This window comes from Salegentibacter sp. 24 (assembly GCF_004362395.1).
Classification (GTDB): domain Bacteria; phylum Bacteroidota; class Bacteroidia; order Flavobacteriales; family Flavobacteriaceae; genus Salegentibacter.
In genome coordinates this window covers 115,344-173,014 of the sequence record NZ_SNWE01000004.1, presented here as the reverse complement: position 1 = coordinate 173,014, position 57,671 = coordinate 115,344, and the positions used below count along the sequence as shown (strand labels likewise).

Genomic DNA, 57,671 nt, shown 5'->3' with positions numbered 1-57,671 from the left:
CTTTCTGCTGAATATAAACTTGCGCAAGTTTATCTTCAAATTTACGCCAAAACAGCATATCCTCGTACCACTTTAAATACGTGGCTTTTGTTACTTTCTTCATTTAACTTATTAATTTTAGGCCAGACAGATAGCATTTGCCGGACGGATAACAAAAATACTATTTTCAATAAGAATGGAAAACAGTTTTTAAGCAAAAAATAACGAAAACTTTATAAGACGGAATTATCAAAAATTAAAGGTAGCAAATCTTTTATAGAATTCGCCTTCATAACCTGGCCCCGCTCCCCCATAAAATATACAGCAATTTCAGCACCCTGTTTCACCTCGTATTCTACTAAGGCTTGCCTGCAGGCACCACAAGGAGGCACCGGAGCTTCCACTTTATGCCGCATAGATTTGGCAGAAATGGCAATATTCTGAATGATCGCTTCTGGAAAACTCGCCCCGGCATAATAAATCGCGGTACGCTCCGCGCATAAACCTGAAGGGTAAGAAGCGTTTTCCTGATTACTGCCGCAAATAATTTCATTATTATTTAATGCCATGGCAGCTCCGACTTTAAATTGAGAGTAAGGCGCATAGGCTTTATCACGAGCCACAATTGCTTTTTTCATCAAATGTTGGATAGCCTGCGGCAATTCTTCCAGAGAATCATAAACCTCAAAACTGGTGGTAACTTCAAATGGTTTCATAGTTTTTTTATTGGAAGGGAAAGATAACAGAAACCTTTCAGGGAGTAAATATTAAATTAAACACTTCTTTAGGGAATGTAATTTAATAAACAGGATATTGATCACCAAAATTAAAGGTTAAACCAAAACGAAGTGTTCCTTCTAAAGGACTCGGAACTGGTGAGGTCGAAAATAAATACGAAATATCTATATTCACCTGTTCATATTTAAAGCCCGCTCCAAAAGAAGCAAATCTCCTGGATCCCTTTGTTAGACTTTCACTAAAATAACCGGCGCGAAATGCAAAGGCATTGCGATACATATATTCAGCACCTAGGGCCCAGGTCACCTCTCGAAGTTCCTCCCCAAAACCACCCGGTGCATCACTCCAGGAAGTAAATATTCCTTCTATTGCTCCAATATCATTATACTGAGCTTCATCTTCAGCGTCAATTTCACCATCATTGTTAAAATCCTTTGGAGTAGGAACTAAAAGTTTATTGAATTCAAGATAGGCTCCTAAACGGTTTTCTATATCAAATATAAAATCAAAACCGGTTCCTATTTTAAAATTAGTCGGGATGAAATTTTCCTGGCCTGCATCTTCGTATTTCATCTTAGGACCGATATTGGCAATATTGGCCCCAGCTTTCCAGACCCCATCAAAACCAGAAAAAACCATTTGATCACTTTGATAATAAGCCGCTACATCGACTCCAAAACTATTTGCCGCTCCCAGGTCTTGGTCATCCTGCAAACCAAGATCTGAATGCAAATATCGACCGGCTACAGCCATAGAGAGGTTTTCACTCAGACGTAAAGAATAAGAAAGATCAAAAGTAAGCTCATTAGGATTCACCACTAAAGGTGCCTGTTCTATAGTAGAACGTCTTTCTATACTTCCCAGGCTAAAATAGCGCAAGCTCGAAGCAAAAGCACTTCTATCACTAATTCTCTGGTAGTAACTAATGTTACCAAGAAAAATATCACTTACAATATTACTTAAATATGGAGTATAGGAAACCCCTACCCCATGTTCACTGGGAGCAAAGGCATATTTAGCAGGATTCCATTGCTGAGAAAATACATCAGCAGACGTGGCCACCCCCTGATCACCCATTCCAGCGCCCCTTGCATCGGCAGCTACAAGCAAAAAAGGGACTGCAGTAGTGATTACCCTATCCCTTTCATCCTGGGCATTCATTTCAAACTGAGAGCCTAAAATCAACCCGAGCAATAAATATGTAATTTTTTTCATCATATTAATTAATGATTAACAAATATATACTAATAATCTTGTTAAGAAAAGACCTTCAGTTTAAAATAATTTGAGAGGGTTTGCGTTTAGTAATCTTCTAAACACAAGTATTAAAATTCAGGGCTGATTTATACTAACTATAAAATGGCTCAAATATTGTATGAATTTGATTTTGCTACTTTTTTAAGCACAGTAAGCTCTAATTAAATAAAAATCATTTAATTTTGCTGCTTCCCTGCTCAAAATAGATAGTGACAAGACGTTAAGCAGGAGGTTTCAAGAAACTTTACACTTTCTAAAACCTAAGAAATAAGGGTTTTAAAGAAAAAACCAGCCATTGAGACAACATAAAATAAACTTGTACTTTTAGCGTTAATTACTATATTGCAGAGCCTAATATTTCTACCAAAAGAGATGATGAATATGAGAATCAATATTGCTTTTAGAGCCTTTTTAACCCTCGTTTTTAGCGTTGGTTTAATAAGCTGTAATAATTCCCGCGACTATGAAGATACTTCTAGAGCTACAGGATGGGACATTAATTCAGAGGAAGGCGGATTTCAGTATAACACAGATTATGAAGAACAGGAGGCCGGGCCGGGCCTTGTTTTTATAGAAGGAGGAACTTTTACTATGGGACAGGTCCAGGACGATGTTATGCACGACTGGAACAACTCGCCAACACAGCAGCATGTACAGTCCTTTTATATGGATGAAACTGAAGTTACCAATATGATGTATATGGAATACCTGGATTGGTTAAAAAAGGTATTTCCGCCTACTCAGGAGAACTTCCGCAATATTTACTATGGTGCACTTCCAGATACCCTTGTATGGAGAAATCGCCTTGGGTATAATGAAACCATGGTTAACAACTATTTACGTCATCCTGCATATGCTAATTATCCGGTTGTTGGAGTTAGCTGGGTACAGGCCGTAGAATTCAGTAAGTGGAGAACAGACAGGGTAAACGAACTTTTATTAGAGGAAGGTGGTTATATCAAAGAAGGAGCCCGCTTAACCGACGTGGATGCAGGAACCACCTTTGATACCGAAACTTACCTGAATGCCCCAAGCCAGGTTTATGGCGGAAATACCGAAATAAGCCAGGGTGGAGATGAATCTCAAGAAATGATTGAAAATCAAAACACAGATGCAGAAGGAAATGCGCTAGGTGGACAGACCTATGTTCAAAGAAAAGATGGGGTTCTGTTACCAGAATACAGGTTGCCTACCGAGGTAGAATGGGAGTATGCAGCCCTTGCCTTAGTAGGAATCAGGGATTATAACTTATACCGAGGAAGAAAAAAATACCCCTGGGATGGTCAGTACACCCGCTCAGGTGATGTAAAAGAACAGGGGGATCAATTAGCCAATTTCAAACAGGGCGATGGAGATTACGGCGGGATAGCTGGTTGGAGTGATGATGGTGCCGATATAACCGCAGAGGTGAAATCTTATGCTCCGAATGATTTTGGCCTCTATGATATGGCAGGAAATGTTGCAGAATGGGTTGCTGATGTCTACCGACCCATTGTTGATGATGAATTTAACGATTTCAATTACTACAGAGGTAATATTTATACCAAACATGCAATTAACGAAGATGGAACCATAAAGATAGTTGGCATAGAGGATATTGAATTTGATACCCTGGCAACCGGAAAACTAGTCGCAAGATCCTTCCCCGGAGATATTGCACAGGTCGCAGTGACTGAAGAAGATACTTATATGCGCACTAACTATACCGATAGTGACCAGCGTAATTTTAGAGATGGGGATAAGCGCTCCTCCCGATATTACCAGTCATTTCAGGAAATTGAAGATGATTCCCAACGTATGTATAACTCACCAACTTATAATGTGGATGCAGCAGATACAACCGGGGTGGCAACCCGTGGATATGATACCCAGGACAGGACTACCCTTATTAGCGATGAAGTTAGAGTTTACAAAGGAGGTTCCTGGAGAGATCGCGCCTATTGGTTAGACCCCGCCCAAAGAAGATACTGGCCACAAGGCATGGCTACTGACTATATTGGATTCAGAAATGCGATGTCCAGAGTTGGTTCAAAATCCTTAGATACCAATAAAGAAGCGAGAAACTAAAAAATCTTACCTCCTTAAAAATATGATAAAAGCCCTATTCGTTTAGGGCTTTTTTTATAGCTTTATTTTAATGCAAGTGAATGATTTTAATGAGGCTTAAAAAACACACTATATGAAAACAGCAATAATTCATGAAAGATTTCTGGTAAGTACAGGAATCTCTACCGATACCAGAAACATTAAACCAGGAAGCATTTTCTTCGCTTTAAAAGGAACAAGTTTCAATGGTAATGAATTCGCCACCGAGGCCATAGCAAAGGGAGCAATTTGCGCTGTTGTAGATCACAAAGAAGCTGCATTAAATAATAAAGAATACATCCTTGTAAAAAATACACTTGAGGCACTACAAAGCCTGGCAAAATTCCATAGAAAATTCCTGGGAATTCCCATAATTGGAATCACAGGTAGTAATGGAAAAACAACCACCAAAGAGCTAATTCACCGCGTCCTTTCCAGGAAATATACGGTTACAGCGACTCTAGGCAATCTTAACAACCATATCGGGGTCCCACTTAGTATTTTAGCTATGGACGGGGAAACTGAAATAGGTTTAATTGAGATGGGCGCGAACCATCCCGGCGAGATAGAGTTCCTGGCTAATATAGCATTGCCTGATTATGGTTTCATCACTAATTTCGGAAAGGCACATTTAGAAGGCTTTGGTAGTCTGGACGGAGTTATCCAGGCAAAAACCGAATTATACCGGCATTTAAAGGAAAACAAGAAATTAATATTCCTAAATCTTGATGATGACGTCCAAAGATTGGAAATGAATTATAAACACAACTTTAGCTTCGGAAGTAATAGAAAGGCACAGGTCAAAATAGATTATCCTGATACTACAGATTCCGCCGAATTGATCTTTAATGAAACTAATTTTAAAAGTCAGTTGAGTGGCAGTTACAATGCCAAAAATATGGCGGCCGCATTATGTATTGGTTTGTATTTTAAGGTCCCATTTAACGAGATTAAGGAAGCAATAGAAACCTATAAACCTTCTAATAATCGGTCACAGGTTATAGAACGGAACTCAAACAAAATTTATCTTGATGCCTATAACGCCAATCCAACAAGTATGATGGCGGCCTTACAGCATTTTCAAAATTTAAAAACCGATAACGACAAAATTGTAATTTTAGGAGATATGGGAGAACTTGGTCCTTCCTCAGAAACAGAACATCAGGTCATCGTAAACTTCCTGGAAAATGCTGATATTTCAGAAGTTTATCTGGTAGGCAAACAATTTGGAAAAACTACAACCAACAAACCAAATATCATAAAATTTGATAATACCGAAACCATCAAAAATCATATTTATTTAGCGGAACTAAAAAATTGCAGTATTCTTATTAAAGGCTCAAGAGCAATGGCTTTAGAAAAAATCATGGAGGTGTTTGAACCTACAACTTAATTTCTTTTACATCAATAAATCCGTAAGCGCTTATTTCAAGTAAAATCAATATTAAAGAATCGCCCGGTATGATTTCGGTCACTTTTAATGTATTTACGTTCCCGGAGAGAAAGACTCCCGGCGCGGTCTCCATTTCGTTTTCAAGCTTTTGATTGGCTTTGCTTAAGTGTTCATTTATATGAGGCTTAAGATCTAACTTCATCTTATTTTTAACCTTATTGTAAATCAGGGTATTGGCGAGGGTCTCCAGGGAATTATCAACAAGCCAGTTTTTACTCTGGCCTTCCAGCTCAAATTCTTTTATATCTATCACTTGTTCTACCTCATTGAACCCCAAGGAAAAATGAATCAACAAACTAACTTCCTTATTCTTAAAAAGCGAAGTAAGTGTCTTTAGTTTTAAGTTAAGGGTGATATCAAAATTAGCTTCCTGGCTTTTCCCAAGATCTGCGCCAAGTACTTCAGCATAGTTTTTAACCATACCCTTGGAATCTTCCATTCCTATTTGTTCTCCAACTAATTTTTCCCGAAGCACATTTTCTAAAACCCGGTAACTTAGTTTTACCGGTAAATTGAGTTTTATATTGTCCTGATCTAATAGTTTATTCATAAGTAAGTTTTCAGTAGTTAGCATATACAACTTAAGTTATTTAAGCTTAAATAATCCGAAAACGCAGTTAAATAAATTTAAATTCCAGAAAGATCAATTATGTATAAAAATGTAATAATAAAAACAAGCGCCTTAAAAACATTAGTTTCAGACGCTTCCATTTTTCATAGCAATTGATTTTACTCTAATTCAGAAGCTATTTTGAAATTAAAATTACCATCCCTTACCATTTTAATCGAATTATCGATAGTATTATGGGCCTCGAATTCAAAATTACCATTAATATAATTTCCATTATCCTTAAGAATTTCTATATAAGGTAAAATAGTCTGAACCTGCTTATTTTCCACCATCGCATACCAGTCTCCCGGAGAATTCAGTACTCCGTACCTAATCCAGCTTTTATTAAATACATTATTTCCAAAAATATAATTTTTTGGACCCGTATAATCGCTGATATGAAAGGACATAATTTCTCCTTCCATAGTCTCCACATTCACTACAAGGTCTATTCCCCCATAGTCATTCAAATGTTTTTGGCAGGAAATTATTCCCCTGGCACGATCTACCAAAAAGGCTTCCCCGTTAATCTGAGCCTTTATAAACTCTTCTTCTTGGCCCTGATCTACCGCATCCTCATTACATCCTACTAAAAGGCAAAATATCATTACATAGGGGGCTAAGTGGAGTTTAAAAAAACTTTTCATCACACGAACATTTAATGGTTAAAAAATTATCAGGTAAAATTATAAAACCATTACTCATTTCAAAAGGGTATTTTCACCCTAATTTACTGAAATACAAAACTTTAACTTTTGTAAAAATATTCGTTGCACCCTTGCAGTACACCCTGCTAATCTTCTATGACTAGAGATCTATTTCCTTATCCTGGAAAAGCAAGAGAATTGTGATAATTACATAATTTTTTTCAAAAAATTAAAGTTTTAATGCCCTGCAAACCAAAGAAATGTATTAGCCCTTACGGAAACCCGTAAAATAGAAAGTAACAAAAGGCCTAATTTCGGTACACATAAGAAGAAATAGGTCTGTATTTGCTCTTATTACCGATGGTATTATAATAATGCCGGTTGCAGAAAACTAGATTGAGTAGGGTCTGTTTGGTTTTTGCGTAGCCGGCATTTTTTATTTGAGTCCTCTATGACCTTTTATTAAAGGAGAATTTTTAAATATCCGCCGCCTAAAAGTTACAAGAAGGGAAAATTGCTACAAGGCCTAGGAACCACTTATCACTTCCTAATTATAGCAATACCCTCTATGATAAATTTCCCTCTAAATATTTTTGTTGTTCCTATTTTAATTAGGGCTTGGGAAACATAAATTTTTCGATTGTAGTTATAGGTATTTCAGGATTCGCACCTTCTTCCCCTGCTACGAGTGCTCCAACTGCACAGGCAAAATCTAATGTATTTTGCAGCTCTTCTCCTTTTAATAATCCTGCGATTAGACTGGCTAAAAATGAATCTCCCGCGCCTACTGTATCTTTTACCTGAACCTTAAAACCACTGTTGTAATAACGCTTATTATCTTTTAGCAATACCGCGCCATGTCGACCTTTAGTGACACAAATGCTTCTTGTATTGGTCTTTTCAGAAAGGTATTGAAGGTTTTGTTCAAGTGAATTATAAGGTGAACCGAGCATTTGAGCGATTTCAAATAATTCGTCATCATTGAATTTTATAAAATCTGCCTGATCCATGAGGTTCACTAAAACTTCTTTGTTATAATATGGGGGACGTAAATTAATATCGAAAATCTTATATTTTGCCTTTGGTAAAAGTTCGAAAAGGGCTTTTCGACTGATTTCGTCGCGACAGACCAAACTTCCGAAGATAAAAGCATCCGCTTTGTGTACCGAATTCTTCATCGCCTCTGAAACTTGAATTTTATCCCAGGCTACGGGGTGTTTTATCTCGTAAGTAGCCGAGCCGCTCGCAGATAAAGTTACATTTACCACTCCCGTAGGGTACTGAGGATCCCTGGTTATATTTTCTGTCTTGATATTTTTTGATTTCAGGTAAGAAATCAGTTTCTCGCCTTTTTCATCATCTCCTACTTTGCTAAGCAATTCTGTAGACATTCTTAATTCGGATAATCTGGAGGCTACATTAAGCGGTGCGCCTCCAATTCTTTCCATATCAGGAAAAATATCATATAATATTTCGCCGAAGCATACGGCAGTTGGTTGTATGTTTAGCATTTATATTCTTTAGGTGAATTTATTTTCTCTTCCTATAGATAATTCTTCTCCGAGCTGCTCGAGGGTTTTTCCTTTGGTCTCTGGCATCATAAAAATGACAAAGATCAGTTGTAGTATCATCATAAAGGCGAAAAAGCCAAATACATACCCAGGACCAATGCTGGTGAAAAGTACCGGAACTAAAGAAGGTACAATCGCAGCCAGCACCCAGTGCGTAGACGAACCAAAGGCCTGCCCGGAGGCTCTGAGGTGGTTCGGGAATATTTCAGAAATAAACACCCAAATTACCGCTCCCTGTCCTATGGCGTGCGCCGCGATAAACAGGAACAGGAAAATAGGTACCCAGAGTCCGCCCCAATCCAGAAAGAATGCAGCAGCTACCAGGGAAAGAGAAATGATATATCCTATAGATCCCACAAACATTAATTTTTTCCTACCTACCCGGTCAATTAGAAAAACCCCAAGTATGGTGAAAAGTAAATTGACCACCCCGATACCTATACTACTTAGTAAGGCCGTATTGGCCTCTAAGCCGGCCGATTCAAAAATCCTGGGAGCGTAATAGAGAAAGGCGTTTATTCCGGATAACTGGTTGAAAAATGCGACCAAAAACGCCAGAATTAAAGGAAAACGATACTTCCTTATAAAAATATTCTCCCCGGTGATCTGGCGCTCTGATTGTTTTTTAATTTCTACCATCCGTTTTTCAAGGTCCCCTTCCGGGTTGATACTTTGAAGTATCCGGGCCGCTTCCTCATTTCTGGATTTAGAAATAAGCCAACGCGGACTCCTGGGGATGAACACCACAAAAACGATATAGATAAAAGCCGGAATTGCTTCTACACCTAACATCCAGCGCCAGGGTTGGGTGCCGGTATCACGCAGCAGGTAATTCGACAAATAAGCGATGAGGATACCAAGAACAATATTAAACTGATAAAGGGATACTAACCTACCCCTGTCTTTTGGGGGTGCAATTTCTGATACATAGGTAGGAGCTGCAATAGTAGAGGCACCAACACCCAAGCCCCCTATGAATCGAAAAACGGCAAAGGTGACAGGATCATTGGCAAAGGCTGAACCCAGGGCTGAGATAAGATAAAGCACCCCTATTATGATAAGGGTATTTTTTCTTCCGAATTTATTGGTTGGAATCCCTCCAAAAATAGCACCCACTACAGTTCCCCAAAGGGCCATTGCCATCACAACGGACCCGTGAAAAGCAGCAGAGGTTCCCCATAATTCCTGAAGCTGTTTATCGGCCCCAGAAATAACCACGGTGTCAAATCCGAAAAGAAAACCTGCTAAAGCAGCACTGATTGACCAGGCAAAAATTTTACTCATAATAAAGTAAATGAATATCTAAGCTAAGAATAAATTTCAACTCTTCAATCCTCAAATGTGATTTCTCAAGAATAAAGCTGAAATCAAAAGATTTCTGATAAATCAATGAACGTAGTTTTTACATTTATTATATTTGAAGATCTATTTAAAAAAAAACGTTTGAGACCTGCTGAAAATTATAACAACATTCTTGAAGATTTTTACAATTTTAAGGCTGAAGTTAAGGTTGCTTCCCCCGGAAGAATTAATCTCATTGGCGAACATACCGATTACAACCATGGTTTTGTAATGCCCTCGGCTATTGACAAGAAAATTCACTTTAAATTTAGGAAAAACGCACATGATAATTTGTGCCGAATCTATAGTGAAACCTTTGAAACCTATGCGGAATTCAACCTGAACCAAATTTCTAAAAGTAAAAATTCCTGGGAAAATTATTTATTAGGCGTCCTTGATGAAATTCAAAAATGCGAAAAAAAATTAAGTGGTTTTGACTGTATTATAAACAGTGAATTACCTATTGGGGCAGGGATTAGTTCTTCAGCAGCGCTGGAATGTGGATTTGCAAGTGGTTTAAATTCATTATTCAATTTAAATCTCTCGCAAATGGAAATCGTAAAGCTGAGTCAAAAGGCAGAAAATAATTTCGTGGGGAATAACTGTGGGATTATGGATCAGTTTGCATCGGTGATGAGTAAAAGGAACCATTTTATAAAATTGGATTGTAACTCTTTGGAAGCCGAATTTATTCCGGCTGAAATTCAAAATTGTAAATTACTCCTCTTAAACACTAATGTTTCGCATAACCTTGCCGAAAGTGAATATAATACCCGTAGACAGGAATGCGAAAATGCTGTGGCAATAATTCAGCAAAAATATTCTGCAGTAAGTTCACTTAGACAGGTAACTTTTGAAATGTTAGAGGAATTTAAAGAAGAAATTGGCCCTAAAAGTTTAAAACGTTGCCATTACGTCTTAGATGAAAATGAACGCGTGTTAAAAACTGAAAAAGCTTTACAAGAAGGGAATCTGAAAGCACTTGGGGAATTAATGTATGCCTCACATAGAGGTTTACAGTATCAGTACGAAGTAAGTTGTCCAGAACTGGATTTTCTAGTAGATTTTGCTGAAGATAAAGATTTTATTTATGGCTCCCGGATGATGGGTGGCGGCTTTGGTGGTTGTACTATTAATTTAATTGAATCAGATAAAATTGAAAATTATTTTGAAGAAGTGAAAAAGGCTTATCAGGAGAAATTCAATATTACCCTTACACCGATAACTGTAGTCCCCGACGAAGGAACCCGAATTACAAAATTTTAAAGCGAAAAAGATGAATACGGAATTGAACAAACATCCCCATAGAAGATATAATATTTTAACCGGAGAATGGATTTTAGTTTCTCCCCACCGAACCAAAAGGCCATGGCAGGGAAAAACTGAAAAAAATAACCAGGAAAAACGTAAATCTCACGACCCTAACTGCTATCTATGCCCCGGAAATTCCAGGGCTGGTGGAGAAACAAATCCTAATTATAAAGGGGTTCATTCTTTTGAAAATGACTTTCCTTCTCTTCTTCCCGATGGCCCTACTAAGGATTTTGAAAATGGCCTTTTGAAGGCCGAAAGTGAAACAGGAATATGTAAAGTCGTTTGTTTCTCACCAGATCATTCCCTTACCTTACCTCTTATGGCTGTGGAAGATATAACCAAAGTGGTAGGTCTTTGGAAAAAGGAATATGTGGAGTTAGGTAGTAAGGAACATATAAATTACGTTCAAATCTTTGAAAATAAAGGCGCAATGATGGGTTGCAGTAACCCGCATCCTCATGGGCAAATATGGTCGCAAAAATCAATTCCTACTGAAATTCTAAAAAAATCGAAACATTTTAAAGAATACTGGAAAAAAAACAATAGCAGTTTATTAATCGATTACTTAAAACAGGAACTGGAGTTGGACGAGCGAATTTTAGCTCAAAACGAACATTTTGTTGCCTTAATTCCATATTGGGCAGTTTGGCCCTATGAGGCAATGATAGTCCCTAAAAATCATTACCAGCATATAGGGCAGTTAAATAGCGAAGAGGAAAAGGCTTTTGCTGATATTATAAAAAGACTGACCATAAAATATGACAATCTCTTTGAAACATCATTCCCATATTCCTCTGGCATTCATCAAATGCCTACCAATGGTAAAGATTACCCGGAGTGGCATTTTCATATGAGTTTTTATCCACCGCTATTAAGATCAGCCACGGTAAAGAAATTTATGGTAGGTTATGAAATGTTTGCCGGTCCACAACGCGATATTACTGCAGAACAAGCAGCTAATAACTTAAAGGAATTATCTGATGTTCACTATTTAAAATCTTGAACCTGCTTTTGATTGCGCACCCTTTAATTCCCTATTCCACCCCATATTCAATAAAAGAAAATCGAAGCCTTATTTAAACTTGCTCATTCTATGATATTAATGTGCGTGTGAGGCCTGGCTCTTTTGCATCTCTGATATTAAGTAATATGCATTGTTGTATACAATCAAAGTACCCTTTGGCAAGCGGTCCAGGAGGTTAATTTCTACCCATCCATCTTCGGTAATTCCCGTTCGTATTTCAACGGGATCCAGCTTCCACTCCACGGTATCATTTGTATGGCTTTTCTGTGCCGTAAAAATGTATGATTTCCCATCCTCCTCTATCACCGCTTCTTCCGGTAAGGCCGTAACGGTCTCCCTATTGGTCCTTATTTTACCCTGAATGTACATGCCGGGAATGAGATAGTTTTTTTTATTTTGGATCTCTGCGTGAACGTGAACTGCTTTTGGCGATTTTTCAAATTGTTTTCCAACCGAATAGATTTCTCCTGTTAAATTACTACCCGGAACTGACTCTAAGGTAAATGAGATTTTTTGCCCTTCTTTTACTTTATGAATGTCTTTTTCAAATACCATCAAATCCGCGTGCACATGTTCATTATCAACTACCATAAACATACTCGTTTGTGGCTCTACATACTGCCCTATCTGTACCATCACCTTTTCGATGTATCCTTCTATAGGGCTGACCACAGGAATATACTCGTAAAGCTCTCCATTGATAACCCGTGACGGATTAAGATTTAACTGGCGTAATTGGGACTCATAGGCTCGGACTTCTCCTTGAACAGATTGATAATCTGATTGCGTTTGTTGAAAGCTCTTTCCAGAGGCGACCTGGGCTTCATACAGGCGTTTCTGTCTTTCAAATTCTTTTTCTAGAAATTGCATTTTGCTGAAAGCACTAATATAATCGGACTGGATGGCCGTTAAAGTAGGATGGGAGAGATAAGCCAGCACCTGATTTTTTTTCACTTTATCTCCCTCAATAACTTTAATGGAAGTCACATTCCCGCCTAAAATAGCAGTAACAGTAGCTTCGTATTGCGGTGGTACTTCCAATTCACCATTGGCTTCTACGATCCCTGTAAGTGCTTTTTTAGTTAAGGTATCCGTCTTAATACCTAAACTATTAAATTTCAACTCCGAAAGATATACCGGAGGCATTTCAGAATGCTCTCCTTCTTCTGTTTTTTCGGGATTGATTTTCGCAGTATTCTCGCTTTCTACCCCTGAATTTTCTCTGCATCCAGCTACCAGGATAATGAGGAAGGTAAATAACAGTATATTTAATATTCTTGATTTCATATCGTTTAATATCTTATTTTTTTAATTTGAATTGCGCAGGTAATATTCAAGTTGGTATCGGCTTTTGAGGTACTCATTGTAAGCCTCCCATGCCTGTACTTCAACACGAATAGCATTCCTTATCGTTTGAAGAAAAGTCACATAATCTATTGCCCCTTCCTTAAAAGCAAGTATAGCTCCTGCTTGTTGTTCTTTGGCCAGGGGAAGTGCCTCATTATTATAATAATCCCAGGAATTTTTCCATTTAATGTATTCTTCCCGCGTCATTTTATATGCGGTTTCTAATTCCAGTTTATCCTGGTGGAAATTCTGCTCCACAATTTTTCGGTTTATTTTTGCTTCCTGGGCACGACCTAATTCCGGTCCGAAAAATAGTGGAATTTGAATCCCTGCCTGGTATTGATAAAAACCAGCTTGCCCATTGATTTCTTGTCTTGCAAATTGGCCCTGAAATTTTGGAAGGAATTCAGATTTTTTCTCTCTAGTAATTGCCTTAGCCACTTCTACCCTTTGCTGAGAGACCTGAAGCTTGGGATGATCCTCCAGGGAATCCATCAATAAGTTGAAAGGCTTTTGCAAGGTTTCTACAGGCATATCGGCAACATCGTAAAGTGTATCGCTTACAAACCAAAGGTTTAATTGCTGTAGAGCTTTTTGGTAATTTCGATAAGATTGCTCCAGTTGAATTTTTACTTCATTCCCCTGGTTCGCTGTGGCAAGGTATTCCAACTTGGAAGTGGCTTCCGTTTCATACCTAATTCTTGCAGCCCTCTCAATATCTTCGAAAACAGAGTCCATTTTCTTATAAACCTCATAGATCTTTTTCCTGGTATAAACAGTGGTCCAGGCCTTGCTCACTTCAAGTTTAATCCCAATGGTGGTTAGATCCAAAACATTTTCTGCAAGCCTCATTCTTTCTTTTTGCAGTTTTAAGCGGGGAACAATTCCAAAGATATCTATCCCTTGTTGTTGGATACCAATTGGGGTGTATACCCCTTGCATACCATCTCCAACTTCTTCCTCTCCCGTGAAAATTTGCGTCCTGCCAAAATCGTATGCGGTTTTACTCAATACCTTCTCTTTTTCCACTGCCAGCCGGGCGGCCTTTAACTGTGGAAAGTTTTGTATCGCCATCTCCCGGGCTTTTTCCAGGCTTAGCCTTTGTAAACTATCCCCTGAAACCTCCGGATATATTTTAGGATCAATTTGTGCCATTGTCGTGAAAGTTCCTCCCAGGATAGCTCCTACAACCAAAATTGAATTTAAGGATCTAGAGCCGGAAGCATGAAGCTTATTTTGTGCTTTATTTTCCCTTTTTCGTTCTACTAAAGTATACAATGCAGGAAGCACAAGTAATGTAAGTAAGGTGGCCGTAAGCATCCCTCCAATGACTACTGTAGCCAAGGGTTGTTGTACTTCGGCACCAGCTGAGCTGGAAAAGGCCATTGGTAAAAACCCGAAAATATCTGTTGTTGCTGTTAACATAATAGGTCGTATGCGTTCCTTTGTTCCTGTAAAAATTCTGTCTTTTATGCTCGTTACGCCTTCCTCTTTTAAGGAGTTAAACCTGTTTACCAGTACCAGTCCATTTAAAACAGCCACTCCAAAGAGGACAATGAACCCAACACCGGCTGAAATACTGAAAGGCATACCTCGTATCCAAAGTGCAAAAACACCTCCAATGGCAGCCAGTGGAATGGCCATATAAATCATTATCGACTGGGAAAAAGACTTCAATGCAAAATAGAGTAAAACGAAAATGAGGAATAATGCAATTGGTACAACGATGAATAACCTATCTTTTGCACTTTGGAGATTTTCAAATTCTCCCCCATAAGAAATATAATAACCTGGTGGAAGCTTTAGCTGAGCATCCAGCTTTTGTTGAATATCCTTAACAACAGATTCCACATCCCTTCCACGGGCATTTACACCTACATAAGTTCTTCTGTAGGTGTTGTCCCTTGAAATTTGCATAGGTCCAGGCATATATTCAATCTTTGCCACTTCTTTTATTGGAACCTGGGTCCCATTAGGAAGATCAATATACATTCCACGCAAATCATCTATATTCCTTCGATGATCTTCACCAAATCTTACCACCAGATCAAAGCGTTTTTCTCCTTCAAAAATCACCCCTGCGGTCCCTCCCGCAAATGCCGTGCTTATATACTCGTTGACCTTTTGGATATCCAGTCCATACTGGGCCATTTTATCCCTGTTGAATTTCACTGTCATTTGCGGTAATCCTGAAGTCCTTTCAGCATTGACATCTTCAGCGCCCGGTACCGTCTGAATAATTTCTGCCATTTCCTGTGCTTTTTCTGATAATACATCCAGATCCTCACCGTACAGCTTTACAGCAATATCTTCTCTAACACCTTCAAGCAATTCGTTAAATCGCAATTCTACCGGTTGGGTAAACACCAGGTTAACTCCTGTCAGATTCTCATTCAGCTTATGTTTAATCTTCTCAATGAGTTTTTCTTTGGTTTCTGCCGTGGTCCACTTATCCTTATCCTTTTCCAGGATTAGATACATATCGGCTATATCCATAGGCATTGGATCCGTTGGAATATCCGCTACTCCAATTCTGGCTGTAACGGTTTTGATTTCAGGAAAATGCTCTAAAAGTAAATTCTCTATTCTTTTAGATACTTCTATAGACTCGGTTAAAGAACTTCCCGGACGTATTAAAGCCTGCATGGCAATATCTCCCTCATCGAGTTGAGGAACAAATTCTCCTCCCATTCTGGAAAAAACAAATCCGGTGAGAATAAGTAAAAAAACTGCTGTGCCAATAACGATCAATTTAAACCTTAATGCCCCTCTTAGTAAAGGCAAATAGACCTTTTGAACTCCGGCAAGAATTTTATCGCTTATTCTTTCCAGCCACCGTTCAAATTTTCCAAGCCAATGATTTTTATTTCGCACAGGCTTCATTAATAGCGCAGCCATCATGGGAACGTAGGTAAGGCAAAGAAGTATGGCTCCCAACATCGCGAAACTAAAAGTATATGCCATTGGTTTAAACATTTTTCCCTCCACACCGGTAAGAAAAAGAATAGGAGTAAACACAATAAGAATTATAATCTGTCCAAAGAATGCTGAACTCATCATAGTACTACCAGCTTCAAAGGCGACTTCATCCATATCAGGCTGACTGAATTTTTTCTTCCCAGCCCTTATTCTTTTTTGTATTTCGTATACGGTACCTTCAATAATAATTACAGCCCCGTCTATTATAATACCGAAGTCAATTGCACCAAGACTCATCAGGTTGGCCCACACCCCAAATTGCTTCATAAGGATAAAAGCAAAGAGGAGCGATAGAGGAATAGTGGTGGCGGTAATAAGTCCTCCCCTTAAACTTCCCAGCAGTAAAACAAGAGCAAAAATTACAATTAGTGCTCCTTCCAGTAAATTGGTTTTTACCGTATCTGTAGTTCTCTCTATTAACTCACTTCGGTCAATTATGGCATCTATTGTTAAGCCTTCAGGGAGGGACTTTTCAACCTCTTCCATTCGATCTTTTACCCTCTGGATAACCGCGTTAGGATTGGCACCCTTAAGCATCATAATGATCCCGCCTACAGCTTCTTCTCCATCCTGGGTGAAAGCTCCATAGCGGACCTGGTTTCCAAAATGAACTTTTTCTGCAACATCTCCAATGGTTACCGGAATGCCATCTTCCGTGGTTATGGAAATATTTCTTATATCATCCAGGGAACGAATTAATCCTTCACCACGAATAAAATTAGCCATCCTATTTTTTTCGATATACGCACCACCAGTATTAAGGTTGTTTCTTGCAAGGGCTTCATATACATCAGATATACTTATCCCCATACTATTCAACTTCTCCGGATTGATCGCTACCTCGTATTGTTTTATGAAACCCCCAAAAGAATTTACTTCCACTACACCTTCCAAAAGCGTTAGCTGTCGTTTGACCAACCAGTCCTGAATGGTCCGTAATTCCATTGGTGAATATTCAGTTTCAAATCCTTTCTTTGGCTTGATTGTATACTCATAGATTTGTCCCAAGCCCGTTGAAATTGGCCCCATAGCCGGACTCCCAAATTTATCAGGAATGGCCTGATCCAGTTCGTTGAGCTTTTCCTGAACAAGTTGCCTGGGAAGATAGGTGCCCATATCATCTTTAAAGACAATGGTAACCACGGATAGGCCAAACCGTGAAACGGAACGGATTTCTTTAACCCCTGGTAGATTCCCCATAGAAAGTTCTACAGGATAGGTAACAAATTGCTCTATATCTTCGGTCCCCAGGTTAGGAGACTGTGTGATAACCTGTACCTGGTTATTTGTAATGTCAGGCACCGAGCCCAGATTTATGGTAGACATGGACCAAATACCGGCACCTATAAGAGCCATGGTGAGCAAACCAATAATAAATTTATTATTGATAGAAAATGAAATGATTCTATTGATCATGAATAAAGATTTAATTCAATTAATGCTTTGAATAACCGAGCAGACCTTAATTTCCAGGTGGAAATAGATAAATCAGGTCTAAAAAGGATATAATTATCCTATAAAATGAATTAAACTCTTGGAGGCTGTAAGATAGGATGAGAGATTTCCATTCCTAAACTATCAAAATGGAGAAACACCTCAGAAGATATACTGGCAATTAAAGGCTGAAATTCCGAAGAACTAAAATTTACAGTATGTACATGACAGCAATGGCAGCTGCAAAATGGTGGGCATAAATCCGACATTTGTTCTTGAGAATGATTAGTGTCCAAATCTTGAAAATTAACTTGCGACACTTCTGAATCACTGTCTATTCTAGAAAAGTCATCGCTACAGACCACGAAATTGAGGCCTGATATATATATTGATAATATTAATGCGATTACTTTCACAATTGCAAAGATAATAAATTACAGGTGCAGAGGCTGCAATAGTAAAGAAGAAAATCGGGTCTAGTTTAGAGAGGTTATATTTAAAAATATTACCCAGGGTGCCTATTTTAATTACCCAGCAGCAGTCTTAGTTTAAATCATAAAAACCCTTTACGGAATTCTCAAATTCATTTTAAATATAGCATATAGGCCGACTTTTATCTCAAAGCATTCTGTTTTGTATTTTCTTTTTCCAAAATAGTTATCTTTTTGAGAATTGTAGAAAGAACCAGACTGAACAAGACAAATCCAATAAAGATCATAAACCCGGGTTGCAAAGATGTTTTGTTGGTTGAAATACTCACCAGGGATTCTGTTTCAATGTTCGCGGGGGAAAGTTCGTGGTCTAGTATTCCCTGAAATCCTATATAAGCCATAAATATTGCAATCACATAAACATCTGCCATACTCCACTTACCGGACTTAAAGGCAAAGAATTTAAGGATTTTGTTCTTCCTGATTTTATCATTACCGGCAAGATAAATCTGGGTGGATATTAGTTTGGCGATTGGAAAAATAATGCTAAAGGCAAGAATAAGAATTCCGACAAAGAAGGAATCTATCTTTCCTGTATCGAACAATATACCTATCACCTGCAGAATACTTTTACTTTGAAAGAAAATCACCTGGTCATTAAAAGTGATTTGTTCCCCAATCAACATAAAATTTACTTGATGAAAACGTGCATCAATTTCGATCATCGGCGCAGTAAGTCCAGAAAAAAGAACAACCAGTGCTAACATGACCGACAGTATAAACATAGGGATATGAAGGGCTACTTGTTTTCTTACTAACCACCAAATAATTAGAAACACTGCAATTATTCCTAGTAGGATATAAGTATGATAATAGGTTTTATTCTCGAGATTTTTTAGGTTATCGGCAATTTTGTGGTTGAAAGATCTCAAGTCTGTTACTTCGTATTTATCAAGAATTGCATTTAGTTTTACAACATCAGCCTCAGAATTAGCGTGGGTCATATCGCTGTACTCCTTAAGTTTACTCTTAATTACGTATTTTAGGGCTTCTTTGTTCTCGGGTTTTTGGATTTCGTTTACAATAGTCTGCGCAAACATAGGAACCAGGCCTCTGATTTTTTCCTCCGGCACTAAAGTTCTAACCGCAAATTTTCGCAATTTCCCCTTTAAACTTTTCTGTTTAAGGTTCATTAAACTATCTCCCTTATTTATCCCAGCCATAAGAATGTTTTCTACCTGTAATACCAGGGTATCTTCCTGAGCTGGGGTGAATTCAAATTCATCTATACGGTTGAGAACCATATTGGTTAAATGATCTCTCCAAATATTAACCGAAAGAATGCCATGGGTAATGCTGTTAAGCTGGCTGTAATCCTTTTTAATTTCCGCTGCTTCAGAGGAATATTTATATACCAGGTAACTACTCCATCCGGCTATGGAAAGAAAAAGACCTGTAAATAAAACAAGAAGAATACGTTTTAAATTTATTGACATGTTACCCGAGTATGTATTAAAGTTACTTTAAACCGGACACTTGCCATTTTAGTTTTAAGGGGCTGATATTCGGCTATTTAATTATAGCCAAATTAAAAGCTTTAAAAGTTAATTCATCATAATTAAAACCCAATTAAACACCTCTAGGCTCATCTTTTAATTATCTTAATGCACACCTATTAAATATTAAAAAATGAGACATGCTATATGTTATGTAAGTAACAAAAACAAAGAAATTAGTGATTTTCAGATTCAGGAGCTATTGGAAGAATCTGCCTCTAATAATATCTTATCTGGTATTAAGGGGGTCCTACTTTATTCGGAGGGAAACTTTTTTCAAATTATAGAGGGAGAAAAAGTATTTATATTAAGCCTCTTTGAAACAATAAGGCAGGACGCTGGTCATCATGGAATTATCCAAATTGTAGGACGTGATGTAGAGCAGGATGCATTTGATGGCTACAAAACCGACATTTTAAGTGGTGATATGAAATATCAAACAAGCATACCGAAGGAATATACCGATACTTTAGAAGGTTTGCCTTGGGACCTTAAAAAAATAATGGAGAGAATGATGGGGACCTTTATAGATACCCATTGATATAAAGCTGACAATTGATACCGATTTAAAAAATCTTATGAATCACATCATACTTCGAACAATATAGAAAAACCTCCTTTTCAGGAGGTTTTTGAAGCTTTTACTTTTTAGATTCTGCTACTGAAACCTTACGAAATTCTTTTAAAAGTTTTTCCAGTTCCAAAGAAGATTTTCTAGCTCTGGTCCCTGCGCTTTTATTACCAGTTTCTAACTGTGCATTAGCCTCAGTTTGGAAAGATTCAAAAGTAGTTTTGATGTTTTCAACAAGATTTTTCATGATAGTTGTTTTTAATTTGAGTTGCGAAAATAGCAGAATATTCCTTGGATTCTCCTGTTTTGAATTAATTTTGGCGAATATTTTTATTCAATATTGTTGATATCTCTATAACAAGGAAAGGAAAAAGAGAAGTCGATTATTGAAATTAAAATTCTGCAAAAGCTTCAAATCAGAATTCTTCCTTCTTGCTACCAATTCGGATTTTGATATTGACGCTGTCGCTGTAATCCGTATATTCCAGTCTAATTTTTTTTCCGGGAACGATTTTAATGCCAGTGGAGTTTTATCATCTTTTACCCGGCTTTTTCATCACTTTCCTAAAACAATAAAGCATAACCGCGGTAACGGAAAATTGGACAACTAACATTATTATTAATGGTTCAGGATTCATATTACGATTTATTTTTTCTTTTCCTATAAGCTATATATACTAATAATGCGATCCCAATAAATAGTGAAAGCAGAAATAGTCTTGCCATATTGGCAAAGAAGATTTGATTAGCAATGGTTTCAACCTGCTTCATATCAGTAGATCCGGCCAGGGTTTCTTTTAATCCTGAATTATTTATTTGCATTAACAAAGAACTATTATCTAATGGCCAGCCGTAACCGGAAAATACTAGATCAAAAGCATCGGCCCAGTTATTGCCTTCGGGAGTGAAGAATGCACCGAGAAAAACAAAAATTAGCAGTAAAGGTGTTACAAATTTAATTATCCATTTGTAAATTTTTGGTATGATTATATCAGCGCCTTCATTAATTTCCTGCCAACCCCTGTCAATTCCAAAAACCCAGGCGAAAAGAATGGTTTCGGCCAAAGCAAATATCACCAGGGAGACTGTTCCGGCCCAGTAGTCGTATTGGTCAAAAAATCCATACTTATAAAATATTACACAAGGTAATCCTAAGCAAAGCGTAAGGAATCCAAAGGACAAAGCACCTTTGATCCTTCCCCATCCAAATTCATCTCGCATAAATCCCATCCATGGAGTTCCCATGGCTAATGAGGAAGTAATTCCGGCAAAAAACAAAAGGCCAAACCAAAAAATACCAGCCAGGGCAGCCAGGAAAGATCCCCATTGACTGAAAAGAAATGGCATCGATTGAAATGCCATCCCGAAGCCAATATTTTCTTTAACCCAATCCAGGCCGAAATATCCAGCAGCAATTGGCACAACTATTAGGCTTCCGAGCACTACTTCTACAAATTCATTGGTAAAGCCAGCCGAAGTTGCATTTAATGCAATATCCTCTTTGCTGTTAATATAGGCTGCATAACAGTGAATGGTACCCATACCTACCGAGAGGGTAAAGAATATTTGTCCCGCTGCCGCCAGCCAAATTCCGGGCTTTAATAAAGAGTCATACTGAGGTGTCCATAGGTAATTGAGCCCATCCCAGGCATTGGCCAGGGGAAATTCCGCCGATGAAGCAGTGGTCCCAAGACTAAGCCCGCGAATGGCCAGAAAGATTCCGAATAAAATCAGTAAAGGCATTCCTATTTTTGCTACCTGTTCTATACCTGCCAAACCTTTGCTGAGTATATAAGTATTGATAAGAATACATATAACAAAAAACAAAATTGCTTCGTTAGGAACACCCAAAAAATCAGTAGTCATATTCACATAATCACTAAAATACTGGGCGATCTCGGTTTGCGAAAGTCCTGTAAAGGTTCCCCTGATACTATGAAAAGTATAGGATAGCGTCCATGATTCAATATAACAATAATAGGCTGCTACCGCTATATTGGTAAAGATACCGAATACTCCCACATATTTCCACAGGGAACCAGAGCCCATAGAACCTAGAATAAATGGAGTAGAATGATGCCCCTTACTTCCACCAAAACGCCCCATAGACCACTCTATCCACAAGAGTGGAATTCCCATTAAAAGAAAACAAACGAGATAAGGAATTATAAAGGTTCCACCTCCATTTTGGACCGCCTGTACAGGGAACCTCAGAAAATTCCCCAATCCTACTGAATTTCCTGCCATCGCCAGGATAAGTCCCAAACGACTACCCCAGGCTTCTTTTTTTTCACTCATTACTGAAAAATATATCTTAACTGGAACTGAATAATTTTTGTTTTCAATCTATTAAATTAATGGAGTTAGATTCCCTCATCTTAGGTAAGGAAGTATTTTTTAATTATCCCTATGATAGTCTTATTACGATATCATAAATCCGCAGAATAAAAATTAATTCAATGTTAAAGTAGGAAAGATTGGCTAACTACTATGGGGTTTAAAAACCCGCTTACAAAATCCATAATTCAAGGGAAATATTTCGTCTAGAACCCATCACAAAAATTCTAATTATGATATTACCCAGTTTTTCATAGAATAATTAGAAAGAGGCATTCAGCACCACTATTATCCTTTAGCCCCCCCTTTCTTATCTGATAGCAGGGAAATTTTTTATACGAGCTATTTGGAATTCTAATTTTGGGTTTAAATACTTCCTTAAGTAAATGTATAACAAAAAATTATTATTTTTTATAAATAAATGACAATCCCCAATAACTATTTAGAAATTAAAAATAAATTCTTCAAATAAAATATTATTAAATTATTAACAATATTATTATTTAAATTTGATCCAATATTCGAAAGTAATTATGCCAAATTTTAGATTGCTTTTTATTTTTATTTTGTTGCTTTCTAGCAGCATTACAACCTGTTTGAACGCTTCAGAAACAGGCCCTATCGCTGTTGACTCGAAGATTGAACCTCAGTTTTCGGAGGATCTGGAAGACTTAGCTCACAGTCATCTTTCGGTATCAAAAGACTTTTTAAAAGATAGATCAAAGGAATATTCTACGAACTTTAAGTATAATGAAAATACTCGGAAGCTTTCCAGGGATAAAGCGTACTTTTCTGGCCATAGATTTATTCAACCGGGTCTAAGCCTCCCTGAAATAATTTTTCCTTTTCATATTTTTCTGTAATACCATTTCTCGGGTACTCCCCATAAAAAGAATGACCGCATTTTAAAAACCACCACTCCGGTGATCAATTGTGCTGTTATAAATTCAAAAAAATAATATTTTAAATTCAGAAAAAATGAAAATAGATTTTATAATTATTTCTTGCATACTGATAATTATTTGTTTTTTGCCCTTTATACTATTCCCATATTTCGGCAGAAAAGAGGAGCAAAGTATCAAAAGAAAATTTAAAGAAGAAGCACTGAAGTTAGGTCTAAATATAGGCTTTGAACTCCATTGGAATACCAACAGAACAGGAATAGATGTACAAAAAAAACAACTATTGTTGGTTCAAAAACCAGATATGGATTTTGAAATAAAAAAGGTAGATTTAAACAAGGTAAGCAACATTAAAATGGAAACCCACTTCATTAATGTTAAGCAACAAGGTAAGCAAGTGGAAATACTATCGCGCATAGAACTGGAATTCCATAAAAATAATTATCTGGCACCAATAGTTGTAACTGTCTTTGACCACGACCGTAATTATAACCAGGATTTCGAAATAGGAAATACACAGAAATTGGTGGCCGAACTGCAGAAATATTTAAGCGCTCAACCAGTGTTAAAACATACTGCATAATGTTCCTAAATATTATTTTATTGACAATTGGTCTGTTCCTTCTAATAAAAGGTGCAGACTGGTTAGTCAACGGAGCTTCCACTATTGCCAGGAAGAAAAAGGTTTCTGATCTGGCCATTGGTTTAACTATTGTCGCTTTTGGAACTTCGGCTCCAGAACTTGTCGTGAATTTATCTGCATCCATAGAAAATCATCAGGATATTGTATTTGGTAATATTATTGGCAGTAACAACTTTAATCTGTTTTTTATTCTTGGAGTTGCAGGCGTAATCACTCCTTTGGCGGTCCAGTCCAGCACCCTGTTTAAAGAGATTCCTATATCATTGATAGCGGGAATAATGGTACTAATCCTAGCAAACAGTTTTATTTTTCAGGAAAAAATTCTTAGCCGAGTTGATGGTATAATCCTTTTAATTTTGTTCTTAATTTTCCTTGCTTACGTGTATACACAACTTAAAGGCGAACCGGTAATCGAGAATATCAAGGAATTAAATTTACCCGTTTGGAAAATTTGGGGTTTAATTATTATTGGATTGTTGGCCCTTATTGCCGGCGGAAGATTAGTAGTAGATAGTGCTGTATTTATGGCTTCCACAATGGGTGTAAGCGAAAAACTAATAGGCTTAACAATTATAGCTGCAGGAACATCTTTACCAGAACTGGCCACCTCTGTTGTTGCTGCATTTAAGAAAAATAGTGACATCGCTATAGGCAACGTCATAGGATCAAATATTTTCAATATCTTTTTTATTCTTGGTATCAGTGCCACCGTTAGGCCTATTGCCTATGATATTGCATTTAACCGCGATATTTACCTGCTCCTTGGAGGCACAACACTTCTCTTCCTGCTTCTTTATTCGGGAAAGAAAAAACTTGTTAGACCTGCGGCAGCACTACTAGTAATTACATTTATTGTCTACACCTTATACCTGGTAAGTCAGGAAACCTATATAAAATAATGCTTAACGATATAATCACTTCAATGCTCTGGAGCATCTCTCCCTTTGGGGAGGCTAAAGTTGGAATTCCGTATGCCATATATAATAACGTAAATTACTACCTGGCCTTTACAGTATGCTTTGGAGCAAATTTAATGGTATTCCCGGTTATGCAATTCTTTCTTAACAATATCAATAAATATTTCTTGAAGTGGCGATTCTATAAGAAATCTGCCATCTATGTTGCTCGTAGAGCTAAACTCGGAGCTGGTAAGAATGTTCAGAAATATGGATTCTGGGGATTATTAGTATTTGTAATGGTCCCTATTCCTGGAACAGGAGTTTATGCTGGTACCATTGCCGCCTGGTTATTTGGGCTGGAGAAAAAACAAGCCTTTGTGGCCAATACAATAGGCATCTTCCTATCCTGTGTAATAGTTTGGGTTGTAACAATCATTTCAATAAATGGGATAAACCAATAGACTGAAAGCCTAAAATTTAATTTTTAATAGCTAAAAAAAATAGCATTTAAGGAGTTTATAGTGGTCTTGGCCATCAGTTCACGGGGAGACGTGCGTGAGTAAGTTAAAGGTTTGTTTAAGGCGCCATTACCTAACAAGAAGCTCTAAATGAATTTGGGTAAATTTTTAAACCAATTAGCTATATTCTTCCCTCCCTCCGCTTTATTGAAAATCAATTCCTGAATTTTCAAAGACTCTGATAAAAATTGAAAGAGAAAATTATTTTTAATTTCTCTATATTTAAACCTAATCTGATTCATTGCCAAATTTTATGTTTTCTTGCTATCGAACTCTTTATTCCTTAAAAGACTATTTTTATAATAATTATGGAATTTAGAGTGGATCCAGACACCTGGTTTATTTTTAGCATCTTGTTTATAAGTGGACTGGGGCTATTCATTATAGGTTTTATAACTATACCCTATATTCTGCGCAAAAAACAAATCGAGCGTCTACAATTCAAACTAGATAAAAAAAGTGATCGTTTTGAAAAAGTAGAAAAGAAAATTTCACATCGTAGGGAAATCCAATTGGAAAAGAATAATCAGAAGTTAAAATCTGATCTAAAGGTATCTCTCAAAGAAATAGTGAAAAACAAAGGGCACAACCCTCAAACCCTCACTTTCTTTTCGGATTTCGAGAAAGTATATCCTGATTTCATATCATCTCTTCATAGTGTTATTCCAAATATAACCTCGAATGAAATAAAATTATGCGCACTACTGCGCATGAATTTGAGTGCAAAGGAGGTGAGTGAATTATTAAACATCACACCGGAAAGTGTGAATAAAGCACGTTATAGGTTAAGAAAAAAGATAGGCTTGCAGGCTAAAGATGATTTAGATATTTTTCTTCTAAAATTATCAAATTCAGATAGTTAAAATTCTGTCCATCATTTGTCCATTAGAATTAATGTGAGATTGAAGGCCTCCTCAGTATGTTTGCTTAAAACAAAGCCGATGAGACCTTTCGAAATTATTTTACTTGTAATTGCCACAATCTATACTATCTTATTTTTACTTAAGCTCAGGATTCAAAAAAAGAAAACCTTTACAATTTTTATAGGAATTATCTTCATTTTGCATCTTGCATCGGAAGGATTCCGATGGCAAATGCTTCCGGGCTATTTAATAGTTACTGGAGTTATACTTCTATTATGGAAACAACGAACATGGAAAGAATGGAATTTATGGGTAAAGATTCTAATTTCGACCGGCTTTTGTATTGTTTTATTATTGGGTTGGATTTTACCTATTATTTTACCGGTTTTTAAATTACCCACACCTACTGGCAAGTATGAGATTGGGTCAAAGTACATTCATATTAAAACAGAAAGACCGGAATTAATAACCCCGGATAAAAATGATAAAAGGGAATTAATGGTTAAAGCTTGGTATCCAGCCCAAATCGCAGATGAAAATTTGGAAAAATACCTTGATAAGGGAAGCAGACAAGGTTTTGCTGACAAATATGGATTACCCGGATGGTCTATGAACTACTTAGACTTTATAAAAACAAATACCTACAGAAGTCCGGAAGTTGCCAAGGGGAAATTCCCGGTTTTAATTTTTTCTCACGGCCACTACTCTAAAGCCTTTGGTTATTATGCGCTCATTGAAGAAATTGTAAGCCAGGGTTATATTGTTTTAAATATCAACCATACTTATGAAAGTGCAGGTTCCATTTTTCCAAACGGGGATTTAAGGCTATATAATACCACTTATGATAGCTTAAATAACAATCAAGAAATGGCTGAAATGGCTTGGAACGCTACACAAGAATTTAAAAGAGCAAAAAATACCAAAGAAGAATTTAAGGCAATTCAAGACTTACTGGAAGATTACATAGCTGCTGAAAGTATTAAAAGATGGAGTAAGGATATCTCTTCGGTAATTGATCATTTGGAGAAAGAAGAAGGTTTCTCCTTCTTAAAAAATCATATTATTAATTCAAATATTGGTGTTTTTGGACATTCACACGGAGGAGCTGCTGCAGGCCAGGTTTTACTTGATGATATACGTGTAAAGGCCGCAATAAATCTAGATGGTACCCAATGGGGAGGTATGGTCAATAACACTTTAGATCATCCTTTTGCTTATATATCTTCAGAATGGCCAGAAGAGCAACCAAATTTCAATAAACATGCATTTCGGAATAAAAGCAAGGCCGACTTTTACAATATCGAAATTGAGAATTCCGGGCATTCTAATTTTATGGATATCCCATTAATGGTCAATTTTTCTGCAGTGAATGAAGCTGGAAGTATTGATTCATTGAAAGCCTATAAAATTGCAAATTCGCTTATAATTCAGTTTTTCGACAAATACCTTTTGAAAAAACCAATAAACATAATGGAAATCGAAAAAGAGTTTGCCGAAATTAAAATTGAAAGGAGATTTTAGATGGATCAGTTTTAGAAATCCCTAAGAGCTCCTGTAAATGCCAGGAATTAGATTTTTAATTTGTTGGTTGAAAAGAATTTTTCACGGTTGATGAAGTTGATTTCCAATTTGTTAGGATTCTTGTTTAACAACAAATCTACCGTAGTATTAAAGGGAATCTCTGGAGGAACATCGGTTAAAACCTTTAAATAAGCATCATTCACGGTCGTACTTTAAGATTGGGGACAAAATTCACCCTTTGATGCTTCAAAAACTTTATCGCCACAGTGATTTAAAAACCACCTTAAACTATAAGGCGAATTTTATACATAAAGAGGCTGATGATGCACTGGATAGTGTTATCAATTTTGATTGATATTCAAAAAAAAGCATTTTCAATTTTTTACGGTTATTTAATAAAAGAGCTTCCAGGTTTATTAACTGATCTGCTTATCCATTCTATTTTAGATAAACTTACATTTGTAGATGATACCTTGTACTCTTTCTATCACCAGTTTTTCTAAATGCTCCTAAATCGACCATTTTTTTCAAATCCCTGGTTGCGGTCGAAGCTGTTGTGCCAGTTATTTTTATATAGTTATCCGCACTTAAACCTCCCTGAAACCCTTCTATTCCTTCTCGAAAAATCCGATTCACCACTTTCCATTGGCGTTCATTAAACTTTTCCTCAAATTCCAGGAAAAACTTTGTTTTACCAATTAGAAAATCAATCATTCTTTGTGTATAATCCTGAGCCTCCAGTATCGTTTCACAAAAATATTCGAGCCAATTGGTAATTTCAATTTCCTTACTATTTAAGTGCAGGGATTTATAATAAAGTTTCTTATTATTTTCGATAATATGCGAAAGAGCGATCAAAGTAGGACGTTGTAAATATTGGGACAATACCTTCTCTGATAGGGCACGGCCAATTCTTCCATTTCCATCTTCAAAAGGATGGATACTTTCAAAGTACAAATGCGCAATACCAGACTTAACTACGGGGCCGGGATATTTATTGCCCATATTATTAAACCACGAAATATATTTATCCATTTCCCCTTTTACCGCACTGGAAGGAGGAGCTTCAAAATGAACTATAGGTCTACCCATTGAACCTGAAACTATTTGCATTGGATCGGAATGTGATCGGTAACTACCAATATCCTGTAGATCACGGCGACCGTTCATCAACATTTCGTGCCATAAAAATAATTGTTCATGAGTTAGAGGAGATGAATAATTTTTATACAAATCAATCATCATTTCGGAGATGCCGTGTTCTGCTGGAGATATTCTTTTTTTATTAACCTGAAGGCCAAAATGTCTTCGAATTGAGGATTGCAATGAATCTCTATCCAGAAGCTCTCCTTCTATCTTAGACGTTTGAAAAGCTTCATCACTAAGCAACATCACTTTTAATTCATCCTGACTTTCATCGCTAAGATGTTTCATACTACCATATAACATACCCGCCTTTTGTAAAAAAGCTTTTTCAGAAGGAATTAAAACTTCCGATGTGAATTCAAAATCTGGCCAATTTTTAAGTTGCCAATTCCATGTCATGAGCTATAAATTTTATTTTATGGCTCACATAAACACTTCATATTGTGATATTGAATTTTATTGGTTAGCATGATTTTCCAAAATTGAAAAAATATTAAAGATGACATATTATGACGCTTACTCTCTTTATTATTGTAGTATAAAATTAGGATGATGAGAACATTAGAAATAACACTTTCGGAAGAACAATACCAGCACACTCAAGAAGAGGTCAAATATGGTGGTAGAACCATGCTTGAAAAAGAAACCCTCGGCGGATTTGAAATCACGCTTCACGTTGGAGTACCTACACCTCTATACTTGTCTCGAGATGCCCCTGGCTTCCAATGCGTACCCCTATTGTATGCCAGGACCAATCCGTCAAAATAGGTAACCCCCCAACTTATCATTGTTATTAGTGATCTGGTGATACTGCTAAAAGGAATTAAAGGAATAACCGTATGAACATAGTTTTTATCAGTAGAACCCACATCTCCGCTCCCGGAACAACCATTATTATTCAGTGTTCCTGCCTGGGTAGGACACTGGTCAAAATTATTGGATACACGACCGGTAGGTTTGGTACAGGACGATATCGGGGTACTGGCCGGATGCCCTAAACCGTCATTATCGGTATCGGTATACCATAAAGGAGCCGTCACGCTAATAACTTCCACCGAACCCGATTCTTCACTAGGGACATAGGTAATCCCGGAACCTTTTTTAGTGTTGGTCCCATTCGCGTCTTTGCCCTGCCAGTACCAGGTTACTCCGCATGGAGGTGTATCGCTTCTAGTGAATAAAACAACTATTATGTTGATTGTCCTGACGAATGGTTTTTCCAATTTTAAAAATGCCAGGCAGCTGTGTTGCTATACCGGGATCACGCCGACTATACGGGAGTCCGGGAAAAGTGTGAGAGGTAAAAGCAGGATCAGTAAAGTAGTTAACTCTAAACTCCGGAACCTTCTCTTTATCTGCAGTTTCACGGCCTGTAAAGATATCTACGAACGAATAATAGCGAAGGGAAAGAGCAAGAAACTGGCACTAATTGCCGTATGCAATAAGCTCTTGAAGCAGGCCTTTGCTATTGCAAAAACAGTACTACCTTACGATCAGAATTTTATGTCGAAAATGGCATAAATGATTTGGAAGCTAGCTCAGTTCTTTGTTATGGCTTGTTTATTTCAATCTTAGTGGGATTAGTGTTTTCATCAAACTCTATAATTTGAGTGCCCAAATCCCAATTATCAAAAACTTCAATCTCACCCGTAAAGCCTTCTACCTTTATCTCCATTTTTTTAATTTGTTTTCGGAGTCTCTATTATATGCCATTGGCATTAATCTTCCACTATCCCATTCTAAACGAATTTCTCTATTTAATAATTGTGAAAGGGTAGCTTCAATTTGTATTTTTAAATCATATTTCTCTTCTAAAAGAATAAACGCATCACTGTTTTCTTCAATAAAGAATCGGTTTTGTTCCTTTTTTTGCAAATATTCAGTTTCCAAAATCCGCTTCTGCCTTTGGTATAAGATTTCAGCAGTCTTATCCACTGCAAAATGCCATATATAAACATTCTCGTCGGGATCAGATAAATCGGCTAAAAGTTTTGAACCTGCCAATATATTTCTATTAAGTCTCCGGAATTCGGTTCAATTAAATCATACCTCATGGTATCCATAAGATCTGGTTCCCCGGTCAGGATCACCTTATTAAACGAAGCCTTCAAGTGTTCCCAGTCTTCGTCATTAGTTTGAAATGCATCGGGCACGTGTTTGTCAATAACTTCTTGCCGGGTAAACCCGGTAAAATTACAGTGTGCTTCTGTAACCTGTTGTATTATAAACTTATCCTCTTCTGATTTCAACAAAACGCATGACAAGGGAAGGCTATTAAAAAATTCCGAACTCAAAAGAGGAAGAGTACCTTGTGAATTATTTTTAAATGATGAAAACATTAACTATCGGTTAAAAGGGGGCAATTATAAATTTTATATTTAAAACTTTTTTATAATAATTACAGTAATTTAATGAATTAGTTGATTGTATTACCCAGGAATAGAATAACCTTTAAAAATTGAAATTCGTTACAAAGTTGATCTGATTGAAGTTGCTTTTATTGAATATACTTTGAGCATCGGTATAGTTCTGATTTTCCCTGTAAATCCATAGCAGGTCAAATGAAAGTCCCTCGAAGAAATCGTATGCATCAATCCGAAGGTGGCTATTGACCTGGAAGGACTCATCCACGTTATATTTATTAAATTTGAAATCACCGGTTTCGGGACCTTCCACTTGTTGCAAGGCAACCCCTAAATGGAAATCGGGAAAAGGCATATGATACTCTGCTTTTAAGGTATAAACATCTGTATTTCCCATACCTTCCAATCTGGACCTGGGTATCGAAGTAAAGAAATGATCCCGACCTAGTTCCTTCGGAAACAAAAATCTACCGGTATCAAAAGCGTGTGTGTAGGCAAAAGAAAAATTCCAACTTTTACTGCTCCATCCCAATTGAGAACTTAAGACCTGGCCGTTTTCATCCGGTTGCACATAGCGATGCTCGTAAGACAGTTCTTCTGAGTAATGAAAGGGATTTTGATAAACATATTGCATTCCTAAATCAAAATTCTTAAAAGAATAATGAGCTTCAGTCCATATAGTGTTGGTAAGTTTGTCCAAATAGAAATCGTAAATATTGACCGTGAAATTTTCCTTATTAAATTGATAATTCAATACAGCCATACCCGAAGAATGGTAATGTTCGTGATACTCTGCTTCTTCCCCGTTGGGTTGATACCCGTTATAAAATAGTCCTATGGCTTCTTCCATAGAAAACCATTCCGTAGTAGCTCTTGGAGAAACCCCATTAATCCAACCCAAATCAAGTTTATGCGGACTATTGAAATCTAAATGCGCCCAACCGCCCCTATGAGCAAAAGGTTTCATCCTCCCATCACTACTATTGAGCAGACGGGTATATTCCGTTGCCATTTTACCATAAGTTAAATAAGATTCTCCAAACCGGTACCTTATAAAGAGCTCTTCCAGCCTATCCAGGTCTTTAAAGTTTCCTTTGTTCAAAACATCAAATAACTCATATTCCCATTTGGCGTTTTTACCTGTAATGGCATCGTGTACCCCAAGGTCATTTCCAAAGGTCCTAAAGGTGAAGATACCCTTGACCCCTATTTCAAAACCTTTATAATTTCCGGTTGTAAATCCAACGGCTCCCCCGGTAGCATTCGCATAATAATCCTTTAGGCCGCCCCGGTTAATAGTGTTCATGAAATAATTGCGTATATGGCCGTGAAAATGTGCTTCATTAAAAACATCCTTCAGTTGAAAATCTCTATTCGTTTCTTGTGAACGAGTGTGAGACTGCGCAAGCAAATTAATAGAATTCATTAGGCTTAAAAAAACAACTAGTAGCTTAAAAGTGACTTTCAAAATATCGCATTTAAAATTTCGATCACAAAATTGCGTAAAGCCTTATTCAGCCACAGTAACAAGAGTTACTAAACTCAAATTTCCTATGTAACATTAGTCACACAAAAAATAAATTTCATCTGTTATCTTTGAGATCTAATATGAGCTTTAAACCCTTCATAGCTATTCTACTAAGCCTGATTTTCTTTGGAAAATCTATGGTTTTAGACACCAAATTGCTCGGAAGCATTTTGGAGGCTGATGGTATTGCCCTTGTAAATCCACTATGTAAAAAACAAAATGCCAAAATCTCAGAGGAGCATTCATTAACAGAAAGTTCTTCTGTGATCCTTAGTACCGATTTACTTTGCAACACTCCTTTTTATATTCTTACTACACGCTGGTCAAAAGCTGTAAAGAAACCTACTTTTCAGGATTATGGATATATAAATCCTTCCGTAATCTCTACCTACTTTTCCAAAAACTACCCACCCCCAAAGCTTTAGTGATATAATCGAACAACCTAAATTCCGGATAACTATTCGGAAACGATTATTCTTTTCCTAATTCTAAATACAAAATGAAAAATAAAATTTTAGTGAACGTGCGCTCCATTCAGGTGTTGCGGATCATGCTCAGCGGCATATTCCTGGTAGCAAGTTTTAATCATTTGCTCAATGTACAAAAAACCGTAAAACGTATCGACCAGGCCAGTTTTAAAGGAATTGCTTATTTCTTTGGAAACCCGGAACTCCTGGTCATGCTTTCGGGTATTGTTATGCTAATTGCCGGTTTCGGGCTGCTCATTGGTTTTAAAACCCGTTGGGTAGCTGCCATTTTACTTGCAGTACTTATTCCGATAACCCTTACCGTTCAGGTAGGGCAAATCACCACCCTGGGACCACTCTTTAAAAATATTGCTATTTCAGGAGGCCTCCTGTTCTTTATACTAAATGATTTCACAAAAACAAACAATAAATATAAACGGCTGATTCAGCTATTAAAAATTTTTACCATGAAAAAGATACTTTTTATTTTAACTGCTCTGACAATACTTTCTTCCTTAAACATGAAGGCTCAACACCATGATCCCGATAAAAACAACTACGTGATATTGACAAAGAAAATCCCACAGCTCCAACCTATTTTGATAACAGCGGAAGAACTCAAAATTGAAGATGGAAATAATTTTGGTGATTTCCAGGTGATCGTTTGCGGACAGACCGTAAAAGGATTGAGCGATAAAGCAGCTATGAAAAAATTTATAGACCGGGCCGAAAAAGCCGGTGTTTCGCTAAAGGCCTGTGGTTTTTCCCTCAACAAATTTGGGGTGGACCCTCAGGAAATCCCTTCGAAAATGGACATCGTGGAAAATGGAATACTCCATAATTTCCAGCTTCAGAAAAAAGGATATTTCAGCATTGAACTTTAAAAGACGGATTTCCTGCAAGTACAAAAAATCCTTGCAGATTTAAAATTTTAAAACACATCTATGACTTTAAATAAAAAGATAAAAACTACTGCAAACCTATTGCTTATAATACTCCTCCCGGTCTTGGTTAACTCTTGCAAACATGCAGAAGCTAAGGACACAGCAGAAAAAGATCAGGATAATAATAGTGACAGGGTCAAAATTACCATTTTACAAACCGCTGATATCCACGGACAACTTGATTCCCATCCCGAACTGTTTTGGGAGAACGAAGAAATCGTTTTTAAACAGCGTGGCGGGCTCGCCCATATCCAGACCCTCTTTGAAGAAGAAAGGGCCAAAAATCCAAATACTGTGATCCTGGATGGGGGCGACCTCATTCAGGGCAGTGGTTATGCCGCGCTTTCTGAAGGAAAAATTTTTCCTGATATTATTAAAGAAATGGACTACGACCTAATGGTTCCCGGAAATTGGGAAGTGGTATACGGTAAGGAAACTATGATGAACATTTTAAAGGGTTTTGAGACACCGGTCATTGTCCAAAATATGTTTCACGAAGAAGGAAAAGAAGAACTGTTTCCCCCCTACTGGATCAAAGAGATTGAAGGGGTAAAACTCGGTTTCATCGGTATCAACGATCCCGATGTACCGGTTCGGCAAAACCCGATCTTTAGCGAAGGCATCGAGTTTAGCGGACTTGAAGATGGAGTGGCAGACCTTATTCAAAAAGTAAAGAAAGAGGAAAAGGTAGATGCGCTTTTCCTGGTCACCCATTTTGGAATCTTTAAGCAGGTAGAGCTGGCCAATAACCCAATTGCCAAAGAAGTGGATTATATCTTCGGAAACGATACCCACGAGCGGGTGAGAAAACCCATTGAAGGGAAGTATGCGAAAGTTACCGAGCCCGGGGCCTTTGGCTCTTTCGTAGGTAAATTGAACCTGTATTTTGAAGATGGCGAAATCGTAGCGGAAGATTATGAATTGATGGATGTTGATCCTGAAAAATATTCGGCTGATCCGGAAATCGCAGCACTGGTAAAAAAAGCCAAAGCTCCTTATAAAGAACATTTGGAAACGGTGGTGGGTCATACCACGACTCCAATTTACCGGTATCTTACCGTGGAAAACCCCATGGATAATATGATCACCGACGCGGCCCGTTGGAAGACCGGGGTCGATATTTCCATATCCAACGGATTTCGTTTTGGCAATCCCATAGTGACCGAAAACGGGGAACCCGCACCCATTACCCGTGCCAATTTATGGAACCTGCTTCCCGTAAACGAAAAGGTGAAAACCGGGAAAGCGACTGGAAAACAGATTAAGGAATGGCTGGAAAAGGAAATGCATAATGCTTTTGCCCAGAGTTCAACGGAACGATTTGGCGGCTGGCTGGTACGCTTTTCAGGAATGGAAGTCGATTTTAATTCTGAAAATGAAAAAGGTCAACGCATCCAATCAGTAAGGATAAAAGGCCAGGAAATGCAGGAGGATAAATACTATACCATTTCTGCCTGTGTTCGCCCCGGTGACCCCCTTGATAATTTATGCCGAATGCCCAATGTAAAAGACGTGGAAGTAAAAGATTATACCATCCACGAAGTAGTTGAGGAATACCTGCAAAAGCATTCCCCGGTCGCTCCAAAACTGGAAGGCCGCGCCTACTGCGAGGTCTTGGGAGAAAAATCTTTTTCCACCATCCCGGGAACCGATTATGAATTTCAATAATTAATAGACACCCTTTAGGAATGATCATCCTAAAGGGTATTTCACTTTTACCTATTATGATAATAAAAACAAGTTTGATGAATAGGACTGCTATTTCTTTTTACGTATAAATTTTGCTTAATAATTTTACTTAAATAAAAATTAATTTCATCACTGAATTTCAAGTTATTAGTCTATGTAACCTATGTTACTGTGTTAAATAGCGAAATAAGTGAATTTCGCATCAAAATAAAATTATGGATTTAATATATGAACCCTGGCCCTGGTATGTTTCCGGGCCCCTAATTGCCCTGGTGATGTTTATATTACTCTTTGCCGGCAAACAATTTGGTATGTCTTCCAACCTTCGCACCATGTGTTCCATCGGTGGAGCCGGAAAAGCTGCAGATTTTTTTAGGTTTGACTGGAAAAAGGAGCGTTGGAATTTAATGGTGGTTATTGGTGCTGTGATAGGCGGGTTTTTGGCCTCTCATTATATGTCAAATAACACCGTGGAAATCAATCCGGATATTGCTCAGAAACTTTCCCAGGAATACGGGATAGATAGCGCAGGTGAGGCCTACTTACCTCCGGAATTATTTGCTTCATATCAATTAAGTGATCCTTTTGTACTTGGTATTCTAATCTTAGGAGGTTTTTTAGTCGGATTTGGGGCACGTTATGCAGGAGGATGCACCTCTGGGCATGCTATCTCCGGATTGAGCAATTTACAGTTACCATCGCTTATGGCCGTTATAGGCTTTTTTATTGGTGGACTGGTTATGATCCATTTGTTGTACCCATTAATATTTAATTGATATGAGATATATAACGTATTTAGCAGTCGGGGTTTTCTTCGGAATAATCATGTATAAATCCGAAGCTGCCTCCTGGTTTAGAATATATGAAATGTTTGAATTCGGATCTTTCCATATGTATGGGATCATCGGTTCTGCCTTGCTCCTCGGTATCCTTGGTGTACAAATTATCAAACGTAACAATATCAAAGCTTTCGGAAATCAGGAAATGCAGTTAAAACCTAAAAAACAAAGTGTGTCCAGGTACCTGATAGGCGGAATTATTTTTGGCCTTGGATGGGCGCTAGCCGGTGCTTGTCCCGGCCCAATGTATGTGCTAACAGGAGCTGGCTTTTATTCTATCCTGATAGTTGTTGGAGGCTCCCTTCTGGGAACTTTTGTGTACGGTCTGGTTAGAAGTAAACTACCTCATTAACGAGCTAGGAATTCCAGGATTAAATAAAATAGGAAATGACAAATGCCGTAAATCTAGGATTAAAGGAGAACTGGAAGCAATTTACACTATTAGTAATTGTAAATGCATTTGTTGGTGGAATGATAGGAATGGAACGTTCTATTTTTCCGCAATTTGCGGAATTGGAATTTGGTGTTGCTTCAAAAACTGCAATACTATCATTTATTACGGCATTTGGCATTACTAAAGCAATTGCAAACTACTATACAGGAAGACTCGCGAATAAATTTGGTCGTAAAAATTTATTACTGTTTGGTTGGCTAATTGCTATTCCTGTGCCATTTATACTCATTTTTGCACCAAATTGGAATGCGGTGATTTTGGCCAATGTACTATTGGGAATAAGCCAGGGTTTCACCTGGAGTAGTACCGTAGTTATGAAAATTGACCTTGTGGGTAAAAAAGATCGCGGTTTAGCAATGGGCTTAAATGAGTTTGCAGGTTATTTTGCGGTTGGGATCGTTGCATTTTTAACCGGATTTGTTGCTAACAATTACGGGGTAACTCCTTATCCGTTTTATATTGGTATTTTCATTTCCATTGTAGGTTTCATTCTAACCGCTTTATGGGTAAAAGATACCGGGGAATTTGTTCGTAAGGAGAGTTTAACAAATAATACAGCACAACTTGATAATGTGTTTTTAGAGACGACCTTCAAAAATAAAACTTTGAGCTCGGTGACCCAGGCCGGTTTAGTTAATAATCTGAATGACGGTATGATTTGGGGTTTACTCCCGATCCTATTACTATCACTGAACTACAATAGTGAAAATATTGGAATTATAACCGCAATTTATCCAGGTGTTTGGGGCGTAGGACAGCTTTTTACAGGAAAAATGTCTGACCATTATTCAAAGAAAAAAATGCTATTTTGGGGAATGCTTTTGCAAGGTTTCGCGATTTTATTTATTCCCTTTAGTCGTGATTTTTATGTTTTAGCATCAATTTCTGCCATACTTGGTTTGGGAACCGCATTGGTTTACCCTACTTTTCTTTCAACTATTGCCCAGGCAACAAGCCCAAAGCAACGAGCCGAAAGTATAGGCTCCTTTCGACTTTGGAGAGATTTAGGTTACGCTTTTGGAGCGGTAATTTCCGGAGTAACTGCCGATCTATTTGGTGTGGAATATGCTATTTTTTTAATTGGAGGTTTAACCATTCTTTCTTCAATAATTATCAAATTCAGGATGCCAGGCAAAATAAATGTAACCTAATAAAATTGGTGAGGAGAAATAGCTTAATGCGTTTGATCACTTCTCCATTATGAAAAAAATATACTTATACTGACTTAAAAAGTGGAAGTGTGATATGAAATTTAAAATTTTTTAGACATCTATTTTAGCAATACTTTCTTGATTAATATCAGTATTCAAAAAGAAGGGGTAACCTCCAATGCTTTCCTTCGCAACACAAGGGTTTACCCGATGAAGTGGTCCTCAAAAGAAGAATAATTCGGTCTTTAACTCTATTATATAATTACGGGATGGTCAACCTCCAGTTATGAAGGAGTTGTCCATTTCTTTTAGATACCCTGAGTGGTCAGGAAGATCAGTTTTAACAGGCATATTATTGCTAAAGCTCCTTTGGTCTTGGCTATCATTGGTGTTATGGATGAATGCGGATGGGTTGGTATATTTAAAAGTAGTGTGATAGGTATTCCCAGTTGTTCTGCCAGTTTTCAATAACCCCCTTATATTTCTACTCCAGGTTCAGAAGTTGGTCTTCTGCTATTTCTTTACTGGTAGCAGGATATACTATTTTTAAGCCTGTCATAAACTGCTTCTGATCCCTATAATCACATTTTTCATTGCGTACCTTATTGGATAAATTAATTTTATAAAGCGGAACCACTGTTTTCTGAAAAATGCTAAGTAAACCTCTGTGATGCCTTTTTGGTTTTCAAGCAATCAGGATACCTTCTAGCCGCCATTTCTAAGGGTCAGTAAGGAATCTGAAGTCAAAAAGTGCAGCTTCGCTTTCAGCAATCAATTCCAAGCGCCTGTTTATATACCCGGAATATTATAAAGCGCTATATGGTTCTTCCCATTCACTTTTACTTTGTAGTGCATCGCGTCCAACCATTCAATACAAAAGAACTTTTCAAGTGGACGATTTAGCCAAGCCTTAATATGACTAATCCTGTCGGTAATTTCGGTAAGAACTTCCCAAAGAAACTTTTGCCGGTTTTCAATTGTTTTAGTGCTATTTTTCAAGCTTTTTAAATTCTAACCGTGTCAGTGTAATTCTTGTTTGAGATTGACATAAAAATTCTCAGACAGACTTCAAATTACACCCTCTACAAAAATATCCCAGCTATATTTCTTAATTCTTTTTTATTTTTATATACTGTCAATCAATGATTTACCTATTACTCATCTGATATTTTTTTTAAGTGAATCATCCCTAAGTTATGTTAGAGTCAGCAGGCATGGAACAGTATTAAAAATTCTAGAATTTCATTTAGAAAAATGAGTTAGCTAATGTTTCAAATAGAAAAAGGCTGCCATTTAAGACAACCTTTCCCTTCTTTAACCAGCCAATAAGCAAATACTTATTTATGAAGTTACTTTACAATCTCACCATCCCATTCAAGCAATCCTCCTATAAGATTATAGGTGCTATTAACCCCATGGGCTTCCATAATTCTACACGCCTGGGAACTTCGGTTTCCGCTTCTACAATACACATAATAGTTTTTATTTTTATCCAGGTCTTTTATAGCCTCCATAAATCCTTGCTGCTGCATAATATCCAGCTGACGTGCATTTTTAAGGTGTCCTGCCGCAAATTCCTCTTTAGTACGTACATCTATGATTTGTGGTTGGGAAGTTTCAGCAAGCTGCTTTTTCCATTCCTCTTTTGTTAGATTTTTCATTGATATATTTTTAATTTACAACCGGTTCATTCTTTGCATTCCATTGCTCCATGCCTCCTGAAAAGACTTTTAGATTTTTAAAGCCGTTACGCAGAAGAACCGATGCCGCGATAGTAGCCCTGGATCCACTTTGACAATGCACCAATTTTAATTTCTCTTTGGAAACTTTATCCAGGTTATCAGGCAAAGTACCTACAAAAACATTATCCGCACCTTTAATATGTCCTTCCTGGTATTCAGAGACACCTCGAACGTCAACAACCTGTACCTCGGGATTCCCTAAATAGGATTTAAATTCCTCCAATGAAATAATTTCGGATTCTTCCAAATTGATTCCCAAATCATCAATTTCAGAAACAAAGCCCTTTATATTATCAAGTCCTATTCGCATCAGTTTCCTGGTCAGGTCTTCCATTTGTGACTCATCTGCAATAATGATAAAATCTTCATTATAATCAACTAGCCATCCAGCCCAGGTTGCAAATGAATTATTACCCTCTATATGAAGCGTTCCAGGTAAGTGAGCCTTAGCAAACTCTGCTTTATCTCTGGCATCAATAATTTTAGTTCCTTCCTCATAAGCCGATTTAAATTCGTCAGCAGAAAGCTTTTTATGAACAGGAACTTCTGGTAATAATGGTCGATCCACCCGATTTAATTTCTTCATCATCGCGAAGTATTTTGGTGGCTCAGGTTGACCATCCAGTAAGTAGGTTGTAAACCCTTTTTTATCCTTAGGATATTGAAAGGCCCAGTTTCGGATAAGCTCATAACCAATTGTTGAACTTGGCACAGCACCCAAAGATTTTCCACAAGCCGAACCTGCACCGTGACCAGGCCAAAGTTGAATGAATTCTGGAAGCTCGCTAAATTTTTTAATGGAATCATACATCTGCTCGGCACCTTTATCTTGGGTGCCTTTTAATCCAGCAGCCTTTTCCAGTAGGTCGGGTCGACCTATATCACCCACAAAAACAAAATCACCCGTAAAAACCATCACCGGCTCCTTCGTTGCAGGATTATCAGTTAAGATAAATGTGATGCTTTCAGGGGTATGCCCTGGTGTGTGCATCACTTCAAGGCTTAAGTTTCCTACTTTTATTTTATCCCCATTTTTAAGGCCTTCGTGTGAAAATTCGTAGCTCCAATCAGGGCCACCCTCATCAGAAAGATACATCTTAGCCCCGGTTACCTGAGCCAATTCCCGGGTTCCTGCCAGAAAATCCGCGTGAATATGAGTTTCAGCAACATGAGTGATTTTTAGGTTGTTTTTTTGTGCAATTTCTAAATAGGTGTCAATATCCCTTTTCGGGTCTATAACAATAGATTCCCCGGTTTTTTGGCAGCCAATTACATAGCTAGCTTGGGCAAGGGTTTTATCATATACGTGTTGAAAAAACATAGTTTTAAAATTTTATAATTAATATTTTAAAGATAAACTGATAGGATAAGCCTATCAGTAACATTAGTTACAAGGCCTCAAATGATTTCCTTTCCAATAATGTAAATTCCCATTATTAAAACAAACCATCCAAAAGCTCTTTTTAATTTCTTACCCTCTATAAAACGGTTTAAGTAAATCCCCAAAAATATTCCTACCACAGATATTCCAGTAAAAATCAATAAAAATGGCCATTCAATATTCAAATTCTGAATGTCTCCTATAAAGCCTATAAGCGATTTAACCGCTATAATGAGTAAAGAAGTTGCTACAGCCTTTTTCATAGGCAGTTTGGCCAGTAAAACGAGTGCAGGTATAATAAGAAAACCACCTCCGGCACCAACGATTCCTGTAAGGAGACCAACTACAATTCCTTCAATTATTATAAGAGGATAATTAAATTCAGGTTGGGCATCAATGTCACTATCAGTATTTTTAGTTTTGTTCTCCCGAATCATAGAGATCGAAGCCACAATCATTACAATGGCAAAAAATAGCATGATTCCGATATCCTTGGTAACCTCAAAACCAAAAAGAGTAAAAATATGGTCCGGGATAGCTGGTACTACAAATTTCCTGGTAAGATATACTGAGACAAAAGCAGGGATGGAAAATACAATGGCAGTTTTAAAATCCACCAGTTTTTCCTGCATATTCTTAAAAGCACCCACCAGAGATGTGGCTCCAACAATGAATAAGGAATAGGCCGTGGCCACAACAGGGTTAATGGCGAGTACATATACCAAAATGGGGACGGTAAGAATTGAACCACCGCCTCCAATTAACCCTAATACAACTCCTATTAAAAGAGCGCCTAAGTAACCAACAATATCTATTAACTCCATTTGTAAAATTTAAATTCAGGCAAACTTAGGGCGTAATAGAATTATATAAAGTAACAATGGTTACAGAGGTATGTAAACTAAAAAATCCCAAGTAAACTTTGGATTTTAGTTCATTATGAATGTGTGAGAATTATACTTTTTTATAAGCATACGTTCAACAAAGGAATGTATAATTAAAATGAGCACCCATTCGATGAATTAAATGCAGTTATTTAATATCTATTAAAATTATTTTTTGAGAATCAATCTATTCTGTACCCATTGCAATCGAGTAGGAAGACAGGGATTATCTTATTAAGATTATTGTTCCCTATCTGTCCTCTCACACCACTCAGCGTACGGGTCCGTACTGAGCGGTTTCTTAATTTATGTATTCCACTTTAGAAAAGAATCCAGTAAGAAAGTGTACCCCGCTTCTCTTAGGCGCTCTTTGGTTATTGCAACATTAAGCGTAGGAGTTCCTGATATTTTCCAGTATCCCTTTCTTATTGACGCCAGTTTTAGCGCTTTAGAGTTGGATATCCCTAGTTTTCGGAGATTCCTTAGTCGGGATCGTATGAGTTTCCATCTTTTCCAGATACACATTCGTAACCGTCTGCGATACCATAGGTCTACTTTCTGCATTAAACTTTTCATATCAGCCAGTTTAAAGTAGTTCACCCAACCTCTGATAAATTGGTTGAGCGCCTCCTTTCGTCTGGCCTCACCCCACCCGTTGCTCCTTGACGTCAACAACTTTATACGTCGTTTCATCTTTTGGATACTGATAGGGTGGACTCGGAGTCTGCCTTTTCCTTTATATCGGTAGAAGGTGTATCCGAGGAATTTAATCTTGGAGATATAAGACACATTGGTTTTCCCCTTATTCACCTTAAGGAATAATTTATCCTCTATGAAAGGAATAATGTTCCGCAGCGTTCTCTCTGCGCTTCGTTTGCTTTTGCAAAGGACCATAAGGTCGTCCGCATAGCGGATGAAGCGGTGGCCTCTACTATGGAGTTCCTTGTCCAACTCATGGAGCATGATATTGCCCAGAAGCGGACTTAGTGGTCCTCCTTGGGGCACCCCTAGCTTGGTTTGTTCAAACTTATTTCCGGTGACCACTCCGGCACGAAGATATTTATGGATAAGCGAGATAACTCGTCCATCCTTAATAGTTCTGGATAGTACTTCCACAAGTTTACTGTGGTTAACAGTATCGAAGAACTGTTGCAGATCCATATCGACGGCATAGATATATCCGTCTGTGATATAGTCTCTACATTTACTTAGTGCTTGGAGAGCGTTCCTTCCTGGTCTGAAGCCGTAGCTGTGTGGTGAGAACTGCTGTTCGTAAATAGGAGAGAGTACTTGAGTGATGGCTTGTTGGACTACCCGGTCTACCACAGTGGGTATGCCTAATAGTCGTTTCTTGCCATTCTCTTTAGGTATCTCTACCCGTCTGACTGGATTGGGACGGTACTTCCCGTCCCTGATAGATCGTAATAGTTCATCCCTGTTTTCCACAAGATGGTTCTTTAAGTCATCGACTTCCATCTTGTCCACTCCTCCTTTTCCTTTGTTGTTCCGAACCTTTTTATAGGCCCGGTTCAGGTTGGAAGGAGACAGGATCTGTTCTAATAATCCATCTTCTAAAGTAGTAACATCAGTAAGGTTGTTTTCAGTTATCCTCATGTAGGTCTGCCCTGCTGCATAGCTTTCGGGTTCCGCCCTATCCTTTTGCAGCCAGGTATCTGTCGATATTTTCTGCATTCTTCCCTTCATAAGGTAACAGTCATTTACTTCTTACTTCTTAAGATTCAGTCCTTCCCCAGTTGTGAGACCTGTGCAGTTTATGCACCTCGTTAGCTCTGGGTACTACGACGTCAGCTGACTTCTCACAGTAAATCTTATTTCAACCATAGCATATTATTCCGCTATGTCTGTGAGATCTCCCGCGGTAAGACATACCACCTTCGTTCCATATATCCGCATCATTTACACCTTCTGGCCTTCCGTATAGCTTTAGGACTTTGCTTTGCAATGTAAGTTCATCCAGACCAGATATGCCTTATATGATGTTCGTGTTCCTCGGACCAGAACTTTGCCGCCGGCTTCCTTCAGATTCCACCTCGCGGTGGACACCCTTGCCATTGGCTAATGATAGGTAGCTATAAACCCTCATAACGGACTTTCACCGTCAAGTGATACACCATGCACGGCGCACATAGAGTAGGAAGATAGGGATTAATTCCCTATCTGTCCTCTCACACCACGCGTACGTACGGTTCTCGTATACGGCGGTTCCTTAGTTTACCCTGACTTTCCTATAGCAATCCGTAAAGAAGGTATATCCAGCTTTAGCCAGGCGTTCCGTGGTAATAGTTCGGTTAAGGATGGGACTACTGGCAATCTGCCAATAACCTTTTCGGGTGTTTGCAAATTCCCTTACCTTGGATTTGGTTAAACCAAGTTTTAAGAGATTGCTAAAACGGATTCTAATCCGTTTCCATTGCTTCCAAATAATCATCCTGAGTCGTCTTCTATACCACTCATCTATTCTAATCATTAGCTTTTTCATATCGGCCAACTTAAAATAGTTCACCCAGCCTCTTATAAATTGCCGGAGTTCCTGCTTCCTTCGATCATTTCCCCAACCATTACTCCTGCAGGTAAGCTCCGTAATTCGCTTCCGCATTCGGGTAATGCTGCTGGGATGTGCTCGAAGCCGGCAACCTTCTTTTCTTTTATAGAAACCATAGCCCATGAATTTAATTTTAGAGATATAGCCTACAGTGGTTTTCTCCTGGTTTACTTTGAGGAACAATTTATTCTCGATAAAGGGAATGATATTACGAAGGCTTCGTTGCGCACTTCGTTTGCTCTTGCATAAAATCACAAGATCGTCCGCATAGCGGACAAAGCGATGTCCCTTTCTATGGAGTTCCTGATCCAGCTCATTGAGTATAATATTGCTCAATAGCGGACTTAAAGGACCCTTCCCGGAAGATGTCGCCCATCCGGTACTATGGCATCGGCTGAATGCTCACAACAAATCTTGTTTCAACCGCATTTCATACTTTGTTTCCACGCGTCTGTGAGCCCTCCCGCGGTAAGACATATAACTTTCATTCCACTTGCCCGCATCATTTACACTCCAGTTTCTGTATAGCTTTAGGATTTCGTTTTGTTTTGCAAACTCGTCCAAACTGAATATGCCTGATGATGTTCGTGTTCCTCGGGCCGGAACTTTGCCCTAAGCTTCCTTCAGATTCCACCTCGCGGTGGACACCCTTGCTCTTAGCTAATGATAGGTAGCTATAAACCCTCATAACGGACTTTCACCGTCGAGTTATACGCCATGCACGGCACACAAAAAAAAGGCTTCACATTTCTGTGAAGCCTTGTCTTTGCTAGTAGCGGGAACTGGACTCGAACCAGTGACCTTCGGGTTATGAGCTGGAATTAGAGGAGCCTCAAAATTCACCAAACACCCATAAACGCTATGTTTTCCAAGCCTTTACATTTTTATTGATATCAAAGAATAACAGGTAAAATGGAATTATTCTGTACTTATTCTGTACTAGTTTTTAGAATTTTTATCTATATTTAAATATCTAAAAATAAGTTCGTTATGGCCAGTATAAAAATTGTCTTGCGCAAAAATATGATCAGGAAAGATGACACTATTCCTCTTGCACTTAGAATTAGTGAAAATTATAAGACAAATTACCATTGGCTTGGACACTATATTCTTGAAAAAGATTGGGACAAAAAGTTTGGAAAGGCTAAAAAAAGCCATCCCAACCATAAAAAACTGAATCATTTCCTGATGAAGAAAATGACCGAGGCCCAAGATTTGTATTTTCATTCAGAAGATGATTTGACGCCCAGACAGATTAAAAACAAACTCAAAGGGCCGGGAGGTTCCCAATCTTTCTTTGCAGTAGCGGCAGAACGTGTAAAGCAAAAATATGATAAAGGAACTTTTTCTGTTGCGAAATCTGAGCTGTCTATTCTCTATAATCTGGAAGAATTTCTGAACCTCAAAACCAGTCAAAGAAAAGAGGCGGTTATAAAATCAATAAAAGAGCGAAGGCGAATAAGAGTGAGTAAGACCCGTAAAGGTGAATATTCCTTTGAAGATGCCATTACCTATTTTAAGAGAAATACCCGGCTGGAGTTTCGGGAAATTAATGAATCATTTCTAAATAAGTTCAAAGCCTTCTGCTCCACTTACCTAGGACAAAAGACCAGGACCATTACCAACCAACTTATTTTTATTAGAACCCTTTTTAATGTTGCTATAAAAGACGGGATTGTTTCTCAAAAGTATTATCCTTTCGCGGGCGAAAAAGAAAAAATCAGAATTGGTTCAGGAAATAAAATTGGACTGACAGCTGAGGAAGTTACCAAAATAGAAAATCTTGCAGTGGAAAGTCATTCTTCAATATGGCATACCAAGAATATCTGGCTTGTTTCCTTCTACTTTGCGGGTATAAGAATTTCAGATGTTGTAGCCTTGAAGTGGACAGATATAAAAGATGGCCGCTTGTACTATGTGATGAATAAAAATGAAAAACCATTGAGCTTTAAAGTCCCGGACAAAGCCAAAACTATCTTTAATCTCTATCTGATGGATAAGACGGAAAACAATGGCTATATTTTTCCATTTTTAAAAGATGCTGATCAACAGGATCCAAAAAGCGTATTTCTTAAAATGAGAAACGCTACTAAGGTTTTAAATAAATTCCTGAAACGAATAGCTGACGAGTGTAAAATAGACAAAAACCTTTCAAACCACATAGCCCGTCATACTTTTGGAAACATAGCCGGAGATAAAATACACCCCTTAATGTTACAAAAGCTTTACCGCCATAGTGATTTAAAAACCACGCTAAATTACCAGGCCAACTTTATTCATAGAGATGCAGATGATGCTTTGGATAGTGTAATCAATTTTTGAATTCTTTTATTGCGATTTATTAAGTATATATTCAAATATGTTCGATGTTATCTTCTTCATTCCCTCAACGATTTTATCAGAATGGTAAACTACTTGAAATTCTAACTCATCATAAATGGCAGTCAAAAATATTGTGTCTTTTTCCGCACGAATATTCAATGGTATTGAAATTTCAAAATTAACTTCATAACCGTATTTCTCAAATTCTTTATTTGTAAGAATAACATCTGTATTATCGGTCGAATTGAATAAAGTGTTTTCAATTTTTACAGTTTGACTTATGTTATTTTTATCAACTAAAGTTGTGAATTGAACTATCCCGTATTCTTTTTTATCCTCTAATTCCTTTACAAAATTTGACGGTGGTAATATTTTCTCAATAGTATTCGTATTTTTAATTTTAATTGTCGAATATTTTTCATTCTTGGAATCTTTAATTTGAAGGCTATAATTTGGATTTTGAGTTATTTTGAAAATTGGATTAAATATCCTCTTTCTATCTTCCTCATCATAAGAATTTATAATATGATTTACAGTTTCTTCATCGTAATCTTCATCTAAAACAATATTTTTATATTTATAACCGACGTCTAAAGCCCAATCTTTAATTTTTCTATCCTGAATTGAATTTTTCATAATCTTATCTACCGCTAAACCGACTTCAAAACTTCCATATTTTAAATCTACCATTCTGAAATCGAGGTCTGGAAGAATTCTGTTGAAAATCTGTTTAAGTTTGGCATTGTCAGTTTTAAGTTCTTTAAAAGCAATGAAAAAATCTGCTTTTAGAAAACTCTTAAAAGATTTAGATAAATTTGAAAGTAAATCCGTCGCAAGTTCATTTAGTCCAATTGTATCAGCATACTTCGTGTTGTTAGGTGCGAATTTTACGTAAAATGCGTCTTGACGTAAACTTAATAAATAAGAATCTGATTCATATTCTTTGATAAACTTATAATAATAGGAATTTACAGAAGGCTGATATTCAAGAAACGAATCTTGTAAAGGAAGATAGTTATTATCTATCGACTGTGTCTGAATAATTTCTAAGTCCAGAATATTGCCCTTAAAATCTTGCTCTAAAAAATATCCAATATTTTTATTCTGCAATATTAAATCTCGAAGAGATAAGCTTTTAGTTAAGTATTGATATATAGTTTGCTCTTCAACTTCTAGCATTATATATTTGTCAATCTTATCAAGTGTATCAACTAAGTATAATAAAAAATGCTTATCATTTCTTTTGTAATGAGTCAATATAGGCTCATCAATGAAAATGATGTCTTCAATTCTTTGAAATTGATTAAGGTCGAATATTTTTTTGTTATTATTCATCTTCTTTCACAAGTGCAAATTTAGCTAATAAATCAACTTCCTTTTTTGGAAAAAAAGTATAATGTCTTTTATTCTTGGTCGGATACTTTACACCGTCATCATCAGAAATATCACTCACAGCAATTGCCGTAAACTTTTCTCTTGTTTTCTTAGGTAGATTCTGAAGTGCCTCTTTTGCGCTTTTGAAACTATCATAGGTAGATAGACCCCAAGCAATACAAATATTATCAAATTTTGGTTTATGAATTAAAGAGTGTGGTTTGAATGAATTTGAATCCATAGGAACTGACAAAATAAATCTGTATAAAGTTTTATCTCCGTTTTCGTTAATCGCAGGACAATCTTCTATATTGTCAATTCTTTCCTGAAATTTTAATTCCATTGATGATGTTTTTTTAACTTTTGGCTAGCGGTCTCGGTTCGCCAGTTGGCGGAATAAAAAACGCGGATTTGGCGGCTTAGTTTGGTTTGTTAGTCAAGTTAATTATTTTATTTCTAACGCTACCGGCTATTGGCGATTAACCGTCTTTGTTAGCTACCGTAATTATTAATTTTATCAATTAATGTTTCAATTATTTCTGTCTCTGAAATGGTATTATAATCCAGATAACCAGTTGTAGAAAGAATTCCTGGAACACTAGAATCATCAATTCTTAATGGAAGTATATATTCGTTTTCTTCTTCAAATGCTCTCGATTGAGCTGCTTTTCTTTCCAATCTTGTCCAACGTTTTTTGTTGTAGTTATCAGAGATTAGAATTACACAATATTTAGCCTTAGTACTATAAATTGTACTTAAGTACTCATATAAATCTTTTCCCCACATCTTTGATTTTTCAAAATTATCATAAAATACATCAAAACCTCTATTTTTTAATGACGTTGCTAATTTCTCAGCTATTTCTCTATCTTGTCCGGCAAATGAAATCGCTATATCGAATTCTAATTCATGATCGTTTTTTTCTTTCATAGCTCTAAATTTTTCCTCGAAATTAATTGTTTTTAAAAATGGGAAATGATTTTGTTGCACATAGAAAAAGTCTTCATATCTTATTTTATTCATTTCAAGACAATCATTAATTCTTTCACCAGTCTTTAAAAAAACCTCTTGATCCGCCTCCCACATAAAATCGGCAATTTTTTTTGCCTCTTTTTTAGCACCAGCCCTTTTTAAGGCCGCATAATATCCGGCATGTTCTATTAGTAATTCAGAATCCGTAAATAGCATGAATGCATCTTTCGGAGTAATTAAATTATCTTCCAAAAGTTTTGAAATTTCAAATGCTAAATAAAATCCTTGCATATAATCTCTTCTAAATTTCGGAGCACTATCCAAGTTGATTTTATCTCTACCCAAAGACTCAATTATAATTTTTTGATTAAACTCGTCAAGTTTAATTGGGTTTATCGTTTCAAACCATGTTTTTTCTCTTCTCAGAATACTTGTTAAAGCTAGATATAAATAAGGTATTGCCATTCCTCTTCTACGAATGTAATTATAGTAATGGATATCCCATTTTCCATCTATTTTTTGATAAAGAATTGAAGTATTTAAAAAGGTTTCGGCTTTAATTCTTCTAATCTGTAGTTTATGGAGAGAAATGAATTTTTTTATTTCATTCATTCCTTTAGATTCATCTCGAATTAAAAGGGAGTCTATTTGCATTTGGAATTATTCTTATAATTATGGTAGCTAAAGTTCTCGTTTATCGACAGTTGGCGGATTAAGGGAAGCGGATTTGTCAGCTTAGAATTGGTTTGTTGGATAAGTTAATTATTTTCTTTCCACCGGTGGTGCTTATTGGCTATGAGCCGTTATTAGCGGCTGGGGCGATTGTTATAAGCTTCTTCTATCCATTTTCCAATATTGTTGTAACCATCATCGGTTTTCCAATTATATGTTTTAAATCTTTCGAAAAAGTATTTTTTTTCATCTTTATAACTAGTAAATATTGGACCAAATGAATTGTCACCTTTTTCACTGGTATATCCATCTTTATCTTTTAGAGTGTGAACATAAATACCAAGTATACCATTTCCTTTTTCCCAGCTCTTTTCCAGTTCGTATTTTATGTAGTCTCTGTTATTCGTATCTTTTCCTATGAGAACTACAGTTACAGAGGTGCCAACTATTTGGTCTCTAATCCACCTTTTTATTGAGTCATCTCCTTTCTTTTTTAGCTCTTCAAAAGCAGCAGCATCTATAAATCCAGATGCTTTACGATCATCCTTAATTACCCAACTATTTCTAACCTGCATAGCCCTCCAAACATCATTTTTGTAATGAAAACTGAAAAATACTCTTCTTGCCATTTTAAATTTTATTGATTAATAATTGATTTTAATAATTTTCGAAACATGGCCATATAGGCAAAATCTGATAAAAGTCTCTGATCTGGTTTTGGACTTATGGAATTAAATATTTCCAATGAAGCTGCACCGGAACTAGCTACAGGAATTAATAATGCATCAGAATGCAATTTTCTAAACAAATTATATTCTTCGATGACACCATCCATACCACCAATAAATATTCCAGCTTGAAATTTATTTTCCTCCAACATTCTCCTTCGTAAGAGTTCTACGCTAGCTTTTTCATCCACTAATTTATCTGTATAAACTATATTTTCTATGGATTCATTCTCTTTAGGAAAAGAATTCTCGAAAAAGTTTGACTGGTAAAGGGTAATGTGATTTTGCGGATTGACTTTCAAGACTTCCAGAATAAATTGGATCAATGGAGTTATCGAGGGATGGCCGCCCCATATTAAATGTGCGTGCGGAATCACGACAGTCGCTAGTGCTCTAACAGCATCTCTAATAGCAATAATGTCAGCTGTTTTGTAAAAATCTTGGTTTTTAGTTTTAATAGGAATACTAGCCGACAAGAATATTTTATTTAAATCTTTTTTAGCCATTTTTCTGCCTCTATGATTTTAATAGTTTTTATCGGTAAATAATTGTCTAACCAAGATAAGTGATTAATCCATTTTTCTCTAATATTTCTATGGTCATATAAAATGTATGCTTTTTCAACATTTCTATTTTTTATTTGGGAAATTAACTCTTCAGACTGGTTATAAGTAAACGCTTGAGGTACGCCCACCGTCGGTATTATCACTACTTCTTCATTATCGCTATTTTTTAACGTGATAAATTTTTCTGATTGTAAGCAAGCTGCTTTTCTTAAATTATTTGCCGTAGAAAGAAATTCAGAAATAATATTATCCTGCCTGGATGCTAGGCTTCTGGCTCTTAATGATTCTGATTGAGAAACAATTTTTATTAACGATTCATCTCTTAAAATACTTCTAGAATTTATTTTACCATTTTCAATAAAATCTGAAGTAGTTAATTTCATTGGTATAGTAAGTTCCGCTTCTCTTTCTTGCTTGTGATCAGGCCAAATTAGCTGGTATATTCCAATTGACATTGAATTTGCTTTCGCCAATTCCTTGGTTGTCCATTCACTCTTTAAGAATCCAGATGTATTTAACAATAGGACTAAATCTGTATCTGCCATCCTATGCCATAACTCATCTTGAAATGGTTCTCCAGGTCTTACACTATGAGTATCTAAAAAAACATCAAAGCCATTAGCTTCCAATTTTTCATATAGTTGTATTGCTACAGAACTTGATTCATCCCTTTTGTAACTTATAAAAACTCTCCTTGATAATCTAAGTAAGCTTAAACCTTCTAAGGTACACGAAACTAATTTTTCAATATCATATTTTGAATTTAGTTCAAAACCATTTATGCTACGCAGAATTTCTGGAATTTCAGAATTTAAATTTTTTAGATTACTAACTACTGGTAAAATTAGAGAGCTATCAGCTAATAATTGCTTTATTAAATCTAAGTTTTGGTAATTACTATTGGTATCACCGAAATAAATACAAAAAACAGGAAAATTTGCTCTATACCTATTAAAGTTTTTTTCACTAATAATTTCTACCGAGTCTGAATTCATACCCAATTCTTGAATATGCTTCAGAAACACAGAAATTACCTCCTGTTTAAAATCATTTGTTGATCCTAATAAAATTAATTGATATTTAGCTTCCATTATTATCTTCTTAGCCAAGTCTCTAATGTATCCCAATTTCCATCAGGATACCAAACGAAATAGCCTTTTCCATTTTTATATTTAAAATCATTTATTTCAATTCTTGGATAAACTTGCAAATATTCATTACCATCCCAATTACCTCTATTTTCGGCCAGTGGTAGTAGAGCCATTTTTTTCTTATTTAATTTAAATGGATCAGCGATTCCTACCTCCCAATTACACCATCTAGAAACAACAGCGTTATTTGTAGCTAGAAGTATGAATTTATCATTTCCTGATATAATCTGATTTTTTAATCTTTGTGCTGTAATTCCGCTAGTTCTCTCCGGCATAGTTTGATCCGCCCAATCAACATATACTCTTATATCCAAATTTTCAAAAAATAATTGGGCCTGTTCAATTATTGAACGATCTTTATGGGAATGAGATAAGAAGATACTTGTTAAGGAAGAAGATTTTGAAAATTTTCTGGTTTCGTTTGCTACACCTTTTAAGCCTTGATATCCTGCTTTTTCTCTAGCTATTGAGGAAAATTCACTTCTTGTAAATATTGCCATTTATATATTCATTTCGAGGACTTGTCGCTAACTTTCCCGGTTATCTCAAGTTCGGGATTAAGGACGCGGATTTGTCGGATTAGTTGTTTAATAATTGGGCTTCTATAATAGCAATTTTTGGAAATTACTCGTTATTTGCGATGAGCCGTCTTTGTTGGCAGCTGTGCGTTTTACAGTACGAAAATAATTATTATTTGAATTAATAATACCGCTAAATATAATGGCCAAATAGTATTTGAAAATAAACAATCTGCAACTGAAAATTCTTCTTTTTCATACTGGCCCGTATCCATTGAGAAATCAATGTGAATGTTATCCTTCTTCCTTACTTCATTATATAAAGCTCTAAATTTTCTTTCCTGTCTTAGAAATAATGTGTTTATATACCAAAATGCGATAGTAGAAATTAATGAAATTATGATGAATTTTTCATTAATATCATTTTTGCCAAAAAGAAATAAAGCCGAAACTAAGGTAATTAGCCAACCTTTTATTATAAATGAGTTTGTGCTCATTCTATTTATTGTATTCTGAATAAATTCAAGATGTTTAATTTTATTATCAGTCATTTCTGAACTTTTGATTTAGTGGTTTCATTCTATACAAATTATCTAAAGCCTTTTCTTTTTGAAACTGAGATTGATTTGTCCAAGCCAATAAATCTTGCAATGATAATTTAACTAAATGCGATAATTCTAATTGATATTCAATTTGCAGCTCTGATCTTTTGCTTTCACTTAATACCGATCTATCAGAAAACATCTTAAACTGTGTTTGTAATCTGGAGGGTGTTTTCTTTCTAATTATTCTTGAGGTATTTAATTCTGAAAAAATCCAAGGTGAAAAAGTTTTTTCATTTGCGGAAACAGAATTAGGTGTGTTTAGGAAAATTATGCATTCTGTTTTATCAATCATATTATTTAAAGCTGTCGATAACATCATATGGACGTGGCTTGTAGAGAAATTTCTAGAGTTATAATCATAGGTGTCAGAATTTTCATTATAGCAATATTTATTATCTATTTTCTTTAATAAATCACCTGAGTATCCCCAGACGGTTGAGTCTAGAAATACAATAATTTCAAACCGATGATATAATAATCCAGCAATATAAAGAGCAGTATCTAAGTCCTTATGAGAATGTGATAAAAAAATATGACATTCTATATCCGGAAACCAATCTGCCATAATTTTATCTCCATCTAGAGATCCATTATCAAGTAGGTAATTATTTAATGAAGGCTGAACGTGGTCCTTTAAAATCTTATATATTCCTAATCCAGTTTCGTGATATTTCCCGGTTTTGAATTTTTGATCAATTTCTAAATTGAAACCTCTATACATATTTTTTAATTAATTTATAGCATTGCTGCCAACGGTCTCGCATAACGAGAAGTAGTGTGGATTTATGGATGCGTATTTGTCGGTTTAACGGTTCTGTTTGTTATGAAAATTAATTTAGTGCTTTTCTATTAATCCCGCCATTTGCGTTATTTGTTAGCTCTCGTCTTTTTGTTCTGCTTATCAATTTCTTTTGCAATATTTTTTTTCAACAACCCGAAAATTGAAGTTTTTATCAAATCAGTAAATCGGTTCCCAGCATTGAACTTTTCCCCAAGTTCATTTTTTTTAAAACTTTCATTCAAAACTTCCATAACTTCATCAATGGAATCGGCTAATGCTTTGTTGGTTAATTTTTTAAATTCAAGTTCGTGATTTTTTTCAATGACTTCAATTTGCCTGTCAAGGGCCGCCTTCTTTTCTTCTAGGATTTTATTTTCTGTAGTTTCTAAATTTTGAATTATCCGAATACATAAAAAGATAAACCCCTTGTAAAGTTTATCCTCTTTAAGCATAAGACCAAATTCTTTATGCTTATCAAACTCATCATATAATTGTAGAAGTCTTGTTTTCTTATTTATTCTTGAATTTACAGTTTCAAAGGAATTGGTATCTAGATTATGGATGAATTGATTCCTAATCTCCATAAAGAGTATTAGATCATTATAAAGATTTTTATCAATTTTTTTTATATCGTATAATAAGTCCGCTTTTGATTTAAATGATAATGCAGAACCTTTTGTTCCAAATGTTTTATTATTAAGATTTTCTATATCCAGTAAACGCATTAAAATTTGAGATAAATAACTTTCTATATGAATTGATTTTTCTAAAATTTCTGATTTCAGTTTAATGTTCATTTTTTTCCTAAAATATGAGAGCTAGCGGTTACGGTTATCGCAAGTTACGGGACTAGGGACGCGGACTTGTCGGCTTAACCATTTTTGTTTCCTGTTTTCTAAAATTATACTTTTTTGATAACACCCGTCATTTGCGATGAACCGATATTAGGGCTAGTATTTATTAATCTGGATATTCTTTTATTTCTCTCTCTGTCTTTTTTTCATCTTTGAACCAACCATATTTATCAGCAAGATTCTTTAGGTATTCTTCTATCTTAGTATTTAATTCAGTTGCTTGAAATAGTCCAAATTTCCATTGTTTCAACTCCGTTGTAGCAGCTAATAGTAGTATTCTATCAAACTGATGAAAATATGAATAAAGTTGCTGAGCGTGCAATAAGATTGTTTCTACATCTTTTTCTGATTTCTCAGGAGGGTAATAAATAATTAAATATCCTATTCCATTATATTCAAAAATTCTTCTACCAAGAAAGCCTTCTTTATCTTGGTATTTTTCAACCATCTCAAATAAATTCTGAGCGATAATTCTTCTCTCAAATCGGCTAAGGCCCATAAGTTCTTTAGCCAACTGTTCTCCTCCTGGAACTTTTAGAACATCATTTTTTATTAAATCATCAATGAAATAACTTTTTTCGTCTTCAAGTTTTTTCAAAAAGACAGATTTATTTTCCAAATAATTCTCCCATCTTCCTTCTAAATTTTTGGAGGTTTCCTCGAATTTTGAATATAATTCAGGCTGAAATTTTCTTTCATTTGTTAAATAATGAGCTAATAAATCTCGTTCTGAACAATTTAGCTTCTTATCGACATTTTCTAATAATAAATTATCTCTTACTTCTAAATATTCAGTTAGGTCCTTAATCGTATCCAATTCCTCTATTATGGACTCGAAAGTTTCTCTGTTAAAGATGGTAACTGATCCTTTTTGTTTATTGTGGTCAATTAATTTATAGCCATCGATGTCTTCACCTACACTTACAGTAATTCGGTAAATTTTTTTGTATTGAGATGGATTAAATTCTTCAGCTCCTTTTTCTGGATGTTCAATTATTACCTTTTCCTTGTTTTTGAACAACTTTTTCTCAGCTCCAAATAATTGATTAGAAGATTTTTCTATAACTTTTTTCTGAAATCTTTTGTGGTTGCCTTTGACTTGGTAATTTTTTACTGATATAATTATTGCAGTATTATAAAATAGAATGAGTAAATCACAAATTTCCTTCTTATCACCATTTAAATCTTTTGGATTTGGATAACACCAATACTTCAAATAAGCATTATGGGATAAGTTGTTTACAAACTCTTCTCCTTCATCTCCTTTAGTTTTAATTATCTCAGTTTTTCCAGGAGTTTTTTTATAAATCATTTTAAAATCTTTCTTTATAAATATTAGCCCTAACTAGTTATATCTCAAATAAATTACCATTTTAATAATAAATATTCCGAGATAAAGCAGGTTTCGCTAAATATAAAACATTAAAATAAAATGAGGTTATGGAAAACCGTAAAGAAAGGAAGTTGTGATTAATTTGAGAAGTAAAAAATTACTTTGAAGAGGCAAACTCAAACAAAAAATTCTTTGGAGGGACACTAACAAGCTTTAGTTAGCTTCAAGCTCAGTAATTCGCTTCTGCAGTAATGATTTAGTCTCTTTTAAGGATTCATTGGCGTCTTCTAAAGCATTATTCGCTTTTTCTAGAGCATCCAATTGATTTTGAAGATTAACTAATTTATCGCGTAAAACTTCTGGATCAGTTTCTTTATTAATTGAATTAGCAGAATCTTTTTGTAACATAGGACCATTTCCCGTAAGTATCCATTCCGCACTATACTGGGGATAATTATCAACCAATGCAATTAACCATTTTGCTTGAATATCCGTTCCTTTACTAATAGCTCGGGATAGGACACCCTTACTAGCACCAATTGTTTTTTCTAAACTGGTAATGCTTACCCCTTCTTTGTGGGCAATTTCAGTGAAAACTTTTAAAATATTCCTCATAAAGAAGAT

The 57,671-nt window shown here is 36.4% G+C and carries 52 protein-coding genes and 5 pseudogenes (1 of these 57 only partly in view); 19 read left to right on the top strand and 38 right to left on the bottom strand.

Annotated elements, in window-relative coordinates; translation table 11 throughout:
- The 3 genes and pseudogenes from pdhA to porV form a co-directional block, all read right to left on the bottom strand.
- Positions 1-103, bottom strand: the 5' portion of a protein-coding gene (pdhA, locus tag DET49_RS04310) for a pyruvate dehydrogenase (acetyl-transferring) E1 component subunit alpha (protein WP_133546864.1). Its footprint begins 899 nt before the window's first position; the window shows 103 of its 1,002 coding nt (coding positions 1-103); the start codon lies at positions 101-103; the stop codon falls past the left edge of the window.
- 109 nt (positions 104-212) lie between these two features.
- Positions 213-731 (bottom strand): annotated as a pseudogene (gene cdd / locus DET49_RS04305) (cytidine deaminase); the annotation flags it as partial.
- Positions 732-777: 46 nt separating this feature from the next.
- Positions 778-1,932, bottom strand: coding sequence for a type IX secretion system outer membrane channel protein PorV (gene porV, locus DET49_RS04300; RefSeq protein WP_133546910.1), 1,155 nt, complete (start codon positions 1,930-1,932; stop codon positions 778-780).
- Between the two features lie 423 nt (positions 1,933-2,355).
- Between porV and gldJ the strand changes: the two genes are divergently transcribed.
- Entirely contained in the window at positions 2,356-4,041 is a 1,686-nt protein-coding gene (gldJ, locus tag DET49_RS04295) for a gliding motility lipoprotein GldJ (protein WP_133546862.1), read from the top strand.
- 112 nt (positions 4,042-4,153) lie between these two features.
- The gene (locus DET49_RS04290) at positions 4,154-5,452 is read left to right on the top strand and encodes a UDP-N-acetylmuramoyl-tripeptide--D-alanyl-D-alanine ligase (protein ID WP_133546861.1); all 1,299 of its coding nucleotides are present in this window, start codon (positions 4,154-4,156) and stop codon (positions 5,450-5,452) included.
- On the opposite strand, the gene DET49_RS04285 is transcribed toward DET49_RS04290, so the two are convergent.
- The 4 genes from DET49_RS04285 to DET49_RS04270 all read right to left on the bottom strand — a co-directional run bounded on the left by DET49_RS04285 (position 5,442) and on the right by DET49_RS04270 (position 9,624).
- Positions 5,442-6,062, bottom strand: coding sequence for a DUF4403 family protein (locus DET49_RS04285; protein WP_166636539.1), 621 nt, complete (start codon positions 6,060-6,062; stop codon positions 5,442-5,444). The two genes, DET49_RS04290 and DET49_RS04285, sit on opposite strands and share 11 nt — an antisense overlap.
- Positions 6,063-6,241: 179 nt before the next feature.
- Positions 6,242-6,769 carry a hypothetical protein gene (locus tag DET49_RS04280; protein ID WP_133546859.1) on the bottom strand — a complete coding sequence of 176 codons (528 nt, stop codon included), beginning with the start codon at positions 6,767-6,769 and terminating at the stop codon, positions 6,242-6,244.
- 611 nt (positions 6,770-7,380) lie between these two features.
- The gene (locus DET49_RS04275; protein ID WP_133546858.1) at positions 7,381-8,280 is read right to left on the bottom strand and encodes a carbohydrate kinase family protein; all 900 of its coding nucleotides are present in this window, start codon (positions 8,278-8,280) and stop codon (positions 7,381-7,383) included.
- 9 nt (positions 8,281-8,289) lie between these two features.
- Entirely contained in the window at positions 8,290-9,624 is a 1,335-nt protein-coding gene (locus DET49_RS04270) for a sugar porter family MFS transporter (protein ID WP_133546857.1), read from the bottom strand.
- A gap of 105 nt (positions 9,625-9,729) precedes the next feature.
- Between DET49_RS04270 and galK the strand changes: the two genes are divergently transcribed.
- Positions 9,730-10,947, top strand: coding sequence for a galactokinase (galK, locus tag DET49_RS04265; protein ID WP_133546856.1), 1,218 nt, complete (start codon positions 9,730-9,732; stop codon positions 10,945-10,947).
- Positions 10,948-10,957: 10 nt separating this feature from the next.
- On the top strand, positions 10,958-11,998 hold the full coding sequence (locus DET49_RS04260) for a UDP-glucose--hexose-1-phosphate uridylyltransferase (protein ID WP_133546855.1): 1,041 nt from the start codon (positions 10,958-10,960) through the stop codon (positions 11,996-11,998).
- A 96-nt stretch (positions 11,999-12,094) separates the two neighbouring features.
- Here DET49_RS04260 and DET49_RS04255 read toward each other — a convergent pair whose 3' ends face one another.
- The 4 genes from DET49_RS04255 to DET49_RS04240 all read right to left on the bottom strand — a co-directional run bounded on the left by DET49_RS04255 (position 12,095) and on the right by DET49_RS04240 (position 19,706).
- Positions 12,095-13,306, bottom strand: a complete 1,212-nt coding sequence (locus tag DET49_RS04255; RefSeq protein WP_133546854.1) for an efflux RND transporter periplasmic adaptor subunit — start codon at positions 13,304-13,306, stop codon at positions 12,095-12,097.
- 21 nt (positions 13,307-13,327) lie between these two features.
- Positions 13,328-17,761, bottom strand: coding sequence for a CusA/CzcA family heavy metal efflux RND transporter (locus DET49_RS04250; RefSeq protein ID WP_133546853.1), 4,434 nt, complete (start codon positions 17,759-17,761; stop codon positions 13,328-13,330).
- Positions 17,762-17,871: 110 nt separating this feature from the next.
- Positions 17,872-18,195, bottom strand: coding sequence for a DUF6660 family protein (locus DET49_RS18880; protein ID WP_133546852.1), 324 nt, complete (start codon positions 18,193-18,195; stop codon positions 17,872-17,874).
- A 197-nt stretch (positions 18,196-18,392) separates the two neighbouring features.
- A complete protein-coding gene (locus DET49_RS04240; protein ID WP_133546851.1) occupies positions 18,393-19,706 on the bottom strand; it encodes a paraquat-inducible protein A in 1,314 nt (437 codons plus the stop codon).
- Between the two features lie 193 nt (positions 19,707-19,899).
- Here DET49_RS04240 and DET49_RS04235 point away from each other — a divergent pair, with 193 nt between their 5' ends.
- Entirely contained in the window at positions 19,900-20,307 is a 408-nt protein-coding gene (locus DET49_RS04235) for a BLUF domain-containing protein (protein WP_133546850.1), read from the top strand.
- A 100-nt stretch (positions 20,308-20,407) separates the two neighbouring features.
- Here the strand turns inward: DET49_RS04235 and DET49_RS04230 are convergent, their stop codons facing one another.
- Both DET49_RS04230 and DET49_RS04225 read right to left on the bottom strand, forming a co-directional pair.
- A complete protein-coding gene (locus DET49_RS04230) occupies positions 20,408-20,584 on the bottom strand; it encodes a histone H1 (RefSeq protein WP_133546849.1) in 177 nt (58 codons plus the stop codon).
- Positions 20,585-20,976: 392 nt separating this feature from the next.
- Positions 20,977-22,635 (bottom strand): sodium:calcium symporter, encoded by a 1,659-nt coding sequence (locus tag DET49_RS04225; protein WP_133546848.1) that lies wholly within the window; start codon positions 22,633-22,635, stop codon positions 20,977-20,979.
- Positions 22,636-23,652: 1,017 nt separating this feature from the next.
- Between DET49_RS04225 and DET49_RS04220 the strand changes: the two genes are divergently transcribed.
- The 6 genes and pseudogenes from DET49_RS04220 to DET49_RS04195 all read left to right on the top strand — a co-directional run.
- Positions 23,653-24,159, top strand: coding sequence for a hypothetical protein (locus DET49_RS04220; protein WP_133546847.1), 507 nt, complete (start codon positions 23,653-23,655; stop codon positions 24,157-24,159).
- The gene (locus DET49_RS04215) at positions 24,159-25,118 is read left to right on the top strand and encodes a calcium/sodium antiporter (protein ID WP_133546846.1); all 960 of its coding nucleotides are present in this window, start codon (positions 24,159-24,161) and stop codon (positions 25,116-25,118) included. The genes DET49_RS04220 and DET49_RS04215 overlap by 1 nt, the downstream gene beginning before the upstream one ends.
- On the top strand, positions 25,118-25,579 hold the full coding sequence (locus DET49_RS04210; protein ID WP_133546845.1) for a COG2426 family protein: 462 nt from the start codon (positions 25,118-25,120) through the stop codon (positions 25,577-25,579). The genes DET49_RS04215 and DET49_RS04210 overlap by 1 nt, the downstream gene beginning before the upstream one ends.
- Positions 25,580-25,944: 365 nt before the next feature.
- Entirely contained in the window at positions 25,945-26,499 is a 555-nt protein-coding gene (locus DET49_RS04205; RefSeq protein WP_133546844.1) for a helix-turn-helix transcriptional regulator, read from the top strand.
- Positions 26,500-26,577: 78 nt separating this feature from the next.
- Positions 26,578-28,020 (top strand): alpha/beta hydrolase family protein, encoded by a 1,443-nt coding sequence (locus DET49_RS04200; protein ID WP_133546843.1) that lies wholly within the window; start codon positions 26,578-26,580, stop codon positions 28,018-28,020.
- Positions 28,021-28,240: 220 nt separating this feature from the next.
- Positions 28,241-28,375, top strand: a pseudogene (locus DET49_RS04195) (recombinase); the annotation flags it as partial.
- 98 nt (positions 28,376-28,473) lie between these two features.
- Here DET49_RS04195 and DET49_RS04190 read toward each other — a convergent pair.
- The gene (locus tag DET49_RS04190; RefSeq protein ID WP_133546842.1) at positions 28,474-29,565 is read right to left on the bottom strand and encodes a Fic family protein; all 1,092 of its coding nucleotides are present in this window, start codon (positions 29,563-29,565) and stop codon (positions 28,474-28,476) included.
- Positions 29,566-29,837: 272 nt separating this feature from the next.
- Positions 29,838-30,389, bottom strand: a complete 552-nt coding sequence (locus DET49_RS04185) for a hypothetical protein (protein ID WP_166636538.1) — start codon at positions 30,387-30,389, stop codon at positions 29,838-29,840.
- Between DET49_RS04185 and DET49_RS04180 the strand changes: the two are divergent.
- Positions 30,301-30,687 (top strand): annotated as a pseudogene (locus DET49_RS04180) (transposase); the annotation flags it as partial. The gene DET49_RS04185 and the pseudogene DET49_RS04180 overlap by 89 nt on opposite strands.
- Positions 30,688-30,715: 28 nt before the next feature.
- Here the strand turns inward: DET49_RS04180 and DET49_RS18810 are convergent.
- The 4 genes from DET49_RS18810 to DET49_RS04165 form a co-directional block, all read right to left on the bottom strand.
- Complete coding sequence (locus DET49_RS18810) at positions 30,716-30,841, bottom strand: hypothetical protein (protein WP_262707964.1); 126 nt, start codon at positions 30,839-30,841, stop codon at positions 30,716-30,718.
- Positions 30,832-31,170, bottom strand: coding sequence for a hypothetical protein (locus tag DET49_RS04175; protein ID WP_133546840.1), 339 nt, complete (start codon positions 31,168-31,170; stop codon positions 30,832-30,834). The genes DET49_RS18810 and DET49_RS04175 overlap by 10 nt, the downstream gene beginning before the upstream one ends.
- Positions 31,149-31,505, bottom strand: coding sequence for a hypothetical protein (locus DET49_RS04170; protein WP_133546839.1), 357 nt, complete (start codon positions 31,503-31,505; stop codon positions 31,149-31,151). Before DET49_RS04170 ends, DET49_RS04175 begins: the two co-directional genes overlap by 22 nt.
- 112 nt (positions 31,506-31,617) lie before the next feature.
- Complete coding sequence (locus DET49_RS04165) at positions 31,618-32,955, bottom strand: hypothetical protein (protein WP_133546838.1); 1,338 nt, start codon at positions 32,953-32,955, stop codon at positions 31,618-31,620.
- Between the two features lie 182 nt (positions 32,956-33,137).
- Here DET49_RS04165 and DET49_RS04160 point away from each other — a divergent pair, with 182 nt between their 5' ends.
- The 6 genes and pseudogenes from DET49_RS04160 to DET49_RS04130 all read left to right on the top strand — a co-directional run bounded on the left by DET49_RS04160 (position 33,138) and on the right by DET49_RS04130 (position 38,601).
- Positions 33,138-33,482: a hypothetical protein gene (locus DET49_RS04160; protein ID WP_133546837.1), complete on the top strand. Its 345-nt coding sequence runs from the start codon at positions 33,138-33,140 to the stop codon at positions 33,480-33,482.
- A gap of 74 nt (positions 33,483-33,556) precedes the next feature.
- Positions 33,557-33,943: pseudogene (locus DET49_RS04155) on the top strand (DoxX family protein); the annotation flags it as partial.
- Between the two features lie 525 nt (positions 33,944-34,468).
- The gene (locus DET49_RS04145) at positions 34,469-36,136 is read left to right on the top strand and encodes a bifunctional metallophosphatase/5'-nucleotidase (RefSeq protein ID WP_133546836.1); all 1,668 of its coding nucleotides are present in this window, start codon (positions 34,469-34,471) and stop codon (positions 36,134-36,136) included.
- Positions 36,137-36,372: 236 nt separating this feature from the next.
- Positions 36,373-36,933 (top strand): YeeE/YedE family protein, encoded by a 561-nt coding sequence (locus DET49_RS04140; RefSeq protein WP_133546835.1) that lies wholly within the window; start codon positions 36,373-36,375, stop codon positions 36,931-36,933.
- Between the two features lies 1 nt (position 36,934).
- Complete coding sequence (locus DET49_RS04135; protein WP_133546834.1) at positions 36,935-37,348, top strand: DUF6691 family protein; 414 nt, start codon at positions 36,935-36,937, stop codon at positions 37,346-37,348.
- A 35-nt stretch (positions 37,349-37,383) separates the two neighbouring features.
- Positions 37,384-38,601 carry an MFS transporter gene (locus DET49_RS04130; RefSeq protein WP_133546833.1) on the top strand — a complete coding sequence of 406 codons (1,218 nt, stop codon included), beginning with the start codon at positions 37,384-37,386 and terminating at the stop codon, positions 38,599-38,601.
- Between the two features lie 789 nt (positions 38,602-39,390).
- Here DET49_RS04130 and DET49_RS04125 read toward each other — a convergent pair.
- The 7 genes and pseudogenes from DET49_RS04125 to DET49_RS18800 all read right to left on the bottom strand — a co-directional run.
- Entirely contained in the window at positions 39,391-39,600 is a 210-nt protein-coding gene (locus DET49_RS04125) for a hypothetical protein (RefSeq protein WP_133546832.1), read from the bottom strand.
- Between the two features lie 350 nt (positions 39,601-39,950).
- Positions 39,951-40,262 carry a rhodanese-like domain-containing protein gene (locus DET49_RS04120; RefSeq protein WP_133546831.1) on the bottom strand — a complete coding sequence of 104 codons (312 nt, stop codon included), beginning with the start codon at positions 40,260-40,262 and terminating at the stop codon, positions 39,951-39,953.
- Positions 40,263-40,272: 10 nt separating this feature from the next.
- The gene (locus DET49_RS04115; protein WP_133546830.1) at positions 40,273-41,664 is read right to left on the bottom strand and encodes an MBL fold metallo-hydrolase; all 1,392 of its coding nucleotides are present in this window, start codon (positions 41,662-41,664) and stop codon (positions 40,273-40,275) included.
- A 77-nt stretch (positions 41,665-41,741) separates the two neighbouring features.
- Positions 41,742-42,548 carry a sulfite exporter TauE/SafE family protein gene (locus tag DET49_RS04110; protein WP_133546829.1) on the bottom strand — a complete coding sequence of 269 codons (807 nt, stop codon included), beginning with the start codon at positions 42,546-42,548 and terminating at the stop codon, positions 41,742-41,744.
- 366 nt (positions 42,549-42,914) lie between these two features.
- A complete protein-coding gene (ltrA, locus tag DET49_RS04105; protein WP_133546828.1) occupies positions 42,915-44,312 on the bottom strand; it encodes a group II intron reverse transcriptase/maturase in 1,398 nt (465 codons plus the stop codon).
- A 523-nt stretch (positions 44,313-44,835) separates the two neighbouring features.
- Complete coding sequence (locus DET49_RS18805) at positions 44,836-45,225, bottom strand: group II intron maturase-specific domain-containing protein (RefSeq protein WP_262707967.1); 390 nt, start codon at positions 45,223-45,225, stop codon at positions 44,836-44,838.
- A 69-nt stretch (positions 45,226-45,294) separates the two neighbouring features.
- Positions 45,295-45,510 (bottom strand): annotated as a pseudogene (locus tag DET49_RS18800) (reverse transcriptase domain-containing protein); the annotation flags it as partial.
- 651 nt (positions 45,511-46,161) lie between these two features.
- On the opposite strand from DET49_RS18800, the gene DET49_RS04095 reads away from it, so the two are divergent.
- Complete coding sequence (locus tag DET49_RS04095) at positions 46,162-47,493, top strand: tyrosine-type recombinase/integrase (RefSeq protein WP_133546826.1); 1,332 nt, start codon at positions 46,162-46,164, stop codon at positions 47,491-47,493.
- Between the two features lie 6 nt (positions 47,494-47,499).
- Here the strand turns inward: DET49_RS04095 and DET49_RS04090 are convergent, their stop codons facing one another.
- The 12 genes from DET49_RS04090 to DET49_RS18565 all read right to left on the bottom strand — a co-directional run bounded on the left by DET49_RS04090 (position 47,500) and on the right by DET49_RS18565 (position 57,662).
- Positions 47,500-48,828: a hypothetical protein gene (locus tag DET49_RS04090; protein ID WP_133546825.1), complete on the bottom strand. Its 1,329-nt coding sequence runs from the start codon at positions 48,826-48,828 to the stop codon at positions 47,500-47,502.
- The gene (locus DET49_RS04085; protein ID WP_133546824.1) at positions 48,821-49,210 is read right to left on the bottom strand and encodes a hypothetical protein; all 390 of its coding nucleotides are present in this window, start codon (positions 49,208-49,210) and stop codon (positions 48,821-48,823) included. The genes DET49_RS04090 and DET49_RS04085 overlap by 8 nt, the downstream gene beginning before the upstream one ends.
- Positions 49,211-49,359: 149 nt before the next feature.
- A complete protein-coding gene (locus DET49_RS04080; RefSeq protein ID WP_133546823.1) occupies positions 49,360-50,493 on the bottom strand; it encodes a toll/interleukin-1 receptor domain-containing protein in 1,134 nt (377 codons plus the stop codon).
- 152 nt (positions 50,494-50,645) lie between these two features.
- On the bottom strand, positions 50,646-51,140 hold the full coding sequence (locus DET49_RS04075) for a TIR domain-containing protein (RefSeq protein ID WP_133546822.1): 495 nt from the start codon (positions 51,138-51,140) through the stop codon (positions 50,646-50,648).
- Positions 51,141-51,148: 8 nt separating this feature from the next.
- Positions 51,149-51,745 (bottom strand): hypothetical protein, encoded by a 597-nt coding sequence (locus DET49_RS04070; RefSeq protein WP_133546821.1) that lies wholly within the window; start codon positions 51,743-51,745, stop codon positions 51,149-51,151.
- The gene (locus tag DET49_RS04065) at positions 51,727-52,896 is read right to left on the bottom strand and encodes a toll/interleukin-1 receptor domain-containing protein (protein ID WP_133546820.1); all 1,170 of its coding nucleotides are present in this window, start codon (positions 52,894-52,896) and stop codon (positions 51,727-51,729) included. The genes DET49_RS04070 and DET49_RS04065 overlap by 19 nt, the downstream gene beginning before the upstream one ends.
- Before the next feature lie 2 nt (positions 52,897-52,898).
- Positions 52,899-53,456 carry a toll/interleukin-1 receptor domain-containing protein gene (locus tag DET49_RS04060; RefSeq protein WP_208109617.1) on the bottom strand — a complete coding sequence of 186 codons (558 nt, stop codon included), beginning with the start codon at positions 53,454-53,456 and terminating at the stop codon, positions 52,899-52,901.
- Positions 53,457-53,626: 170 nt separating this feature from the next.
- A complete protein-coding gene (locus DET49_RS04055; protein WP_133546819.1) occupies positions 53,627-54,025 on the bottom strand; it encodes a hypothetical protein in 399 nt (132 codons plus the stop codon).
- Positions 54,018-54,800 carry a hypothetical protein gene (locus DET49_RS04050; RefSeq protein ID WP_133546818.1) on the bottom strand — a complete coding sequence of 261 codons (783 nt, stop codon included), beginning with the start codon at positions 54,798-54,800 and terminating at the stop codon, positions 54,018-54,020. Before DET49_RS04050 ends, DET49_RS04055 begins: the two co-directional genes overlap by 8 nt.
- A 146-nt stretch (positions 54,801-54,946) precedes the next feature.
- On the bottom strand, positions 54,947-55,657 hold the full coding sequence (locus DET49_RS04045) for a hypothetical protein (RefSeq protein ID WP_133546817.1): 711 nt from the start codon (positions 55,655-55,657) through the stop codon (positions 54,947-54,949).
- A gap of 163 nt (positions 55,658-55,820) precedes the next feature.
- Positions 55,821-57,026, bottom strand: a complete 1,206-nt coding sequence (locus DET49_RS04040; RefSeq protein ID WP_133546816.1) for a hypothetical protein — start codon at positions 57,024-57,026, stop codon at positions 55,821-55,823.
- A 234-nt stretch (positions 57,027-57,260) separates the two neighbouring features.
- Positions 57,261-57,662, bottom strand: coding sequence for a hypothetical protein (locus tag DET49_RS18565; protein ID WP_208109616.1), 402 nt, complete (start codon positions 57,660-57,662; stop codon positions 57,261-57,263).
- Positions 57,663-57,671: the final 9 nt, after the last annotated feature.

What these genes read in the sequence shown, in the direction of transcription:
- porV (WP_133546910.1), bottom strand. Translation starts at nt 1,932, where the DNA reads ATGAAAAAAATTACATATTTATTGCTCGGGTTGATTTTAGGCTCTCAG.
- gldJ (WP_133546862.1), top strand. Translation starts at nt 2,356, where the DNA reads ATGAGAATCAATATTGCTTTTAGAGCCTTTTTAACCCTCGTTTTTAGC.
- DET49_RS04290 (WP_133546861.1), top strand. Translation starts at nt 4,154, where the DNA reads ATGAAAACAGCAATAATTCATGAAAGATTTCTGGTAAGTACAGGAATC.
- DET49_RS04285 (WP_166636539.1), bottom strand. Translation starts at nt 6,062, where the DNA reads ATGAATAAACTATTAGATCAGGACAATATAAAACTCAATTTACCGGTA.
- DET49_RS04280 (WP_133546859.1), bottom strand. Translation starts at nt 6,769, where the DNA reads ATGAAAAGTTTTTTTAAACTCCACTTAGCCCCCTATGTAATGATATTT.
- DET49_RS04275 (WP_133546858.1), bottom strand. Translation starts at nt 8,280, where the DNA reads ATGCTAAACATACAACCAACTGCCGTATGCTTCGGCGAAATATTATAT.
- DET49_RS04270 (WP_133546857.1), bottom strand. Translation starts at nt 9,624, where the DNA reads ATGAGTAAAATTTTTGCCTGGTCAATCAGTGCTGCTTTAGCAGGTTTT.
- galK (WP_133546856.1), top strand. Translation starts at nt 9,730, where the DNA reads ATGAACGTAGTTTTTACATTTATTATATTTGAAGATCTATTTAAAAAA.
- DET49_RS04260 (WP_133546855.1), top strand. Translation starts at nt 10,958, where the DNA reads ATGAATACGGAATTGAACAAACATCCCCATAGAAGATATAATATTTTA.
- DET49_RS04255 (WP_133546854.1), bottom strand. Translation starts at nt 13,306, where the DNA reads ATGAAATCAAGAATATTAAATATACTGTTATTTACCTTCCTCATTATC.
- DET49_RS04250 (WP_133546853.1), bottom strand. Translation starts at nt 17,761, where the DNA reads ATGATCAATAGAATCATTTCATTTTCTATCAATAATAAATTTATTATT.
- DET49_RS04240 (WP_133546851.1), bottom strand. Translation starts at nt 19,706, where the DNA reads ATGTCAATAAATTTAAAACGTATTCTTCTTGTTTTATTTACAGGTCTT.
- DET49_RS04235 (WP_133546850.1), top strand. Translation starts at nt 19,900, where the DNA reads ATGAGACATGCTATATGTTATGTAAGTAACAAAAACAAAGAAATTAGT.
- DET49_RS04230 (WP_133546849.1), bottom strand. Translation starts at nt 20,584, where the DNA reads ATGAAAAATCTTGTTGAAAACATCAAAACTACTTTTGAATCTTTCCAA.
- DET49_RS04225 (WP_133546848.1), bottom strand. Translation starts at nt 22,635, where the DNA reads ATGAGTGAAAAAAAAGAAGCCTGGGGTAGTCGTTTGGGACTTATCCTG.
- DET49_RS04220 (WP_133546847.1), top strand. Translation starts at nt 23,653, where the DNA reads ATGAAAATAGATTTTATAATTATTTCTTGCATACTGATAATTATTTGT.
- DET49_RS04215 (WP_133546846.1), top strand. Translation starts at nt 24,159, where the DNA reads ATGTTCCTAAATATTATTTTATTGACAATTGGTCTGTTCCTTCTAATA.
- DET49_RS04210 (WP_133546845.1), top strand. Translation starts at nt 25,118, where the DNA reads ATGCTTAACGATATAATCACTTCAATGCTCTGGAGCATCTCTCCCTTT.
- DET49_RS04205 (WP_133546844.1), top strand. Translation starts at nt 25,945, where the DNA reads ATGGAATTTAGAGTGGATCCAGACACCTGGTTTATTTTTAGCATCTTG.
- DET49_RS04200 (WP_133546843.1), top strand. Translation starts at nt 26,578, where the DNA reads ATGAGACCTTTCGAAATTATTTTACTTGTAATTGCCACAATCTATACT.
- DET49_RS04190 (WP_133546842.1), bottom strand. Translation starts at nt 29,565, where the DNA reads ATGACATGGAATTGGCAACTTAAAAATTGGCCAGATTTTGAATTCACA.
- DET49_RS18810 (WP_262707964.1), bottom strand. Translation starts at nt 30,841, where the DNA reads ATGGAGATAAAGGTAGAAGGCTTTACGGGTGAGATTGAAGTTTTTGAT.
- DET49_RS04170 (WP_133546839.1), bottom strand. Translation starts at nt 31,505, where the DNA reads ATGTTTTCATCATTTAAAAATAATTCACAAGGTACTCTTCCTCTTTTG.
- DET49_RS04165 (WP_133546838.1), bottom strand. Translation starts at nt 32,955, where the DNA reads ATGAATTCTATTAATTTGCTTGCGCAGTCTCACACTCGTTCACAAGAA.
- DET49_RS04160 (WP_133546837.1), top strand. Translation starts at nt 33,138, where the DNA reads ATGAGCTTTAAACCCTTCATAGCTATTCTACTAAGCCTGATTTTCTTT.
- DET49_RS04145 (WP_133546836.1), top strand. Translation starts at nt 34,469, where the DNA reads ATGACTTTAAATAAAAAGATAAAAACTACTGCAAACCTATTGCTTATA.
- DET49_RS04140 (WP_133546835.1), top strand. Translation starts at nt 36,373, where the DNA reads ATGGATTTAATATATGAACCCTGGCCCTGGTATGTTTCCGGGCCCCTA.
- DET49_RS04135 (WP_133546834.1), top strand. Translation starts at nt 36,935, where the DNA reads ATGAGATATATAACGTATTTAGCAGTCGGGGTTTTCTTCGGAATAATC.
- DET49_RS04130 (WP_133546833.1), top strand. Translation starts at nt 37,384, where the DNA reads ATGACAAATGCCGTAAATCTAGGATTAAAGGAGAACTGGAAGCAATTT.
- DET49_RS04120 (WP_133546831.1), bottom strand. Translation starts at nt 40,262, where the DNA reads ATGAAAAATCTAACAAAAGAGGAATGGAAAAAGCAGCTTGCTGAAACT.
- DET49_RS04115 (WP_133546830.1), bottom strand. Translation starts at nt 41,664, where the DNA reads ATGTTTTTTCAACACGTATATGATAAAACCCTTGCCCAAGCTAGCTAT.
- DET49_RS04110 (WP_133546829.1), bottom strand. Translation starts at nt 42,548, where the DNA reads ATGGAGTTAATAGATATTGTTGGTTACTTAGGCGCTCTTTTAATAGGA.
- ltrA (WP_133546828.1), bottom strand. Translation starts at nt 44,312, where the DNA reads ATGAAGGGAAGAATGCAGAAAATATCGACAGATACCTGGCTGCAAAAG.
- DET49_RS18805 (WP_262707967.1), bottom strand. Translation starts at nt 45,225, where the DNA reads ATGCGGAAGCGAATTACGGAGCTTACCTGCAGGAGTAATGGTTGGGGA.
- DET49_RS04095 (WP_133546826.1), top strand. Translation starts at nt 46,162, where the DNA reads ATGGCCAGTATAAAAATTGTCTTGCGCAAAAATATGATCAGGAAAGAT.
- DET49_RS04090 (WP_133546825.1), bottom strand. Translation starts at nt 48,828, where the DNA reads ATGAATAATAACAAAAAAATATTCGACCTTAATCAATTTCAAAGAATT.
- DET49_RS04085 (WP_133546824.1), bottom strand. Translation starts at nt 49,210, where the DNA reads ATGGAATTAAAATTTCAGGAAAGAATTGACAATATAGAAGATTGTCCT.
- DET49_RS04080 (WP_133546823.1), bottom strand. Translation starts at nt 50,493, where the DNA reads ATGCAAATAGACTCCCTTTTAATTCGAGATGAATCTAAAGGAATGAAT.
- DET49_RS04075 (WP_133546822.1), bottom strand. Translation starts at nt 51,140, where the DNA reads ATGGCAAGAAGAGTATTTTTCAGTTTTCATTACAAAAATGATGTTTGG.
- DET49_RS04070 (WP_133546821.1), bottom strand. Translation starts at nt 51,745, where the DNA reads ATGGCTAAAAAAGATTTAAATAAAATATTCTTGTCGGCTAGTATTCCT.
- DET49_RS04065 (WP_133546820.1), bottom strand. Translation starts at nt 52,896, where the DNA reads ATGGAAGCTAAATATCAATTAATTTTATTAGGATCAACAAATGATTTT.
- DET49_RS04060 (WP_208109617.1), bottom strand. Translation starts at nt 53,456, where the DNA reads ATGGCAATATTTACAAGAAGTGAATTTTCCTCAATAGCTAGAGAAAAA.
- DET49_RS04055 (WP_133546819.1), bottom strand. Translation starts at nt 54,025, where the DNA reads ATGACTGATAATAAAATTAAACATCTTGAATTTATTCAGAATACAATA.
- DET49_RS04050 (WP_133546818.1), bottom strand. Translation starts at nt 54,800, where the DNA reads ATGTATAGAGGTTTCAATTTAGAAATTGATCAAAAATTCAAAACCGGG.
- DET49_RS04045 (WP_133546817.1), bottom strand. Translation starts at nt 55,657, where the DNA reads ATGAACATTAAACTGAAATCAGAAATTTTAGAAAAATCAATTCATATA.
- DET49_RS04040 (WP_133546816.1), bottom strand. Translation starts at nt 57,026, where the DNA reads ATGATTTATAAAAAAACTCCTGGAAAAACTGAGATAATTAAAACTAAA.
- DET49_RS18565 (WP_208109616.1), bottom strand. Translation starts at nt 57,662, where the DNA reads ATGAGGAATATTTTAAAAGTTTTCACTGAAATTGCCCACAAAGAAGGG.